49 protein-coding genes and 2 tRNA genes (1 of these 51 running past the window's edge) are annotated in these 57,671 nt (G+C 51.4%); 15 read left to right on the forward strand and 36 right to left on the reverse strand.

Going from position 1 to position 57,671, the window contains the following annotated elements; all coding sequences use genetic code 11:
* The 3 genes from GS535_RS08490 to GS535_RS08500 form a co-directional block, all read right to left on the reverse strand.
* Positions 1 to 1,897: hypothetical protein (locus tag GS535_RS08490; protein ID WP_202409340.1), on the reverse strand; the 1,897-nt coding region annotated here is incomplete at its 3' end.
* Complete coding sequence (locus GS535_RS08495; RefSeq protein WP_160793010.1) at positions 1,876 to 2,484, reverse strand: hypothetical protein; 609 nt, start codon at positions 2,482 to 2,484, stop codon at positions 1,876 to 1,878. The genes GS535_RS08495 and GS535_RS08490, both read right to left, overlap by 22 nt.
* A gap of 171 nt (positions 2,485 to 2,655) precedes the next feature.
* Positions 2,656 to 3,648, reverse strand: a complete 993-nt coding sequence (locus GS535_RS08500) for a hypothetical protein (protein ID WP_160793009.1) — start codon at positions 3,646 to 3,648, stop codon at positions 2,656 to 2,658.
* A 458-nt stretch (positions 3,649 to 4,106) separates the two neighbouring features.
* Here GS535_RS08500 and dinB point away from each other — a divergent pair, with 458 nt between their 5' ends.
* A complete protein-coding gene (gene dinB / locus GS535_RS08505; protein WP_160793008.1) occupies positions 4,107 to 5,207 on the forward strand; it encodes a DNA polymerase IV in 1,101 nt (366 codons plus the stop codon).
* 6 nt (positions 5,208 to 5,213) lie between these two features.
* Here dinB and GS535_RS08510 read toward each other — a convergent pair whose 3' ends face one another.
* From GS535_RS08510 to GS535_RS08525, 4 genes are all read right to left on the reverse strand, one after another.
* The gene (locus tag GS535_RS08510) at positions 5,214 to 6,365 is read right to left on the reverse strand and encodes a glycerate kinase (RefSeq protein WP_160793007.1); all 1,152 of its coding nucleotides are present in this window, start codon (positions 6,363 to 6,365) and stop codon (positions 5,214 to 5,216) included.
* A gap of 160 nt (positions 6,366 to 6,525) precedes the next feature.
* On the reverse strand, positions 6,526 to 7,077 hold the full coding sequence (locus GS535_RS08515) for a hypothetical protein (protein ID WP_160793006.1): 552 nt from the start codon (positions 7,075 to 7,077) through the stop codon (positions 6,526 to 6,528).
* A 20-nt stretch (positions 7,078 to 7,097) separates the two neighbouring features.
* Complete coding sequence (locus tag GS535_RS11315; RefSeq protein WP_160793005.1) at positions 7,098 to 9,353, reverse strand: Hint domain-containing protein; 2,256 nt, start codon at positions 9,351 to 9,353, stop codon at positions 7,098 to 7,100.
* An 81-nt stretch (positions 9,354 to 9,434) separates the two neighbouring features.
* A tRNA-Tyr gene (locus GS535_RS08525) sits at positions 9,435 to 9,520 on the reverse strand.
* Positions 9,521 to 9,593: 73 nt separating this feature from the next.
* On the opposite strand from GS535_RS08525, the gene rlmB reads away from it, so the two are divergent.
* A complete protein-coding gene (gene rlmB / locus GS535_RS08530; RefSeq protein ID WP_202401685.1) occupies positions 9,594 to 10,412 on the forward strand; it encodes a 23S rRNA (guanosine(2251)-2'-O)-methyltransferase RlmB in 819 nt (272 codons plus the stop codon).
* A gap of 65 nt (positions 10,413 to 10,477) precedes the next feature.
* Here rlmB and GS535_RS08535 read toward each other — a convergent pair whose 3' ends face one another.
* Complete coding sequence (locus tag GS535_RS08535) at positions 10,478 to 11,566, reverse strand: alkene reductase (protein ID WP_160793004.1); 1,089 nt, start codon at positions 11,564 to 11,566, stop codon at positions 10,478 to 10,480.
* Positions 11,567 to 11,702: 136 nt separating this feature from the next.
* Between GS535_RS08535 and GS535_RS08540 the strand changes: the two genes are divergently transcribed.
* Positions 11,703 to 12,023, forward strand: coding sequence for a helix-turn-helix transcriptional regulator (locus tag GS535_RS08540; RefSeq protein ID WP_160793003.1), 321 nt, complete (start codon positions 11,703 to 11,705; stop codon positions 12,021 to 12,023).
* Here GS535_RS08540 and GS535_RS08545 read toward each other — a convergent pair.
* On the reverse strand, positions 12,003 to 12,416 hold the full coding sequence (locus GS535_RS08545) for a hypothetical protein (protein WP_160793002.1): 414 nt from the start codon (positions 12,414 to 12,416) through the stop codon (positions 12,003 to 12,005). The two genes, GS535_RS08540 and GS535_RS08545, sit on opposite strands and share 21 nt — an antisense overlap.
* On the opposite strand from GS535_RS08545, the gene GS535_RS08550 reads away from it, so the two are divergent.
* Together GS535_RS08550 and rpoH are read left to right on the forward strand one after the other, a co-directional pair.
* A complete protein-coding gene (locus GS535_RS08550) occupies positions 12,400 to 13,431 on the forward strand; it encodes an RluA family pseudouridine synthase (RefSeq protein ID WP_160793001.1) in 1,032 nt (343 codons plus the stop codon). The genes GS535_RS08545 and GS535_RS08550 overlap by 17 nt on opposite strands.
* A 252-nt stretch (positions 13,432 to 13,683) precedes the next feature.
* Entirely contained in the window at positions 13,684 to 14,580 is an 897-nt protein-coding gene (gene rpoH, locus GS535_RS08555) for an RNA polymerase sigma factor RpoH (protein WP_160793000.1), read from the forward strand.
* Between the two features lie 210 nt (positions 14,581 to 14,790).
* Here the strand turns inward: rpoH and GS535_RS08560 are convergent, their stop codons facing one another.
* Entirely contained in the window at positions 14,791 to 15,984 is a 1,194-nt protein-coding gene (locus tag GS535_RS08560; RefSeq protein WP_160792999.1) for a phosphoglycerate kinase, read from the reverse strand.
* A gap of 2 nt (positions 15,985 to 15,986) precedes the next feature.
* Positions 15,987 to 17,009: a type I glyceraldehyde-3-phosphate dehydrogenase gene (gene gap, locus GS535_RS08565; protein ID WP_160792998.1), complete on the reverse strand. Its 1,023-nt coding sequence runs from the start codon at positions 17,007 to 17,009 to the stop codon at positions 15,987 to 15,989.
* 150 nt (positions 17,010 to 17,159) lie between these two features.
* Between gap and GS535_RS08570 the strand changes: the two genes are divergently transcribed.
* Both GS535_RS08570 and GS535_RS08575 read left to right on the forward strand, forming a co-directional pair.
* Positions 17,160 to 17,639: a hypothetical protein gene (locus GS535_RS08570; RefSeq protein ID WP_160792997.1), complete on the forward strand. Its 480-nt coding sequence runs from the start codon at positions 17,160 to 17,162 to the stop codon at positions 17,637 to 17,639.
* The gene (locus GS535_RS08575; RefSeq protein WP_160799193.1) at positions 17,629 to 19,077 is read left to right on the forward strand and encodes a glycosyltransferase family 2 protein; all 1,449 of its coding nucleotides are present in this window, start codon (positions 17,629 to 17,631) and stop codon (positions 19,075 to 19,077) included. Before GS535_RS08570 ends, GS535_RS08575 begins: the two co-directional genes overlap by 11 nt.
* A gap of 230 nt (positions 19,078 to 19,307) precedes the next feature.
* Here GS535_RS08575 and GS535_RS08580 read toward each other — a convergent pair whose 3' ends face one another.
* The 7 genes from GS535_RS08580 to hpnH form a co-directional block, all read right to left on the reverse strand.
* A complete protein-coding gene (locus GS535_RS08580) occupies positions 19,308 to 20,393 on the reverse strand; it encodes a hypothetical protein (RefSeq protein ID WP_160792995.1) in 1,086 nt (361 codons plus the stop codon).
* Between the two features lie 23 nt (positions 20,394 to 20,416).
* Complete coding sequence (locus tag GS535_RS08585; protein WP_160792994.1) at positions 20,417 to 21,769, reverse strand: amino acid permease; 1,353 nt, start codon at positions 21,767 to 21,769, stop codon at positions 20,417 to 20,419.
* A 146-nt stretch (positions 21,770 to 21,915) separates the two neighbouring features.
* On the reverse strand, positions 21,916 to 22,284 hold the full coding sequence (locus GS535_RS08590; protein ID WP_160792993.1) for an arsenate reductase: 369 nt from the start codon (positions 22,282 to 22,284) through the stop codon (positions 21,916 to 21,918).
* A 254-nt stretch (positions 22,285 to 22,538) separates the two neighbouring features.
* Positions 22,539 to 22,613: transfer RNA gene (locus tag GS535_RS08595), tRNA-Thr, on the reverse strand.
* Between the two features lie 52 nt (positions 22,614 to 22,665).
* Positions 22,666 to 23,079, reverse strand: a complete 414-nt coding sequence (gene dksA, locus GS535_RS08600; protein WP_160792992.1) for an RNA polymerase-binding protein DksA — start codon at positions 23,077 to 23,079, stop codon at positions 22,666 to 22,668.
* A 174-nt stretch (positions 23,080 to 23,253) separates the two neighbouring features.
* Positions 23,254 to 24,549, reverse strand: coding sequence for a hemolysin family protein (locus GS535_RS08605; protein WP_160792991.1), 1,296 nt, complete (start codon positions 24,547 to 24,549; stop codon positions 23,254 to 23,256).
* 61 nt (positions 24,550 to 24,610) lie between these two features.
* Positions 24,611 to 25,798 (reverse strand): adenosyl-hopene transferase HpnH, encoded by a 1,188-nt coding sequence (hpnH, locus tag GS535_RS08610; protein WP_160792990.1) that lies wholly within the window; start codon positions 25,796 to 25,798, stop codon positions 24,611 to 24,613.
* A 342-nt stretch (positions 25,799 to 26,140) separates the two neighbouring features.
* Here hpnH and GS535_RS08615 point away from each other — a divergent pair, with 342 nt between their 5' ends.
* The 4 genes from GS535_RS08615 (at position 26,141) to hpnK (ending at position 30,537) form a co-directional block, all read left to right on the forward strand.
* Entirely contained in the window at positions 26,141 to 26,803 is a 663-nt protein-coding gene (locus GS535_RS08615) for an ABC transporter substrate-binding protein (protein ID WP_160792989.1), read from the forward strand.
* A gap of 109 nt (positions 26,804 to 26,912) precedes the next feature.
* On the forward strand, positions 26,913 to 28,181 hold the full coding sequence (hpnI, locus tag GS535_RS08620) for a bacteriohopanetetrol glucosamine biosynthesis glycosyltransferase HpnI (RefSeq protein WP_160792988.1): 1,269 nt from the start codon (positions 26,913 to 26,915) through the stop codon (positions 28,179 to 28,181).
* A complete protein-coding gene (gene hpnJ, locus GS535_RS08625) occupies positions 28,178 to 29,602 on the forward strand; it encodes a hopanoid biosynthesis associated radical SAM protein HpnJ (protein WP_160792987.1) in 1,425 nt (474 codons plus the stop codon). Before hpnI ends, hpnJ begins: the two co-directional genes overlap by 4 nt.
* A gap of 92 nt (positions 29,603 to 29,694) precedes the next feature.
* The gene (gene hpnK, locus GS535_RS08630; protein WP_160792986.1) at positions 29,695 to 30,537 is read left to right on the forward strand and encodes a hopanoid biosynthesis-associated protein HpnK; all 843 of its coding nucleotides are present in this window, start codon (positions 29,695 to 29,697) and stop codon (positions 30,535 to 30,537) included.
* Here the strand turns inward: hpnK and GS535_RS08635 are convergent.
* Positions 30,534 to 31,535 carry an adenosine kinase gene (locus tag GS535_RS08635; RefSeq protein WP_160792985.1) on the reverse strand — a complete coding sequence of 334 codons (1,002 nt, stop codon included), beginning with the start codon at positions 31,533 to 31,535 and terminating at the stop codon, positions 30,534 to 30,536. The genes hpnK and GS535_RS08635 overlap by 4 nt on opposite strands.
* Before the next feature lie 407 nt (positions 31,536 to 31,942).
* Here GS535_RS08635 and GS535_RS08640 point away from each other — a divergent pair, with 407 nt between their 5' ends.
* A complete protein-coding gene (locus GS535_RS08640) occupies positions 31,943 to 32,416 on the forward strand; it encodes a polymer-forming cytoskeletal protein (protein WP_160792984.1) in 474 nt (157 codons plus the stop codon).
* 57 nt (positions 32,417 to 32,473) lie between these two features.
* On the opposite strand, the gene GS535_RS08645 is transcribed toward GS535_RS08640, so the two are convergent.
* The 8 genes from GS535_RS08645 to GS535_RS08680 all read right to left on the reverse strand — a co-directional run bounded on the left by GS535_RS08645 (position 32,474) and on the right by GS535_RS08680 (position 45,873).
* Complete coding sequence (locus GS535_RS08645) at positions 32,474 to 33,097, reverse strand: GcrA family cell cycle regulator (protein ID WP_160792983.1); 624 nt, start codon at positions 33,095 to 33,097, stop codon at positions 32,474 to 32,476.
* A gap of 130 nt (positions 33,098 to 33,227) precedes the next feature.
* The gene (gene rnd, locus GS535_RS08650) at positions 33,228 to 34,409 is read right to left on the reverse strand and encodes a ribonuclease D (RefSeq protein WP_160792982.1); all 1,182 of its coding nucleotides are present in this window, start codon (positions 34,407 to 34,409) and stop codon (positions 33,228 to 33,230) included.
* A 169-nt stretch (positions 34,410 to 34,578) separates the two neighbouring features.
* Complete coding sequence (gene trxA / locus GS535_RS08655; RefSeq protein ID WP_160792981.1) at positions 34,579 to 34,908, reverse strand: thioredoxin TrxA; 330 nt, start codon at positions 34,906 to 34,908, stop codon at positions 34,579 to 34,581.
* Between the two features lie 99 nt (positions 34,909 to 35,007).
* Entirely contained in the window at positions 35,008 to 38,634 is a 3,627-nt protein-coding gene (gene addA, locus GS535_RS08660) for a double-strand break repair helicase AddA (RefSeq protein ID WP_160792980.1), read from the reverse strand.
* Entirely contained in the window at positions 38,631 to 41,696 is a 3,066-nt protein-coding gene (addB, locus tag GS535_RS08665; protein ID WP_160792979.1) for a double-strand break repair protein AddB, read from the reverse strand. Before addB ends, addA begins: the two co-directional genes overlap by 4 nt.
* Positions 41,693 to 42,142, reverse strand: coding sequence for a tRNA (adenosine(37)-N6)-threonylcarbamoyltransferase complex ATPase subunit type 1 TsaE (gene tsaE, locus GS535_RS08670; protein ID WP_160792978.1), 450 nt, complete (start codon positions 42,140 to 42,142; stop codon positions 41,693 to 41,695). The genes addB and tsaE overlap by 4 nt, the downstream gene beginning before the upstream one ends.
* Before the next feature lie 18 nt (positions 42,143 to 42,160).
* The gene (acnA, locus tag GS535_RS08675; RefSeq protein WP_160792977.1) at positions 42,161 to 44,836 is read right to left on the reverse strand and encodes an aconitate hydratase AcnA; all 2,676 of its coding nucleotides are present in this window, start codon (positions 44,834 to 44,836) and stop codon (positions 42,161 to 42,163) included.
* 11 nt (positions 44,837 to 44,847) lie between these two features.
* Positions 44,848 to 45,873, reverse strand: a complete 1,026-nt coding sequence (locus tag GS535_RS08680) for an isocitrate/isopropylmalate dehydrogenase family protein (RefSeq protein WP_160792976.1) — start codon at positions 45,871 to 45,873, stop codon at positions 44,848 to 44,850.
* Positions 45,874 to 46,038: 165 nt separating this feature from the next.
* On the opposite strand from GS535_RS08680, the gene GS535_RS08685 reads away from it, so the two are divergent.
* On the forward strand, positions 46,039 to 47,067 hold the full coding sequence (locus GS535_RS08685; RefSeq protein ID WP_160792975.1) for an NAD(P)/FAD-dependent oxidoreductase: 1,029 nt from the start codon (positions 46,039 to 46,041) through the stop codon (positions 47,065 to 47,067).
* An 82-nt stretch (positions 47,068 to 47,149) separates the two neighbouring features.
* Here the strand turns inward: GS535_RS08685 and GS535_RS08690 are convergent, their stop codons facing one another.
* Positions 47,150 to 47,443, reverse strand: coding sequence for a putative quinol monooxygenase (locus GS535_RS08690; protein ID WP_160792974.1), 294 nt, complete (start codon positions 47,441 to 47,443; stop codon positions 47,150 to 47,152).
* A 127-nt stretch (positions 47,444 to 47,570) separates the two neighbouring features.
* Positions 47,571 to 49,391: a translational GTPase TypA gene (gene typA / locus GS535_RS08695; RefSeq protein ID WP_160792973.1), complete on the reverse strand. Its 1,821-nt coding sequence runs from the start codon at positions 49,389 to 49,391 to the stop codon at positions 47,571 to 47,573.
* A 112-nt stretch (positions 49,392 to 49,503) separates the two neighbouring features.
* Here typA and queF point away from each other — a divergent pair, with 112 nt between their 5' ends.
* Positions 49,504 to 49,992, forward strand: coding sequence for a preQ(1) synthase (queF, locus tag GS535_RS08700; protein ID WP_160792972.1), 489 nt, complete (start codon positions 49,504 to 49,506; stop codon positions 49,990 to 49,992).
* A gap of 42 nt (positions 49,993 to 50,034) precedes the next feature.
* On the opposite strand, the gene GS535_RS08705 is transcribed toward queF, so the two are convergent.
* The 6 genes from GS535_RS08705 to GS535_RS11045 form a co-directional block, all read right to left on the reverse strand.
* Positions 50,035 to 51,246, reverse strand: coding sequence for an outer membrane beta-barrel protein (locus GS535_RS08705; protein ID WP_237442260.1), 1,212 nt, complete (start codon positions 51,244 to 51,246; stop codon positions 50,035 to 50,037).
* Between the two features lie 85 nt (positions 51,247 to 51,331).
* Positions 51,332 to 52,924, reverse strand: a complete 1,593-nt coding sequence (locus tag GS535_RS08710; protein WP_160793075.1) for a carbohydrate porin — start codon at positions 52,922 to 52,924, stop codon at positions 51,332 to 51,334.
* Between the two features lie 123 nt (positions 52,925 to 53,047).
* Positions 53,048 to 54,574: a peptide MFS transporter gene (locus GS535_RS08715; RefSeq protein ID WP_237442261.1), complete on the reverse strand. Its 1,527-nt coding sequence runs from the start codon at positions 54,572 to 54,574 to the stop codon at positions 53,048 to 53,050.
* 54 nt (positions 54,575 to 54,628) lie between these two features.
* Positions 54,629 to 54,787, reverse strand: a complete 159-nt coding sequence (locus GS535_RS08720; RefSeq protein ID WP_160792970.1) for a hypothetical protein — start codon at positions 54,785 to 54,787, stop codon at positions 54,629 to 54,631.
* A gap of 15 nt (positions 54,788 to 54,802) precedes the next feature.
* Positions 54,803 to 55,702 carry a DnaJ C-terminal domain-containing protein gene (locus tag GS535_RS08725; protein WP_160792969.1) on the reverse strand — a complete coding sequence of 300 codons (900 nt, stop codon included), beginning with the start codon at positions 55,700 to 55,702 and terminating at the stop codon, positions 54,803 to 54,805.
* Positions 55,699 to 55,860, reverse strand: a complete 162-nt coding sequence (locus tag GS535_RS11045) for a hypothetical protein (RefSeq protein WP_018980071.1) — start codon at positions 55,858 to 55,860, stop codon at positions 55,699 to 55,701. The genes GS535_RS08725 and GS535_RS11045 overlap by 4 nt, the downstream gene beginning before the upstream one ends.
* A 140-nt stretch (positions 55,861 to 56,000) precedes the next feature.
* On the opposite strand from GS535_RS11045, the gene GS535_RS08730 reads away from it, so the two are divergent.
* On the forward strand, positions 56,001 to 56,948 hold the full coding sequence (locus tag GS535_RS08730; RefSeq protein WP_160792968.1) for a glycosyl transferase: 948 nt from the start codon (positions 56,001 to 56,003) through the stop codon (positions 56,946 to 56,948).
* Positions 56,949 to 57,117: 169 nt separating this feature from the next.
* On the opposite strand, the gene GS535_RS08735 is transcribed toward GS535_RS08730, so the two are convergent.
* On the reverse strand, positions 57,118 to 57,671 hold the 3' portion of the coding sequence (locus tag GS535_RS08735) for an efflux transporter outer membrane subunit (protein WP_160792967.1). It continues 949 nt past the right edge of the window; 554 of the gene's 1,503 nt are visible here — the last part of the coding sequence; the start codon falls outside the window, past its right edge; it ends in the stop codon at positions 57,118 to 57,120.

Here is a 57,671-nt window from a genome sequence, read left to right on the forward strand (position 1 = left end):
TCGTGCCACCACCATTGTTCGGCGTCGCATTATGGCTGCCGTCATCAGGCTTGCTGTTCGTGCCGCCACCATTCGTACCGGAGCCACGCACATCAGCAACCGTCACCTGAGCATTAGTTGCCGTATACGTAAGTTCAGGCTTTAAATACGGATACGCCCCCTGAACATTAGATTGATACCCCCCAAAATGGGTCAGAAGACCGCCACTAGCCTGCACGAGATTATAAACGTTACCACTTTGCATGGGGCGGTTATCGAGCACATTAAACGATGCCTTTGCTCCGCTTAAATCGGCTTTCCCTGACACGAGAACGTTATCCGCATTTCCATCTTTCGCTTCTGCATAGAACGTCGATCCATTCGACATAGTGAGGTTCCCATTGACACGCAGAGTGCCAATCGCATGCGCCCCATCCCTGTTCCCTGGAGCTAATGTCCCAGAAACTGTTGTGTTGCCTCCCACAGTTCCATTACCAGAAAGCGTAGCTCCCTGAGCGACCGACATTGAGGAAGTCTTCTCATCACCTAGGGTATTATTGACCACCATCGTGCCTGCTTGCACAGACGTATTCCCGCCAAAGCTGCGACCATCCCCTGTATAATACAGAGTACCGCTTCCGGTCTTATCAAACTCCCCCTGCCCCTTTAGGGTGCTCTGTAATGTATTGGCAGATGTCGCTGCAGCGTCATTCTCCGCCGCTCCATCTTGAGCGATATTGAACTTACCATTTTGTTGAACATCAATGGTACCAGACCCGAAGCTCCCACTAGTCCCAGACAACCCTGCATTTGGAGCAACCGTTATAAGCTCTGCATTTCTTAAATGACTATCAACGGCCATAGTCCCCTCTTGAACCGTTGCATTCCCGGTGAAAGCACTGCCATCACCAGCATAATGCAACGTTCCACTGCCTGTTTTTTTAAACTCTCCCTGTCCTTTAAGTGTTGTCTTGAGCGTATCGGTTGACGTTGTATGGCCTGCCTCTGTACTCGCAGTATTCTGTGCAAGTGACGCAAGCAGCGATGTGTTGGCTATATTACTCCGTGTCATTAAACGCGATAATGACACACTGTGTAGAGCTGAAGAACTCTTCCTCAAACGTGAAACTTCAAGTGTATTGGTCGCAACATTATTACTTGTTACGGGATTTGTTGCTGCGCTTCCTGTCGGTGCTCCCTGAGCAACTGTCAGCGTCGCGTTCTTTTGAACATCTATAACGCCAGAGCCAAAGCTATTCGTCGTGCCAGAAAGACCAGCCCCTTGAGAGACAGTAATGAGCCCTGCATTCCGGAGGTTCCCATCAACGGCCATGCTCCCAGATTGAACGTTCGCTGTCCCCGTAAAGCTGCTGCCATCACCAGCGTAATGCAACGCTCCATCGCCGGTTTTATTAAAGAGACCCTCGCCCTTTAAGACCGTTTGCGATGTATTTGCTACACTCCCAGCATCAGAAGATGACGGTGAAAGATCAAAGGTCGCGTTCTTTTGAACGTCCACAACGCCAGAGCCAAAGCTATTCGTCGTGCCAGAAAGACCAGCCCCTTGAGAGACGGTGATGAGCCCTGCATTCCGAAGGTTCCCATCAACAGCCATGCTGCCCGATTGAACGTTCGCTGTTCCCGTAAAGCCGCTGCCATCACCAGCGTAATGCAACGCTCCATCGCCGGTTTTATTAAAATTCCCCTGTCCCTTAAGAACAGATTTCAAGGTATTTGCTTCTGTCTGTCCATCAGGCGATGACGAATGATTGTCTTGTTTTGTCTGATCAATGGTAAACTTAGCGCCCTGTTGTACATCGACAGTTCCAGAGCCAAAGCTCCTTCCGCTTCCATACAACCCGGCTTTTGGGGCAATCGAGATGACTGACGCGCCACTTAAATTACCATAAACCACCATAGCCCCAGCTTGCACAGTAGCATTACCAGAGAAGCCGCTTCCGTCCCCACAGAGGTCTCTTGATCTACATCCAGATTAGCATTTTTTTGAACGTTAATTGTTCCCGTTCCAAAACTACCAGCTGTTCCAGAAATCTGGCCTTGTTCAATATCTGTTCCACCAGAATATGTATTCTGGCCTTTCCCTGCAAGATAACCTTCATTCGCTGCATTTCCTGTGGCTAATGCACCTAAGGTCAACGTTCCTTCTGATGTCTTTTTAAACCCACCTGTTCCTGTTAATTGACCGGCAAGGACAATATTATGTTTATTTGTATCAATTGTTGAAAATATAGTGTCATTCGTCTTTTGAAAGTTCAAATCCATCGAGGCGTATAAATCACCTCCAATAGCCTGAAGAGTGCCTCCATTTAAGGAAAAAGTCCCACGTTGGCCAAGTGATGTATTGTTGAAGTTAACAATAGCATCATGAGAAGCATCCGCTCCTTGACCTAAAACTTGTAAAATACCGCCTTCATTAAGGTTCACATCACCATGTACGGCTCCAGCATTGGGAACACCATTTTGCTCCGGCGCCCCCAAAGTCACCTTAGACGTTGTGACAACCCCACCACGGTCAATATTAACCGTGCCATTACCACGAGAATTAACCCATAAGGCTAAGTTACTACTGGACGCATTTAAAAGAGAATACCCATCTTGGGCTGTTTTATCCTCTTTCAGGCCAACAAGAAGCTGAGCAGCCTTATTGGTGCTATCTCAACCTCCAACCGTTAACGTACCGTTCCCTGCAACAATACCATTCCAAAAATTATTGCCAAAACCTGCAAACCCTAATGTCACAAGCGGGGCAGAAAGCATCGCGCCATTTGTAACAGAAACCGTCCCTTGGATCTTTCCAAGTCCGCCTTCTAAGTCTCGTTTAGCCGCATCAGTTAACGCTGCAGCACCACCTGCGGCGTATTCCCCACCACGCACAAACCAATCAGCAGAAGCCACACCAAGTAAGCTATTAACTGTTACCTTTGTTCCTGGCCCCGATACATTGATAATACCATCGGTTGGCTGATGTCCGCTTGCTTTATCCGTCGTCGTAATGCCAGCTTGCAAATCACGGAATACCGTCATTTGAGTACCGTTTGTAATATTCAACGTAGCAGGCTGTGCTGACGTCGTCCCAATCCAAACCAAATTTCCTTCAACACGTGGCGCATGATCAAGCGTAAGAGTGCCATTATCAATAATAAGAACCGAGCTTTGATACTTGGCTTGATTTGCCGTTATCGTGCCAGAAAAGGTACTCTCAAAAGGCTTCCCATCAATTCCCCCTGCGGGCCGCAAATCAATCTGCGCAGAATCACCCAAGATAACAGTACCGCTACCTCTCAAGCCCCCTAGTGCGACACCGCTGCTGGAAAGCGCCGTATTACGCCATCCGTTACTGCCACTGACATCAAGGACACCATCCTTATAAACCTCTGCATAGGAGGTGTTTGGTAGAGTTCCATTTGTTGTTTGTATGAGATCTGTTTCATTTCCTTTATCATCATATGTATTCGCATTCCCAACGATACGTAATGTACCTTGTTTAATAATTGTCGCGCCACCCTGATAATTAACACAGTTATATGATGGCGAGCATGATCTGGTCTCATTACTTACAAGTTCTGTGGTCCCAGGCCCGTCTTGAACAAGGTTAATATTTGACCCACTGTTAAAAATGACCCCACCATGATCAACCTGTTTCAGCACTGAGTTAGCAGCAGGTGAATACGTAACCGTTGATCCATCATTTGTTACATAGGGGGATCAGATGGAAGCGCTTGTGCCTGTGCCCTATTCAACGTCGCAAAAGCACCGCCCACCCCAGCACATAAGCAGAGATAAGATGTCGACATTAACAGTCTATGCATGCGTCGCTGAGAGGGCATCCTATACTCTCCTACTTTTTACGATCAGACAACAGCTGTCCAAAAAGAATTAGACATAATATAAAACTTCTAATGAATATCTATTCCAAGATCTCTACTAAATCAATATTCTTTGTTCTCTTAGAAAGAGGAAATATGCACATAAGACTAAATGTAATAAGTTATTAAACTTTGCACTCTTGTTCTTGCATGAGATTCTCACTATTAATTCCCCTATAATGTAAGAAATCCTTTGTACCCATTGAAGAGTAGAGCTCTACTCCCTCTGTTCCCCCTATCATGATCCACGAATCTATCCCTCCTGTGACAAGACGTATCCTCCATATTGATATGGATGCCTTTTACGCCTCCATCGAACAACGCGATAATCCCACTTTACGTCAGCGACCTGTTGCAGTGGGGCGGTCTGAATCACGTGGTGTCGTCGCCGCTGCGAGTTACGAAGCACGCCGCTATGGTGTTCGCTCAGCTATGCCGTCACGCACAGCGCAGCGCCTCTGTCCTGATTTGATTTTTATTCAACCACACCCAGAAAAATACCGCGCTGTTTCAGCACAAATACACGCCATTTTTTCCCACTATACGCCTCTTATTCAACCACTAGCCCTTGATGAAGCCGCTCTGGACGTCACTGATTACCTCGGGAACTTTGGCTCAGCCACTGCCATTGCAGAAGCCATTAGACGCGATATTGCCCAACAAACTCAACTGACTGCTTCGGCTGGCGTCTCTTATAATCGTTTCCTCGCTAAACTCGCTTCCGACCGAAATAAACCTAACGGCCTTTTCGTTATCACCCCAAAACAAGGGCCCGCTTTTGCCGCCTCCCTTCCTGTAGAAGCCTTCCATGGGATCGGCCCTGCAACGACAGCAAAAATGCATGCTTTAGGCGTTCGTACTGGAGCTGACCTCAAGCGCTGTTCTATGGAGCTCTTACGTGCCCATTTTGGGAGCTCGGCTTCCTTTTACTATCATATTGCCCGCGGTATTGATCACCGCCCTGTCGAACCCCATCGCCCACGCAAATCTATCGGCAATGAAACAACATTTCGTCAAGACAGTAACGACCTCACAACACTTCTCACAATCCTTGAGCAACTCACCGTCAAAGTTTGGGCATCTTGCCTACAACGCAAACTAACAGGCTGCACAGTGACGGTTAAAATACGAACAAATGACTTCCAAACCAGCACGCGTGCTCGAACACTTCATGATCCCATTAACAATCAGCACATGCTTTTTGTAGCAGGAAAACATATCTTAGAGAGCTTCTTCCCACTTCCGCGCCCTGTCCGTCTGCTCGGCATTACCGTCTCAGGGTTAGTGCCACAAGACAAGGCGGATACACAGCTCCGCCTGTCTTTCCTTGATCCCTCTTAATCACTTTTAACAAGACGCCGCCAACGCCTGCCCAACACGCACAGTTCGTGCAATATTCTCTGCAGAACGACATACATTCTCTCGTGCTTCTTTTAAAGCCTCTTCCAATGAACAGGGCCGCTGCACCGCAGGGAAAAAGGCATCAATCCCCTCATCATAAACTGCTTCAGCCCCTACTTTCACTCCCCCAGCTAAAGCGATCACCGGCTTCCCGTGCACTTTTGCCAAGCGTGCAATCCCAACAGGCACCTTGCCGCTTGCTGTCTGACGATCAAGCGATCCCTCACCCGTAATCACAAGATCTACTGTTTTAAAAACGTCATCCAGCTTCATCTGTTTCGCAATAAGGTCGATCCCCGGTTGAAAGTGCGCGTCTGTGAACGCCATTAATCCAGCCCCCAAACCACCAGCGGCCCCAGCCCCTGGTTGTTCTGCAATTTGTCGTCCCGTATCACGTTCAATCAATTGTGCGTAATGCCGCAGCCCTGCTTCAAGCTGTTCAATATCAGAAGCACTCGCACCTTTTTGCGGGCCAAAAACATGAGATGCCCCAGAAGGGCCTAGTAGAGGATTAGTCACATCACAGGCACACTCAAGTCGTGTTTCTTTCAAACGTTCATCCAAACCCGACAGATCGATACGGTCTAAATCTGCCAGAGCAGCCCCACCAACGGGAAGCAGGCGTCCATCACGCTGGTAGAATTTCACACCCAACGCTTGAGCAAAACCAGCACCACCATCATTGGTCGCGCTTCCGCCCAGACCAAGAACAATATGACGGTACCCATGATCCAAAGCAGCACGCACAAGCTCCCCTACACCATATGTCGTGGTGCGCAATGGATCGCGTTTATGAGCAGGTAATGTGCCTAATCCAGCTGTTTCTGCCATATCAATAACGGCCGTCTTATTATCTCCCGTCACACCGAAAGATGCTGTTACAGGCTGCCCTAAGACGCCACTCACCTTTTGCCTGACCAAATGCCCCTGTGTCGCCTCAACAAGGGCCTGAATTGTTCCTTCACCACCATCCGCAATGGGAAACGACACATACTGAGCAGCAGGGAAAATCTTACGGAAGCCACACTCAACTTCACGAGAAACCTCCAACGAGGAGAGGCTTTCTTTAAATGAATCACAGATAAGAGCAATTTTCATGATCTAGTCATCTCACACAAAATGATGTCGTCAATAAAACTTGAGTAACCATAAAAACAGAAATTTGTAGATTTCAGAGTTATTATGAAAAATAAAATTACCCGTTTTTACACATGCATGAAAATATCATCTCATAATTCTTCATGACACGCTCTTTTTCCTATCTCCTAGGAACTAATTCAAAATATGAGAAATCTCCATTCTTCCACTCATCCTTTGTGTGGTAAATAAGATCATACTTTCTGTAAGGATAAGAGGCCTCTTTGCGCATAATAAACTGGTAAAATGATAGTAATTCCGCTCCAAAAACATCAAAAAAATACCGCTTCGCTCCATAAGAAGCTGTATGTTTTTCCAATATCTTTTCTAAACCGAAAATCAACAGCGTAGATGACAGCAACCCGACCTTCTCCTTTGCGGCCTGCACCGTTTGCATATTTGGAAAGTCATATTGAGGAGGGCCAGCTATCCTCCCATGCCCTGTATCAACGCGCGTAAACTCAAGCCAGTAGCATCCCTCACCATCCTTAATATCAGAGCGTTTTTTTATTTGCTCCCATAAAGCCGGCATCATACGGAACTCAGCGCGTTGGAATACAGCACCAAAAAATACCCCACTATACCAGAAAGGCAAAGCTTGCTTTACATCACTCGAAAAAGGGTAAAAATCTCCCATAAGAAATAAGTCTTTTGGTACATCAATCCGTTTCATCAACGGCCCCTTCGTAAATTTTATTCAGCTAAGACCTTTTGCCCATCTACAGATTCCTGCTCAGTGCAATCGCCTGCAACAACCTCAAGAACAAGCGTATATTTTCTCGTCAATGTAGAAGGTTGCCGCTTCGGCAAACGCAAAACAGCATGTCCGTTCGTCCAACGATAAGGCCCCGCCTCTCGTTTAAACCAGCCGGGCAAATGATCTGACGTTAGATGGTCGGTCAAAGCGATTTCTTGCCCTCCTTCCCAAAGAGAAATCATGCCGATTAACCGCCCCAGATAGCGCCGGTCATCAACAAATGGCCCTTCCATCTCACTCGGCTGCGACACATTCGAGCACAACCACACTGCCGATCCCGCTTCATCAGGAATAGGGAAATATAAAAAGCGACCGCGCTTCTTCATCGGGCTTATGCGGCGACCATCTTCTAACTCAAGATAGACACCACTCTCCTTCCCATCATCCTTTTGGGCTGCACCTAAAGTTTCTGAAATATGTTCTACAGAATACCGCTGCAAAAGAACCGCTCGAGCTTCCAGCTTGTGATAAAGAGGTTCCACAAAGCTCCGCTCAACGGCAAGCGGGAAAGCCGAATCTTGCCCCCATTCAAGCTTCCGAAACGAACTCATATCCACAGTTGGCGCTTGGAGCGGATCATGATCTTCAGAAACAGGATGCCACGTCCCATCGTCGCCTTGATGAAAAAATGTATCTGTATCTAGCCAACTCTCAGTCAGAGTATCATTCGCCCAGATGACATCGTGAGAGTCGAGCTCAATATGGTGATAATCATACTCCTTGTAGCTCTCATCATAGCGAATGGTCTTACCATTCACCAACATCCGTGCCGGGACGAAATATCCATCAAAATAAAAGCAATGCTCGGCCGTTACACGTAAATCTTGAGATGGTACACCTATGGAAAAAGCATCTTTAACAATCAAAATAGGCCATCCTGCGAAAGAGGATGAACGCCCCTTTTCCACACAAACATGATGCTTTAATACACGCGTTACAGGACGTGTTCGGGTAAGACCTTCTACGCTATCTCCAACGCATACACGATCCCCAACTTGAAGAGACTCAATCGGTTTGTCACCTTCTTCCGTCCGGATCAATGCGCCAGGAAGAAAGCATGAATACATATAGCTTGGGGCGCCACCAACCGCACCAGAATGGATGACATCTTCAATCGTATCGTGATTTCTAGACATCGCATCCCAAAAACCCGCGGGAAGATTAGTGTACTGGTACCCTCCTGAACCATTAGGATCGATCTCATCACCAGATAATGTCGGTGTTATGCCATAACTCAGAAAAGCAGCCACAAAAGCTGGGTAATTACCACTCCCACTATCTCCTGTCGTCATGTTTACCATTTGAGAAAACGTTGATTTATCAGCATCTGATACATCAGGACTATTCATGACAGCTGTATAAAGCTGAAATGGATCAAACGTCTTCGTATAATCAATAGGACTTGATGTAACAACGTAGACGGCTTTCTGCTGAGAAGACGTTAAGTTAATAGTTGGAGCAGAAGTCGCACTGGATGAAGCAACACCGGGGTTCAGCGCTTTCACAACCGTGTAATTATTACCGTCCGGTGTATGGTATTGTGACACGAGAGAAACTTGAGTTGGCACCAAGTTGTTTGATGAAATATTTCCTGATACAGTATCCGTAATGGTATCAAATCCGTGCTGCTGCATCAGTGTATTCAGTTGGGGACTAATCGTCTGCCACTGAAAACCATTTGGGCCGTATGTGAAACTGTTGTTGCCAACGTTCATGCCCTTTAATTTGTTCAGATTATAAGTCGACGTCACACCGTAAGTCTGTCCATCCGACTGCATCGAAAGTTCTAAATGAGTAGGCGTCAAAGTCCCCAACTGACTGGCCCAATGCCCACCAATCATTGCTGGCTCGATTAATGTCCGACCACCTTCCTGAGCACCGTAGTAAAAATACTCTCCTTGGTAATTAGGGTCTGTAACGGGCGATTCAATGACATTACTTGCCCAATGGAAACCCGAAAAAGGATCGTATCCATAGCCACCGCTTCCTGCTACACGGTCATTAGACGTACCACTCCCGGCACGGTTGACATTAGGACCACCTTGCCCACCATAGGTCGCCGTATCACTAAGCCACGGAGCATTGCGAACCGTCGACTGGGATGAGCTATGATTATCTAAGTCAATACTAAAATACTGTGGGGGAGATCCATCAGGAGGATAAGTTTTCCCAAAAATATTATAATTGGTCACAGAAACAACCTGGCCTTAATACCCGAACTAAGGAGAAATGTCAATATGATACTGAGATAATTTTAGGAAAACTTATAAACCTGGTGGAGGGAGTTGGATTCGAACCAACGTAGGCGTACGCCAGCGGATTTACAGTCCGCCCCCTTTAGCCACTCGGGCATCCCTCCAAAAGGTTGATTGCTTGATAGTAGGCCTTACGCGCTCTGTCAATGCACCTTCTGTCGGATTATAAAGAAATCTATGGCTAAAAAATCATCACGCACGCGTCTCTCCGTTCCTCCCTCTCAGAACCTTTCCCGTAATCGTTCTGGACGAGGGCCTGATACTCCCAAAAAAGGGAAGTCCTCTGCTGGCAATGGCTATTGGATTTATGGCATCCATGCTGTTGAGGCTGCTCTGAACAATCCTAACCGCACTATTTACGAACTCCTTGCCACCCGAGAAGCCGCCCCTTCCCTTCCACATAACAGCAAGCACCAACCAACCCTCGTCGCTCGCGAGCAGCTTGACGCCCTATGTGGCCGTGACGCGGTTCATCAAGGTGTGTGTCTCCGCGTTGAACCCCTCACCCCCCTTATCATTGCTGAAGCACTTGAACGCCCCGGCCCGATCTTAGTGCTGGACCAAGTGACAGACCCACGCAATATCGGTGCGATTCTACGGTCTGCTGCCGCATTTGGAGCCGCGGCTGTCCTTGTCCAAGACCGCAACACCCCGCCCGAAACGGGAACGATGGCCAAAGCCGCTTCCGGTGGGCTCGACATCGTGCCTCTCATGCGTGAAACGAATCTCTCACGCGCTCTCGCAGGGTTACAACGTGCAGGCTTGTGGGTTGTCGGCCTGGATGCAGGCGGTCAGCGTTTAAGCCGCGAAACACTCGGCAACCGTCGTGTTGCCCTTGTTTTAGGGGCAGAGGGAGCTGGTTTACGACGTCTCACGCGTGAAACCTGCGATGAGATCGCTTCTATTTACATGTCAGGCCCGATGGAGAGCCTCAATGTCTCCAACGCTTCCGCCGTCGCGTTGTATGAGCTCACACGGCCGCTCTCATCCTCTTAAACGACAAAAGCGGCCCCTCTTTCCGGGGCCGCTTTCCTTATCAGCGTCTTTCCTAAAGCAGAAAATTACTGAGCCGTTGGGTAGTCCGTATATCCTTTTGCGCCATGCCAAGCGCCATACCATGTGCTGATATCGTCCTCATTGAGCGGTAAGTTCTTCTCCAAACGCTCTGCAAGGTCTGGGTTGGCAATATAATCACGGCCAAAGCTAATCGCGTCAGCACGTCCTTCTGCCACATCAGCTTTCGCTTCCTCTGGTGAGTAGTCCTGGTTCAACACCAATGGCCGTTTAAAGACTTTACGAATTTCTGGAGAAAGTTTCGGTTGATCTGTTGGAGATTCTAACTGGAATGTGCTCTGGGAGCTGGATTCACGTAGTTCCAACCACGCAACACCAAGGTCTTGCAACATCTGTGCGGCGGGTACAAAAACCGTCTCCGGCTTGCTGTCCATCGCTCCCTGAATTTCACCATTAGGTGAGAGACGCACACCAACACGCTCAGCCCCAATCGCTGCAATAGCACTCTCTGTTACTTCCCGTAGAAAGCGCAGCCGCTTCTCCGGTGTTCCACCATACTCATCCTCACGATGATTCGTGCCGTCACGGAGGAACTCATCCACAAGATAGCCATTAGCCCCGTGAATTTGCACGCCATCAAACCCGGCCTCAATGGCATTACGGGCCGCTTGACCAAAATCTTTCACGATTTCATGAATCTCATCAACGCTCAGAGCACGCGCTTCTTCATATGACTTTTTACCATCATAGGTATGCGTATATCCTGGCGCCGTAGATGGTGACGGTGCAACCGGCTGCTCACCTGTGACAGACGAATGGACAAGACGACCCATATGCCAAATCTGGCAAACAATCTTGCCACCCTTCGCATGCACAGCCTCTGTAATAGGCTTCCATGCCTCGATCTGCTCTTTCGTCCAAATGCCCGGTGCGTAAATCCATCCCATTGCTTGACGTGAGATAGCCGTCGCCTCTGAGATAATCACCCCTGCATTGGCACGTTGAGCATAATATTCCGCCATGATCGGAGTTGGCACACCGCTCTTCTCCGCACGTGCACGTGTCAACGGCGCCATCAACACACGATTTTTTGCGTCAATTGCCCCTAATGAAATCGGGTCAAATAATGTTGGCATCTCTCGTTCCTCCTGAACCACTTATCCAGCAGCGCTCCTTTGATTAAAAAGAATCGTGCAGGCGGGCTTATAGTTCGATATATTTCGAACAATTAGACCATTGCACTCTGATGTCAAGAGAGAGATAACGCCGTTCATGGCCAATACGTACACACACCCCGACCCCCAAGAGTTTAATCTGATCAGCATTCTGCGCGCCATCGCTGATCCTGTGCGCCTAGAATTGATCCGGCATTTACATCAACTCGGCGAGGCTAATTGCAGCACACTTCTGGGCTCACGTCCTAAATCAAGCATGTCGCACCATTTCCAGGTACTCCGTGAAAGTGGCATTCTCCACACACGCATTGATGGCGTTAATCACCGGAATACCCTTCGCTTGGATGATTTGGAAAAACGTTTCCCCGGTTTGATGAACGCCATCTTGGCTGCGTCTTCAGGGGGCTCCCGACCCTAGGTCAAATTCCGCTACGATTCGCGCTTGTTCAGGCATCCACAGCACCACTCGACCACCGCCCTGAGGTGCCATCAATGTTACAGCTAGCGTCCCATCAGAACGGGGAACAACAGCGCGAATCTGCTCTTCACCATGACGAGGCACAGTCAGCATGGCCGGCATCGTCGGAAAAGAGGCTACAGCCCCTGTCTCTGCATGAGCAGCCGCGCGCTCCGGGTGCGGGTGCATCATGCGACTCACAATGACCCATAACAAAGCCGCTGTGCCGATAACAATCAGCACTCCCATAAAGATCACGAGCCCTGTGAGCCATTTTGGTGTCGAAAATTGCTGATTCGATTCGCCGTTTGGCCCGCTCTCAGCTAAACCCTGTTCTATGTCTGATGCTCCCATTTCTGATTCCTTCTCTGATACAACAGAAACGTCCTTCTCTTTCCGTGTAACGGCAGAGCAGGCCGGTCAACGCGCGGATCGCGTCCTTGCTGACGCTATCGGCACGCTTTCCCGCTCCCGGGTCAAGGCTTTGATTGAAGGCGGGCACTTCCAGTGCGATTCAATAACACGCACAGATCCCTCCCTCACACTGCGTGAAGGCATGCTTCTCCATCTGATCCAACCCTCAGCAAAGCCTGCACGGCCAATCGCTGAAGATATCCCGCTTTCTATTCTCTATGAAGATCGTGACCTAATCGTTCTTGATAAACCCGCAGGTTTGGTCGTCCACCCTGCCCCCGGCAACGAAACAGGAACACTCGTGAACGCTCTGCTCGGCCATTGCGGCCCCGATTTTGAAGGAATTGGGGGGGAAAAACGCCCAGGAATCGTACATCGACTCGATAAAGATACGTCCGGCGTTATGGTTGTTGCGAAAACACCTCTTGCCCATGAAGCGCTCTCTAACGCCTTTGCTAACCGTGACATTCAACGAGTCTATCACGCCTTAGCGTGGGGGCTGCTTCCATCAGAGGGCTCGTTTGAAGGCGCTATCGGGCGCGATAAACGTGACCGAAAACGGATGACCGTCGTAAAACAAGGCGGGAAATATGCTTTGACACATTTCAAAACAAAAGCTATATTTCATAATTCTGTTTCATTGGTTGAATGCCGTCTTGCAACAGGACGCACTCACCAGATCCGAGTACATCTTTCCCAAGCGGGACATCCATTACTAGGCGACCCCACCTATCTACGCCGTATTCCTGCTGCAGCACGTTCTTTACCATCACCATTACGTGAAGCTGGATTAGACTTCCCTCGTCAAGCACTGCACGCGGCGACTCTAGGGTTTTACCATCCGCGGCATGGCAGTTTCCTCCATTTCGAGACCCCATTTCCGCAAGATTTACAGGAACTTACATCAATTATGGCAAAAGAATGCACCAAAGATGGCAAAAAAGTGATAGATTAAGCTTTAATTTGTATTTGACTTATATAGGAAAACCTATTAAACTTCTAAGAAGTCTAGTTGATTAGACGCATCGCTAGAACGGATGTTCTTCTCCTTCATACCCTTCTCTTCCAATGAATGTGGTGGGTCTGAACGGAGCTCAGATCCTCACCTATTTGCGTCATTATTGGAGGGTGAAGCATTCCACCTCTTACTGAATCAGCAAATTTCACTAAGAACGCTTCGCCATCTAAGCGCAAGGAGTCGAAACTTATGAAGTCTCCAATTGCTATTCCTTCTGTGGGACCAGAAAACAACTTGTCCCGTTATCTACAGGAAATTCGTCGTTTTCCTCTGCTCACAGCTGAGGAAGAACTGGATTTGTCACGCCGCTGGCGCAAGAGCGAAGATCGTGAAGCAGCCCATCGACTTGTGACATCGCATCTGCGCTTAGTAGCGAAAATCGCTATGAGCTACCGTGGGTATGGATTACCCGTGAGCGAGCTTATCAGCGAAGGCAACATTGGGGTCATGCAAGCTGTGCGCCGTTTTGACCCAGAACGCGGCTTCCGCTTAGCAACTTATGCTATGTGGTGGATTCGCGCTGCTATGCAGGAATATATTCTGCACAGCTGGTCACTCGTTAAAATGGGAACGACCGCTGCACAGAAAAAATTATTCTTCAATCTGCGTCGTCTGAAAGGCCAGATGCAGGCCTTCGATGAGGGAGACCTCAAACCAGAGCAGGTACAGCACGTCTCAAAGACACTTGGTGTACCAGAGCATGACGTTGTTTCTATGAATCAGCGTTTGTCCTCTCCCGATCATAGCCTGAATGCCCCTCTTCGTGCTGATGGCGAACGGGAATGGCAAGACTGGCTCGTTGATGATCAGGAAAGCCAAGAAGAAACGCTCGCCAAATCTGAAGAACTCAATGGTCGTAAAGCTCTTCTGGCGGAAGCTATGAAGAACTTAAATGATCGTGAGAGACATATTTTAACGGAGCGTCGCCTTAAAGAAGACCCTTCCACATTGGAAGAGCTCTCACATCAGTATCATGTTTCTCGTGAGCGGATCCGTCAGATTGAAGCGCGCGCTATGGAGAAAATCCAAAAAGCGATGGCCTCTGCTGTTGAAGCACGACGCCGTGAACAAGGACTCGCTGCTTAAAACAAAATCTCCTTTGGAGAACGGAGAAAGGCCTCAGATAATTCTGAGGCCTTTCTTTATGCTTTGAACCTTTAGCACAGCATTCCACGAGGACAGCCCTTATAGAGATTCCCCACTTAGGTATGCTCTTGATAAAACGATACTGACAAAAAAAGGGGAGAAGGCCTTTAGGCCCTCCCCCCTTCTCTCGCACAAGAAGAAGCTTGCTCCTTACTTAGCGCGCAGTACCTCAACACCTGGAAGCACTTTTCCTTCCAGCCATTCGAGGAATGCACCACCAGCTGTGGAGACATAGCTCATCTTGGTATCAACTCCTGCATGACGCAGAGCAGAGACTGTATCCCCGCCACCTGCAACCGTCAGAAGCTTACCTTCCTGCGTCAACTTAGCCGCTGCACGAGCAACATCTACCGTTGCACGGTCGAAAGGCTCAATTTCGAAAGCACCTAGAGGGCCATTCCAGACAAGTGTCTTCAATGTCTCTAAACGCTTTGAAATCAGCTCAGCCGTTTTTGGCCCTGCATCAAGAATCATGGTGTCATCAGGCACTTGATCCACAGGAACGACAGAAGATTCAGCACCGGCTTTGAATTCACGAGACACAACAGCGTCAACTGGCAGAACCAAATCGCAGCCTTTTTCCTTAGCACGCGCAGCGATTGTACGAGCTGTCTCGTGCATATCGCCTTCTTGCAAGGACTTACCAACCTTAACGCCTTCAGCGGCAAGGAAGGTATTGGCCATGGCACCGCCAATGAACAGCACATCCACGCGATCTAAAACGTTACCGATCAGATCAAGCTTCGTGGAAATCTTGGAGCCACCGATCACAGCCCCAACAGGACGCTTCGGATTTTCCAGCGCTGCAGACAGAGCCTTCAGTTCAGCTTCCATCAAACGACCAGCATACGCTGGCAGCAGACGCGCCACACCTTCTGTAGAAGCATGAGCACGATGAGCTGCTGAGAACGCATCATCCACATAAAGGTCGCCATTAGCAGCGAGCTCTTTGGAAAATGTTGGATCGTTCTTTTCTTCGCCTTCATGGAAACGTGTGTTCTCTAAAAGAACAACATCACCATCTTGAAGCTTACCGACAGCATCTGCTGCTTCTGAACCGATGCAGTCCTTTGCGAAAGAAACTGGACGGCCCAAAAGTTGAGCAAGACGTTCACCGACAGGTGCCAGAGACATCTCTGGAACAACCTTACCCTTAGGGCGAGCAAAGTGGCTCAGAAGGACAACTTTCGCGCCCTTCTCAACCAATTCACGAATCGTCGGCAGAACGCGCTCAATGCGGGTTGTGTCCGTGATCTTCCCGTCATGCATTGGCACATTCAGGTCGGCACGAAGAAGTACGCGTTTACCGCGTACTTCCACATCATTAAGCGTGCGAAAAGCCATAATTAGAGGCTCCCGAACAGTGCTGCCGTGTCAGCCATACGGTTTGAGAAGCCCCATTCGTTATCATACCAAGCGCAGATACGAACGAGCTTACCGCCGTCAACCATCGCGGTCTGTGTCGCATCGAAGGTTGAGGAGTATGGCACATGGTTGAAGTCGTGGCTGACCAGAGCTTCAGTGTTGTAGCCAAGGATACCCTTCAGGCGACCTTCAGAAGCTTCCTTCAGAGCCGCATTCACTTCGTCCACAGAGCCTGGAAGGTTCTTCGGCACGAAGTCGAGAGATACGAGGGAAACGTTTGGTGTTGGAACACGGATTGCCGTGCCATCCAGACGACCCTGCAGCTGTGGCAGTACCAAACCAACGGCACGAGCAGCACCGGTTGACGTTGGGATCATGTTCACAGCAGCGGCACGTGCACGACGTGGGTCTTTATGCAATGTGTCAATGGTGCGCTGATCACCCGTGTAAGAGTGGATCGTCACCATGTAACCACGCTCGATACCGAACTTCTCATCCAGGACAGAAGCCACTGGAGCCAGACAGTTTGTGGTGCAGGACGCGTTAGAAATGACCTTCATATCTGGCGTCAGAGCATCGTTGTTCACACCGAACACGATCGTTGCATCAGCTTCTTTACCTGGTGCAGAAATCACGACGCGCTTTGCGCCAGCTTTCAGCAGTGCAGAAGCTTTTTCACGTGTTGTGAAAAGCCCGGTGCACTCCATGGCAACATCGACACCCTGCAGCGGAACTTCTTCAGGGTTGCGGTTTGATGTCACCTTGATCGGACCGATCTGACGGCCAGAATGTGTCTTGATAAGAAGATTACCATCGACAACTTCGACATCAGCTGGCAGACGGCCATGCACAGTGTCATATTTCAGGAGGTGCGCATTCGCCTCCACAGAACCGAGATCATTGATCAGTACCGGCTCTACGTCAGTACGCCCGCTCTCGATAATACCACGTAGCGCTAGACGTCCGATACGCCCGAACCCGTTGATTGCAATTTTAACGGCCATTGGTCGGTTCCTCCGATTAAACTTGGAACTAAAGACAACACTATCCATAGCACCACTGCAACGAAGCGACAGGGGGGTAACGTAAGTTTTTCATGCATAGCCGCTTCCCTCTTGCTTAACCCTCTACTTCCTGTAAGAATTTCGTGTACTATGGCTAGTTCTGAAAAATTTTTCCCTCAGTGCGTCTCTCTTCTCACTCTTCCCCTCCTCTTTTCGTTGGTGGGGCTTGGGTTTCAGGGCTGCGCCCCGCTTGACCAGCGCACATTCGACCCTAATGCAGGGAAACCACCCCACGTGCATGTTGCACAGCCCATGCCACCTAAAAAACAGGCCCCTTTCTTGCAGGTTGTAGAAGGGACACCGGAAAGCGATTATGCTGGTCCTATCGAGAAAGCCACAAAAATAGCGCTGAATCGTAAACCGAATGTTCTTTTCATCGTACAGGGCATAGCACCTATGCAAAACACGCCGGACAAACAGGCTCAGACTCTAAACAACCTAACGCAACATCTTGCTGTGCCCGTCACAAACCATATCGTTGCAGCCGGTGCACGCCCTGTCCAAATTGATATGCGTGTCACTACAGACTCCACTGCCCACCAAGCTATGGTACGCATCAATGTCCGTTAATCGTCCTTCTGCTGCCTGCGCCGTTCTCGTGCGTAATGCACAAACGACCATCCTAGACTGGCTTGCTTGGCATCTTTCTCTTGGTTTTCAGCGCATCTTCGTTATCGACGCTGGCTCCCATGATGCAACAGAACGGCTTGTCCAACCCTTAACCCAAGACTGGCCCATTATGTGGGACGCACCGGAACTGCCAGCTGACCTTTCCCCTGAAGAACGCCGTTCAACGCTCCCCCGCCATACACTAAGCCGCATGATTGGTGAGGAAGAGTGGGTCACTGTTTTAGATGCTGATGAATATCTTGTTCCTGATACAGACCTGCTCACGTTACTAGGTCACGGCAAAAATGCGGCAGGAATCGCTCTGAATTGGTGTATTTACGGCACATCAGGTCATCGCCAACGACCACGAGGCTCCCTCGTCGCCACATACTCATACCGGGCTCATGAAACATTACCAGACCATGGCTTCACGCGTTTGTTGGTTCGGAGCTCATATCTCACATCTCCCGAGCACCAGGCAGCCCCTGAGGATTTAGACATTCCTGCCGAGCGATTAGTCACACCTAATGGAACCCCCGTGCAGGAAGGAGATCGTTCTCCACATTGGGAAGGTGGACGAATCTCTCATTTTATCTGTCCAGCCACACAAGATGCTGCGACGCTTCCTCCATCATTACGGCTACATTTCGATCGTAATGATGTACATGACCCGGCCCCTGCATCTTTGATCACAGCGGCTCGTCATCGTTTTAATGCATTATCGCGCACGCTCTTCAATGCTGGCACACAGGCTTTACGAGCCATGGCGTCACAAGCAGAAGAAATACAAAAACCACCCCAGCCAGATCCCGATCTTGATTTGCCTGATCGCGCCCAACGGCCTGGATTTTTCTATGAAAGAATGCGCCCATCACGCAAGGATCAGCTGCTGCTCGTCCCACAAGCAGCGCCTCCCTATGGGATTACACGGGCTTTCCTTCTGCGTTCAGCAGAAGGCTCCTTGTTAGAAGCCGATCCTGCAGGATCTCATCGACCTGTGATCGCCTTTATACAAGAGCAAAATCCGCGACTTCTTTCATTAGTCGCCCGTGATGAGCACGACCTTACTCTGGGAGATATCCCCTGCCCTTATGGCATGGCTACAGTGCTGTCGCGGCGCACCCATCGTCTAGAAATCTTCTCTCTTCCCGAAGAGGCAGGACATGGCGAAACGCTTTTTGAAGCCGTTCCTCTACCAGACATGGTACCACCTGATTTTCTCCCTTTACCGCCTCTAGATTGTCGGCAAGGCCTCAGCCTTAATGGCTTACTGACATGGCTAGAAACACATCCTGAGGCACGCCCTCAAGATATACAGCGCACTCTCTGCCTTCTTCTTCATGAAGAGGCATTGCAACTCGGCCAGAATATTCCCGAGTTGATCCCTTTTTTACCGTAACAAGAAGATCATAGGTGCAACACGACAGATGACCGAAACATACTACCTTTCGGGCATCTGCCGGTGCACATGACAAGACACGCCTACGACCTGTACACTGATAGGGCTGTAATGACATGTGCCCTAAGAAACAAAAGTCTCACTCAGCACAGAACGATCCTGCCTACGTAAACAACCAAATTTTGAGACATAAAAAATATAAAAGGCACTCTCTACGCGCCTTAGCTCAATCAGAGCACTCCTGAACGCCACGCGATAAGCGCAACAGCGTCGAATCCCACAAGCAATAATGCTCCGATTACCATTCCAGTCACCACAGCTTTCGTTGTGCCCTGTCGTGTAAAATTTTCGGGGGTATCTGTGAGACGAGCAAGACTGGTACGTAAAGCGCTAAGCTCTTCCTCTCGGGCACGCTCTTCTTCACGTTTTTCCCAGTATTGAGCGCTTTCTTGGCGAATATACCGCCCAGCTTCTAAGGGAGATGCAAAAGCATGATCAACAATATGCTGAGCAATCGTACCACGCTGCTCTTCAATACGCAGCTCTGTTTCATCCGAATCATGCTGAAACGCCAAAAGTCGGCATGCCTGAGAAAACGCTAGTGTTTTCAACACAGTTACATCCTCAAGCGTCGCTATAGACCCCTCAGCAGCAACCAACAACACAATGTCCTCTTCTGCATGATGGATATGCCGAGCGAGTCGAGCCGCATCATCAATAGGAAGAGCCAAACGATGCACCGCTTCTGGACGCCAAAAACCACCAAAATGGCGGCATAAACCTTCTAATGATTGAGCCGAAACCCCAACACCAATAACCAAAAGCGTCGCATCCCCACGACATGGAAAGGCATGACGCCCAGATGGAAGGTCTCGCAATAAGGTTTGAACCGTATGAGCAGGGGGAGAATTGAGGCGCATACCGTGCTCGTGAGCACATAATGTAAGCACTTCTAAACGTGCAACCAGATGATCTCGCACCAAACGCGCCCGCATAAACCCGGTTGCACGCACGAGATCTCTTGGGCGAAGGCCGCTTTCATCCAGTACTGAAAGCGGCACCTCAAGGCGGATTTCAACCCCGCCTTGTTGGTCGATAAGAGGAAGCGATTCATGACGGCGCCACGTATCAGGCGGCACCTCGCCTAAACGACCAATAACGGTTAAAGGAATACTCCACTCATCAAAACGCGCACAAATGTCATTCAAACGTCGATCAAACAAGGCCTGAAATCGTGCCGGTGTCACGACCGCGAGAGACTTAACGTCTCTCGCTTCTATCGAAGAAGGCCGCGAACGTTTTGAAAAAGCTTCCATACCCCTCTTGATAGCATCAGCACTTAACGCTCGCTACTATCCCCAATCGGCGTGTTCCGATGATGGAAGAGGGCGGCAACGGCAATGATACTAAGAGCCACGATCCCAATCCCAGCTTCAAGACGCGTTTCCGGCATCCACGCCATAGCAACGACGATACATGCGAAAAGAACGCAAGCAAGATAGGGAGCAAAATGCCCTTCTGGATTGCTCTTAATCCGTGCTGCAACAATGAGGAAGTTATTAAACAACATCAGCACACCCGTCAGACTCAGCATAACAAAATACACTTCATCATGAGACAAGGTCGATGCGAGGACAACGAGCACACCACCAATGAAGCAAGCGACCACAGCACGGCGAGGAAGCTGGCTTTTTTGATCAACCTTCAAGAAGAATTTTGGCCCATCACCGCGCTCTGACATCTCAAAAAGAATACGAGACGTTACATAAAGAGCGGAATTGAGTGAAGACAGAACCGCTGTCAGGATCACGATCCATACAAACTCACCGGCAAAAGGAATACCAACTTGGTGTAACACATCAAGGAATGGAGAATTCCCCGCATTCAGCGTTGTCCATGGACGCATGACCAGCACAAGAGCGATCGAGACAAGGAAGAAGCCCGCAATACGTACAGCGATCGTACGTGTAATGCGCACAATATTCCCATCTGGATCATCCGACTCAAGAGCAGCAACCGTCACAATCTCACTGCCATTCATGGAGAAGAAGATAGTTGGCACAACAGCCAAAACGGCTAGCCAGCCTTTAGGAACTAATCCGCCAAAATCAAAGAGATTATGATGAATCGGTACAGCATGCCCTAAGCCCAAGGCTCCCCGGATAATGACCCAAAGTGCAATAGCAACGAAAACACCAATCGCGATCAATTTGATCAGTGAGAACCAATATTCAAACTCGCCATACCCTTTAACAGACATCAAGTTAATGGCTGTCATAACCGCCAAAACAATAATTTCTAGCGTCACAACAGGAATGGCAATGCCATAGGGCGACAAGAAGTCGTGGATCATATTAGCGCCAAACAGCACCTCTGCACCCAAGACAACAACCCATGTCAGCCAGTATGCCCAACCCGCTAGAAAGCCAATACGCTCTCCAAGATGAGTGCGAATTTGGGTCATGAACGACCCACTCTCACGACCGCCCTGTAGAGCAAGATCGCGAATAGACAAATTGATCAAATAGACCAACAAGCCGGAAATAATATAGGATATGAAAACGGCAGGACCCGTCTTCAGAATAGCAGCAGCCGCTCCAATAAAGAAGCCTGCCCCTACCATCCCTCCTAAAGAGATCATCAAAATGTGACGAGCGCTTAGCGATGACGCCAGCTTTTCTTGATTCGCCATAGCATCTTCCTTTTTCCTCTATTCCGGAAAAATATAGCAGCTATGCGCGCAACACATGAAGTGGGTTGACGGCGCAAATCTGCTCCGTCCTCCAAAATCTACCCTAAATAACCGGCCAGAGCCTGAAGGTCGGTATCAATCAGAAATCAATATCCTCTGAATGCGGCAAAAACTGCCTCATACGTCTCGGGCTTAAAGCCGACCCACACACCACTTTCAGTAGTAACGACAGGACGGCGTATCACCGTAGGGTTAACCAACATCAAATGTATAGCCTTCCCTTCGTTAAGGCTTTGCTTGTCCTCCTCCGGCAACTGACGAAAAGTCATGCTCGAACGATTAAGAAGCTTTTCCCATCCTACTAATCTGATCCATCTTGTCAAAATTTCTTGATCGAAACCATCTTTCCTAAGATCGTGGAAACAATACGCGACATGATGGTCATCAAGCCATTGCATGGATTTTTTAACGGTAGAACAGTTTCGAATCCCGTAAAGGGTTACAGTACAGCCCATGAAACCTTTTCTTTCGAAGAGACACAGCACAACACAGTACTCTCTCTCCCGGTACGACCCGCAGGTTTGTTTTGACCATATTGGAACACAGAACCCCTTCTTTGTAAGGCTCTAGCCGAACAAAGCTAGAATAATGATAACGTGATCGTATCACGTGCCAAAGAAGAAGAACGGTCAGTTGTTACAAAAGCGCAGGGTGACCGCCACCCCACATAAATCCTTAAACCATATACCACGCGTAACATGTGATGATATGGTGCTGCTGGCGAGGATTGAACTCGCGACCTCTCCCTTACCAAGGGAGTGCTCTACCACTGAGCTACAGCAGCATGTGTTCCTTGGCGGGCTTCCTAGCCTGTTCTAGCCCGCCATGCAAGCCCCTTAATCATCACGATACACTTTTTCGTGTCTTTCATGACGCTCTTGAGCCTCTAACGACAGGGTCGCAATCGGACGCGCTTCAAGTCGCTGCAACCCAATTGGTTCACCAGTTTCTTCGCAGAAACCATAGCTCCCGTCTTCTATACGAGCGAGCGCCATATCAATTTTTACAATCAGTTTACGAGCACGATCTCGCGTACGGAGCTCAAAAGCGCGATCTGTCTCGACCGTCGCACGATCCGTCATATCGGCTTCGTGAATACCGCCTTCTGAAAGGCTTGCTAATGTATCACCCGCTTCTCTCAGCAGCTCGCCTCGCCAGTGCAGAAGCTTCTGGCGAAAATACTCCAGCTGCCGTTCATTCATGAATTCTTCACTATCGGATGGACGATAATCTGGCGAAAGCGTGATCATGCGCAATTCCCTGTCCTGGACGCATCACCATCACCTCACCGCTCTACCATTGAACGATACAAGAGAAGGTGATCGGTTGGATGTATATCGTCCCACATCCTTTTCGCCAAGGGCTTTACCGCCAATTAGGGCGCAAAAATCATGGTAAAAAACCGAGGATTGGTCAACCACACTCTAATTTTGTGCTAATAAGCGCCTGCTGGCACGCACACGAACCACGCGGCGGCGTTCCATATCCAACACCTCAAACAGCCATCCTGAAAAGACAACCTTATCACCTTTAGCCGGTACGCGTCTGAGCAATGCCATAATCGCCCCCCCAAGGGTGTGATAGGTCGCCGAGTCAGGTAATGGTGGAATATCCAGCTTAGACGATACCTCATCAGCTGGCATAACCCCGTCTAACACATACTCCTCCACGCCTTCTTCACGCCTTAGCGGCTGAAGGGGCACAGATTCTGTGCTATCATCCCCAATAATAGCCTCAAATACGTCTGAAGGCGTCACAATCCCTTCAAAAGACCCATACTCATCCAGCACAAAGACAATACCTAAAGAGATCCCCTTCAGGCGCTCAATCATTCCTTGAGCGGTTAAACTATCTGGAATAACGGGCGGAGTTCTCAACACGGCATCAATCGCCACAGGGAGACCTAATAAAAGGCGATCCATAATGTCTTTGGCTAGAATAACCCCAACGGGATGATCCACGTCGCCATCACACACCACGATCCGCCCATAAGAAGACTGACGCAGTTTGCGCACAATGGTCTCTTGAGAAGCGCGACGGTCGATCCAGAAAAGATCATTCCGCGGCGTCATAATGGCCCGCACCGGACGGTCTGCTAGACGAAGCAAACGCTCAATAATGGCCCGCTCCTCTGTTTCCAAAATACCGGCACGCATCCCTTCGGCCAAGACAGCACGTAGTTCCTCTTCTGTCACACTTTCACGCGCTAAAGGGCCAATCCCCATCAACCGTAAAACACATGAGGACGCTTGGCTAAGAAGCCAAACGATCGGCTTGGTTGCCCACGCTAAAACAAGCAAAAAGCGGGACAAACGAATCGCGATCGCTTCAGGGCGCTGCAAAGCGATCTGCTTTGGCACCAACTCCCCAAATACCAGCATGGCACAGGTAATCAGCGCAACAACAAGGCCTATGGAAAGCTCATCAGCAAAAGGCCGCAATAGCCCAATGGTGCTAATCCAACGGCGCACATGGTCTTCAATTTGGCTTCCCCCAAACGCCCCCTCCACAATGGAGACTAAGGTCATGCCAATTTGCACTGTAGGAAGAAAATTATGAGGCCGTTCAGCTAACTTTAAAGCCTGCTCAGCACCGGGAACACCCGCACGCGACAGATGAAGCAAACGCGGTTTTTTAGCGGATATTAAAGCCAATTCCCCCGTGGCAAAAACACCGTTGAGAACAATTAGGAGAATGACCGTAAGTAATGGAATGACCATGGATGGGAAGCCTAGCAGATAAAGTGATCATACACCTTATCTGCTCGCTTATACGCTCCTTTTATTCCGCTGCAGAAGACTTCTGAGATTCAACATCCTTACCATTGACCCGCACACGTGGCCCACGGCTTGGCTTGCCCTTTGTTTCCAAACGTTCCATCTGCTCAGCAACTTGGGCGTCATACCCGTATTCTGCTGGACGCTGATGAGCCAAAGAAATTTCTGGAACCATCGGCTTCTCAGTTTCTGGCCCTTTAAGAGCCACCTTGATAAAGTGCCAAGGACGTTTCACGGCATCCATCACAGCGGTTGCTTCGTAACCTGAGTGCACCATGCAGTCAGCGCATTTTTCGTAAGCACCTGTGCCATAGTCATCCCAAGCTGTGTCTTCCATCAGCTCCTTAAAGGTCTTCGCGTAACCTTCACCGAGCAAATAGCAAGGACGTTGCCATCCAAAGACAGTGCGCAATGGTTTCCCCCAGGGGGTGCATTTGTAATTCTCATTCCCCGCCAAGAAGTTGAGGAAAAGCGGAGACTGCGTAAAGCGCCACTTCTTCCCTTTCCCGTAACGGAAAATATCACGGAATAACGTCTTGGTTTTCTGACGGTTTAAGAAATGCTCTTGGTCAGGTGCGCGCTCGTACGCATAACCCGGGGCCGTCATGACACCATCAACGCCCATTTCCATCACTGAGTCGAAGAAGTCAGCCGCTTTTTTGGGATCAACGCCGTCGAAGAATGTGCAGTTAATGGAAACGCGGAAGCCTTTCGATTTCGCCAAACGAATCGCAGCAGCGGCGCGCTCATACACACCATCTTGGCAGACAGACGAATCATGCATTTGCTGGTCGCCATCCAAATGAACATCCCATGAGAAAAATGGAGAAGGCTTATAATCCTTCAGTTTTTTCTCAAGAAGCAGCGCATTCGTGCACAGATAAACGTATTTTTTACGCGCAACCAGCCCTTCTACAATCTGGGGCATTTCTTTGTGCAGCAGCGGCTCCCCACCGGCAATGGCAATAATAGGAGCACCCGCTTCAGCGTCAGCATCCAAACATTCTTGCAAGCTCATACGCTGGTTAAGAATTTTTGCTGGATAATCAATTTTACCACAGCCCGCGCAAGCCAGATTGCAGCGGAACAGCGGCTCAAGCATCAACACGAGCGGGTAACGCTTACGCCCTGTCAGATGCTGCTTGAGAACGTACCGTCCAACTCGGACAGCCTGCATTAAGGGTACGGCCATTATAATCCTCTGATCACTCTCTAGGGTTGCACTCCGGCGCACCCCGGATCTTTATGCTTAACCTCACGTAACGACCGAGCGGGAAAATCGCACCTCCAGTCACATTCCCCAGCACTCGCTGAAGCCGGACCAGGTGCAGCCACGCGTCACCGACTACGGTAAACGCCACGTAATATGGAGATGCTATACAATCTCGAGGATCGGTCCTTCAATGTCTTATCGCCATATTCTTGCAATAACTGTATCATATCCAACACAGCCCTAGACGTTACTGCCCTTTAGGAGCAGCTTAGTGAGGAGAACCCCTTGCGAAAAATCCTACTTAGGAGGAAGAGCATGTGCATGATTCGTTGTTTAATGACTGACACTATCCGTTCAACCCTACTTGCTAGTAGCCTTTTGGTGGCAGCAAGCGTGCCATTTTACCTGACCGCACCTCACGCAGAAGCCGCGGCCACTGTGAACGACGCAGCACCGAACGTCGCTGTACAGACGCTTTATGACGCTCTGCAACGCGCCCAATCTCGTGCAGGCATTCCAGAACGACGCGCCATCATCGCTCCAGCTGTTGACCAAGCCTTTGATCTCAACGCCATTCTGCGTCGCTCTATTGGCTTACGCTACGATCGTTTGAGTGATGGGGAGCGCACCCAGCTTCTCGGAGCCTTCCGGACATTCACAATCGCACGCTATGCAGCAACCTTTAAGCCTGGCTCGGAAGCTGCTTTTTCCGTTACGGCCGCCACAGACCCCAACCCAACGGGTGGTGTCATTCTCCACACCTCTCTCCGCGGGAAATCAGACCCAGCAAGCGAAGCAACGCCCATCGACTATGTGATGACGCAAACCCCGCAAGGTTGGCGCATTACAGACGTTCTCCTTGACGGGCATATTAGTCAAGTAGGGGCTCAACGCTCTGATTTTAAAACCATTTTCGGACAAGGCGGCGCACGCGGTCTCGCGCAGTCACTAACGACTAAGGCTGATAATTTCCTACATGAATAAAACCATTCACGCCACGCAGCACTGTCTTCTAAAACAAGGCAGTGCTGCTTATCCTCACTTTATAGCGCCTCGTTGCCTTCATAGTTCCAAATCAGGGTAACGTCGCATCATGCTGCCATTTCTTTCGTCTGTATCGTTCATCAGTGGTGCCTTCTCTGTTGCTGGGCAATGTCAGAGCCTTTTGGGCTCTGTTTTGCTTTCCCGCTTTGTGCATCTCCACAACAAAGAAGAACACTCTGCACCATTTAAAACAGACGATCAGGCAGCCTCTTGGCCCAAAATTAGTGTACTCAAACCCCTTCATGGGGACGAACCTCTCCTTGAAGATGCGCTAGAGAGCTTCTTTAGGCAAGATTATCCACAATACGAGCTAGTGTTTGGTGTTCAACGCACTGATGACCCTGCGCTTGCCATTATCGAACGCCTCCGCACGCGTTATCCAGCACAACCTGTTTTTGTTGTATGCGATTCGACCGATCACGGGCCTAACCGTAAAGTGGGTAATCTCATCAACATGCAGCAAGCCTGCCATCATGATGTGTTCGTCATCTCGGACTCCGACATTCATGTTGAGCCTCACTATCTGCGCCATATTGCAACAACCTTGCAGCACTCTGAAACGCAGCTTGTCACGACTCTATACGCAGGTCTCCCGGCCAGTACTCAGCTGGCACGCCTCTTTGGGGCTCATAGCATTAATGCCAATTTTCTTCCCGGCGTGATGATGTCTCGGCTTTTAGGGCGGCAAGATTGTTTAGGCGCCACCATGGCTCTTACCCGTCAACGCCTTGAAGAAGTCGGCGGGTTTACATCTCTTGTCAGCCATATTGCGGACGATTCAGAGTTAGGGAATCGTATTCTCCGTCAAGGGGGGGCCATTACCCTGGCTCCAACCTTGTGCTTGACCACTGTGGCGGAAAATAATTTTCGTGAGCTTATGAGACACGAAATTCGTTGGGGGCGCACTGTGCGCAGCATTGAACCATTCGGTTATGCATGCTCTGCCCTGCAACTCCCCCTCTTTTGGGCCACCGTCTGTGTCGCCTTCGCCCCGACTTCTCCCCTTTCATGGGGCCTCTTGGTCGGAGGGTGGCTCTTGCGCGGATTCACAACGCATCATACAGCCCGTTTGACGAAATGCTCTCTTCCCGGCATTTTCCCCTATCTCGTTTTCCGTGATTGGCTTTCTGCCGCTGTAATGCTTGCGAGTGCGTGCGGCTCACGCGTTGCATGGCGAGGCCGAACAGTCCATATCACTCGGAAAACAACGCACACATCGTCGCGTCGTCACACACACACCACACCCGACCCTTCCTCTCCGACCGTCAACGGACCCGGCGTCGACAGGTCAGACATCAACAGGAGCGTCCGATCATGATGAGAACTCTTTTCCTTCAGCCCCCTTCCTTTGATGGATTCGATGGCGGGGCGGGGTCACGTTATCAAGCTAAACGTGAGATTCGCTCTTTCTGGTATCCAACATGGCTCGCACAGCCTGCGGCACTCGTTCCAGGTTCTCGTCTCATTGACGCTCCACCGGCCAAGATGGGCATGGGACCCATTTTAGAGGATGTGAAAAATCGTGATCTGGTGATCATGCACACCTCCACACCGTCGTTTAACTCCGACGTGCGCGTTGCGCGCATGCTCAAGGACGTTAATCCTAAGCTTAAAATTGGGATGGTCGGCGCAAAAGTGGCCGTACAGCCCAATGAAAGCCTCGCCCAAGGTGAGCCCATTGATTTTGTGGCACGCAATGAATTTGACTTCACCATCAAAGACATTGCTGAAGGTAAGCCGTTTGCTGAAGTGGACGGAATTACATGGCGCAACGACGATGGCGAGATCATCACCAATAAGGATCGTGAGATCATTGAGGATATGGACTGCCTGCCCTTCGTGACAGAAGTCTATAAGCGTGACCTCAAGATTGAAGACTACTTCATCGGCTATCTCAAACACCCCTATATTTCCATCTATACAGGGCGTGGTTGTAAGTCACGATGCTCTTTCTGCCTGTGGCCGCAAACGGTTGGTGGGCACCGTTACCGTACGCGCAGCCCAGAGCATGTCGCAGCAGAAATTCGCCTCGCGAAGCAATATTTCCCGCAGGTCAAAGAATTCTTCTTCGATGATGACACCTTCACCGATGACCTCCCACGTGCAGAAGCTATTGCTCGTGAGCTTGGGAAGATGAACATCACATGGTCTTGTAACGCAAAAGCCAATGTGCCTTACAAGACTCTGAAAATTTTGCGCGATAACGGGCTACGCCTTCTATTGGTCGGGTATGAAAGCGGCAATCAGCAGATCCTTCACAACATTAAGAAGGGGATGCGCATTGAGGTTGCTCGCGAGTTTACCGAAAATTGCCGTAAGCTCGGGATCAAGATTCACGGAACCTTCATTGTTGGCCTTCCGGGGGAAACCAAGGAAACGATTCGCGAATCGATCAACTTTGCTAAAGAGATCAACCCACATACCCTTCAGGTTTCTCTCGCAGCACCTTATCCGGGCACGTTGCTTCACAAGCAAGCAACAGAAAATGGCTGGTTTAATGAATCTGAAGCTGAGTTGATTGATGATGACGGTGTGCAGATCGCCCCGCTGCATTATCCTCACCTCTCCCATGAAGAAATCTTCAAGAGTGTTGAGACATTCTACCGGGAGTTCTATTTCCGCCCATCTAAGATTCTCTCCATCCTCAATGAGATGATCCGTGATCCGCAGATGATGAAACGCCGCTTGCGTGAAGGTGTGGAATTCTTCCAGTTCCTCCGCCAACGTCACACATCCTAACAGGCGCGGCGTCTTCACGTTTCACCATGATAAAAGGGGGATGGCCGTGGGGCCTCCCCCTTTTTTTAGCGCTTTGATAAATGAGATTTTTAATGGCTTCTTCTCCTCTCTCTCCCCGCCGCGCCATCATTTCAGCCGATGATTTCGGTATGAGCTATGAAGTTAACGAAGCCATTGAGCGTGCTCATCGTGACGGTGTACTCACCACGACCAGCCTCATGGTTGCAGCACCCGCTGCTGAAGATGCTCTTAGGCGGGCACGCCGCCTTCCCTCACTCAAGGTCGGTCTGCACCTTGTCACGATTGAAGGGGATTCAGTCTTGAAGCTTCCCGCCATTACCGATGACGATGGATGGTTCGGCTGCGATCAGCTCAAGCTCGGGGTGGAGTATTTCTTCTCTCCACGCGCACGGTCTGCCATGAAACGCGAGATTGAAGCACAATTCCGCGCCTTTTCACGTACGGGGCTCATCCTTGATCACGCGAATGCTCATAAGCATATGCACCTCCACCCCACTATTGGGCGGATGCTGATTGAAACAGGACAGGCGCATGGCCTTAAAGCGGTGCGTACCCCTGCTGAACCCGCCGCACCGTTAGGCCTACACGCTTCTTTAGGAGATCGCGCCCTCTGGTACTGGACATACCTGCTCCGTGCCCAACTTCGACGCGCTCACATGAAGACGAATGATTCGTGCTTTGGATTGCGTTGGTCTGGCCATATGACCCCACAACGCATCCAAAGCCTCATTCCCCGCCTTCCTGCCGGGGTGAGTGAAATTTACTTTCACCCCGCAACCGCACAAAATGCCTCAATGGCAACACTCATGCCCGGCTATGATCAGGAAGGAGAACTGGCCGCATTGCTCGCCCCCCAAACGCAGGAACTTCTTGAGCAACACGGCATTCAGCCCATCAGCTGGAGTGACCTTTAAACGCTCAGGTCAAAAGCCTCATCGGGACGAGCCCCTAGGCGAGTAATCACCGCGCCTGCTGCTTTATTACCGAGATCTACACATTCTGTCAGCGTTTTGTCACGGCTATAACCCGCAAGGAACCCCGCCGCAAACGCATCGCCCGCTCCCGTCGTGTCAACAACATTCACCGGCTGTGTAGGCACGTCGTGACGCTCCTGCCCCGTTTGCACAACGGCACCATCAGCACCTCGTGTTACCACCACCTGCGCCACATCTTGAGCCGCACGCTTAAGCGCCTCATCAAAAGATTCAGTTTCATAAAGGGCTAGAATTTCAGCTTCATTCGCAAAAAGAATATCAATCGATTCTTTTACCAAACGACGGAATGCTGCGTGGTGACGCTGAATGCAAAAACTATCAGACAGCGTTAAGGCTGTTTTACGCCCGGCTTTATGCGCAAGCTCTGCCGCACGATAAAACGCTTCTTGTGCATGTGGACGATCAAAGAGATACCCTTCCAGATACGTCACAGCAGACTGAGCGACAATCTCTTCCTGCACATCGCTCGGTGTGAATTCAACGCAAGCTCCCAGATAGGTAAACATGGTGCGCTGCCCATCAGGCGTCACCAACACAATGCAACGCGCTGTTGGAATCACCTCTTGCCCATCCGTTTTTTTCAGCGGATGAGACGGGAAGGCAATGCTCTGTGCGTGCATATCACGGGTGAAATCATCACCAGCTTGGTCATCTGCGACCTTGCCCAAATAAGCTGTCTGAGTTCCCATACGCGCGGCAACAACAGCCGTATTGGCAGCAGACCCCCCACCGGATACATGCTCAATAGACACGCGCTGTTGAATTTTCCCCATCGTCTCTGTGTCGATGAGCGTCATACTGCCAGCTGTTGCCCCGAGCTCTGTGATAACGTTCGTATCAACAGAAGCCAGCATATCAACAATGGCATTACCTACACATAAAAGATCATAACGTGCTGGTTGAGCAGGATGAGACATAAGCGTTCCACTTTATCTGATAGAATAAGGAATAAGCCGCACCATACCGCCCCCATCGGCCAAATCAACGGATAAGGGACGAATGAACCGAAAAGATCACCATAAGCTCGGAAAAACTCTTTTCTCTCACGAGAGTCGCTTGTCGAACACTATAAGACGCGTATAAGATTTTCTTCACCTATCCTGTTTATAAATGAGTATATTCATTACCTTATCAGGATATCACTCTGAATCTCGTCCATATTCTTTCCATTACCCCTTGATTATGGGGGACATATAGCGAGGTAGCCTTGCTTACACCTTCTGCTCAGAACGATAGCTCTACGTCCCACAGTTCTGGGGACTCCACCCCGCAACACCCTACGACCCCACAGAGCCCAGGCTCCCTACGAAATGCTAGAGATAATATGTCCCTCTCGACATCCCGCTCTCCGTCCTTAGCGGCACGTGCTCGTCAACGTCCGTCCGACATCCACCATGATGGACGCCCTAAGCATAATTTCTCCCGCACGCTTGTCATTCATCGTGGCATCCATATTCAAGGGGTCGTCCAAGATGTTGAGAAACTGGTCGTGGAAGGGACGATGGAAACCGATCATTTAACAGCCAAAGAACTCGTCATCGCGCATGGTGGCCGCTTCCAAGGCACAGCTGATATTGAAGTCGCTGAAATTTCCGGAATTCTTGACGGAGAACTCACCGCAAAAGCGAGCCTACAAGTCTGTGCAACGGGACGCCTCAACGGCAATGCGGCCTGTCGTCGTCTTCAGGTCGAAGATGGGGGTGAGATCAGCGGAAAGATTGAAATGCTCTCAACCATTCCTCAAACTAAAGTCTCTCAAGAAGATGAGACTAACGATGAGCACGAAAGTCAGGAGTAATTAAAAAAGCCGCCTTTGAAAGGGCGGCTTTTCCGTCATACTGCTCTAAACTTACGTCTAATGGCGTCGATCGCGAATCTTTACATACGCGACAGCCGCATGCTCTGCACAATAAGGCTTACCTGGTAAAGGCGTTGCCCCACAAAAGTGAAACCCCGGCATGCCTGGATCACCATGTGGCCACTGACACGATGGCCCCCGGCGCGTTGAGCGATCCATCGCTTCCCGTACACGACGAGGCGGCGCCATCTTCCGTGGCGGTGCAACCGGACGTGTCGGCTCTGCCGGTGCTGTCGTTGTCCGTGATGCAGGGGACTTTGTAGAAGAAGCAGCCTCTTTCTCACCCGACGCAGCTGCTGGGGAGGGAGGTGCTTCCTTCACAGCAGAGGTTTTTTTCTCCGCAGAAGACGAAGCACTCTTTCCACCTTCTAAAGGCAAGCTCGCGGTTTCGTCCGTTGTTTTCTTTTTACGTGACGTTGTACTGCGCTTCCGCGGAGGTGTGCTCCCATCCTCTGAAGAACGATTGCGAATAGGCGACGGACGGGGAGGAAGCTCCAGACGATGCGCCTTTCCAACAACAGCATTCTTCGTGATGGAAAGCTGGCGGCCAATCTCAGCCGTTGATAACCCCTGACTCCACAAATCCCGAAGTCTGGCGATCAGTTCCTCTGTCCATTCCATAGCCTTCGGCTCCTCTCCCACTTAATGATTGATCTCACAATGATCGCACATCGTAAGATATCGTCCTATAATACCACAAAGCAGGCCCTATATCTGTTAACACATTGATACCTGCTCTTTTAAAAACGCGTTACGATGTTTCCTCTACATGAAGCTTCCCCTCACAGATAGAGAGAGAAACCTCTCCGGCAAGAAGAGAAAGGGCTTCTTTTCCAAAAACATCGCGGCGCCAACCATGGAGAACAGGCAGTTCCGTCTCTCCAAGCGCTAAACGCTCTAATTCATCACTCGTGGCCACCAAGCGAGCTGCCACACGATGTGTTTCACAACGCGCACTCAGTAACACCTTCAAAAGCGCCACAACACCCTGAGCAGGACGTGGGCGTTCTGAGCGTTTTTTATACGGCACCGCTGGAAGATCATCCTCAGGGACAGACTCGCCAATCTCAATAGCCTCAAGAAGTTCGTGGCCTAACGCACCAGCGGCAAACTCTGCACTAACGCCACGAATGCGCGCCAAAGCCTTCGCATGCCGAGGCTTAACAGCGGCGATTTCCAACAAGCTTTCATCCCGCACCAAACGCTGGCGTGGCATATCCACGCGCTGAGCCGCCAGTTCACGCCATGCAGCGAGCTCACGCAAAATCGCAAGAACACGGCGATTATGCGTACGAGCCTTAAGCTTCTCCCACAAACGGCGTGGATCGGGACGAAAAGTCTTTTCCTCGCTCAAAATGGCTTGCTCAGCTTCCACCCAATGCACGCGTTCCTGCGCTTTGAGTTGGTCACGCAGCTGACGATACACATCGCGCAGATGCGTGACATCGGCACTGGCATAAGAAATTTGTGCAGGAGTTAAAGGCCGAGCTGCCCAATCGCTAAAGCGATGGGTTTTATCAATAGATTGTCCCGTGATTGACCCAACGAGACTGTCATAACCAACCTGCTCGCCAAACCCAGCAACCATCGCGGCAATTTGCGTGTCAAACACATTAACTGGCAAACGCCCAAAAAGATGAAGAAAAATTTCCAGATCCTGCCGTGCCGCGTGGAACACTTTCGTACAGGTCGGCTCAGCCAAAAGCGCTGCTAAAGGCGCTAGATCAATACCAGGAGCGCACGCATCAATAATCGCGACGTCCTCTTCACCCCCTAACTGCACCAAGCACAGCTTAGGCCAGTAGGTTTTCTCACGCACAAACTCAGTATCAATCGTCACAAAAGATTCATGACGAAGCTTCTCACATAAAGACGCAACGGCCTCTGATGTGGTGATCATAACAGGGGCAGGGAAAGCAGGACGTTTTGACATAGCTCTTCTTCTACACTGTCATGGCCCATCTGACCACGCTCTCCTCTCTTCGATCCTCACAGAATCTTGAGAAAAAGACAGCTCCCGCAGAAGAAAATCTCCTACCTCCCCGAATAAAAGCCCCAACGCATGTGCCCATTGGTCTCATAGGCTGTGCGTCATACCTCTTTTATGCGCAGTTTTTATCAATCCATGCTTTAAGCTGGCTTTTGGGCAGAGCCCCAGTTTGTTGAGCAACCAAATTACCATCCTTGAAGAGCATCATTGTCGGAATGCTGCGCACGCCAAACTTAGTTGGCGTTTCAGGGTTCGCATCGATATCTACCTTAGCAACCCGCACACGCCCCTTATACTCTGCGCCAATTTCTTCAAGCGCAGGTGCTACCATTTTGCAGGGACCGCACCATTCTGCCCAGAAATCCACCAGAACATACCCGTCAGCTTTTAAAACATCTGCTTCAAAACCCTGATCGGTCACCGCAACGGTATTCTCACTCATTACAACCATCCTTTTCAATTCAGCGTCTCACGATCTGGTGAGACTTAAAGATATTGGGCTACTTGTAAAAAAGACAACCGCTATAGTCCACTATCCTGTTCACAGAGACGACGGCTCTAGCAAACTACGTGGGAGTTCATCCACTTGTGGCCCTTCTGTCCATACGAGAAAACAGCGAATCTCTTTGTCTGGATAGACCTGCGCCATGACCGCACGATAGGCCGCCATCTGACGCAGATAAGCCGATGGTGTTTGTGCCACCTCACGTGGAGGCCGTCGGCCCGTTTTGTAATCACACAGCCAAACCACGTCATCTTCAAGGCAGAAACGGTCTACTTTCCCCAAAACCACCTGCCCCTCTTGCCCAACAGCTCCTCTCAGCACACCAGAAATAGCCTGCTCTGAGCGACTACGAGAGCCAAAGAGCGGCTCTAAACGTGGCTCATCCAGCACAGCAAGAATTTGCTCGCACAGCTGGTTCACATCCTCTTTTTCCAACTTCCATGCCGGACGTGAAAGCCAATGATAAGCCTTCTTTGCGCGTTCCTGCACCGGCATCTCTGGAAGAAGCTGTAATAACCGATGCACCAGCCGCCCGCGTTGCATCGCCCTTTGGCGGCTTACCGGCCCATTAGTCATAAAAGACCGCTCTTTAGCGTTCCCTTGCACGACATCCAATGGGGAACGTGCCGCAGGAGAAGGCCCAAACTCAGCACCATCCGGACGACTCGGTGTTAGAGGCCGCGCTAACGCATCCTCTTGTGGTGCAGGCTCTGCCTGCCAATCTGGCGCCTGCCCCATCCATGACGGCACTATAGTCGGCGCCTGATGCGGAGTGGATGCTTTTTGGAGAGGAGACGTTTCCGTGCAGCGCTCTTCAAGGGACAAAAGAGAACCTGCCCACCCTCCCTCAAACGCCGCTTCTTGTACATTCTCAAGCTGAGCGAAGCCTTGTCGGCATTGTTCATACCAGCTGGTCTCCCCAACAGAACCACGCGCAGGCTCCCAACCGCAGATAACCAGCATATCGCTCGCACGCGTTAACGCGACGTAAAGCAAGCGATTCTTCTCCCCGCGTGACTGTTCTGCCGCTTCTTGGGTGATTTGTGCGGTTCGCTGCGTGCCCATCTCTTTTTTCCGTGGCACCCAGAGGGGAACATCCATCCCTCCCTCATGAGGCCAGAGCACGTCACGGTCTCTCTCTGTCGTGGATGTCGTATCGGGGAGCACCACTAAACGTGCTTGCAGTCCCTTAGAGCCATGCACGGTCATAATCCGAACCGCATCGACGTCACTTTCCGGCTCGCGACGTGAGGTCGTCTCACTCGCCTCCAGCCATTGCAAAAACCCTTGCAATGACGGCGCGTGCTGCATCTCATAATTCAGCGCAGCGTTCAGCAGTTCATCAACAGGCTCTGCTGCTTCCGGCCCTAAACGAGCTAAAAGACGTGCCCGCCCTCCCTGGGCACCAAGGGCTTGAACCAACAGCTGATAGGGCGTGTCATAATCCACACGACGATAAAGGGCAGACAGATTCTCCCAAGCGGAACGCCATTCTGCCCGTTCAGCATGACGATCGCGCAATAATGACCATAACGATGTTCCCCCTGAGCCAAGCGCTGCCTTTTTTCGGTCATGCGTCGCTAGATCCATCAGGGAATCATCACTCAGCCCACCCAAGGGAGAAGTCAGCACACTAGCCACACTCAGATCATCTTGAGGAAGCAGCAAAGCGGCACAAAGCGTCATCAAGTCCCGCACGGCAACCTGCTCGGTCAAACCAGATCGAATAAAGCTTGCTACGGGAACCTGACGGGTCTTCAACGCACGAATAAAAGCCCGCAAGAAGGTTGAGCGCTTGGGCACCAACACCAAAACATCCCCTGCTCGTAATGGCGGCTTCCCCAGCTGGGGTGCACGACCAATCTGCGTGCTAATCCATTCTGCCAGAGACTCGGCTAAACGCTGCGGTGCGCTACGCTTATCACTATTGCGCAAAGGTGCCCGCCAAGGGCTGCTCTCCTTATCTGTATCAGGGTTTTCACCCCCATCTTTGGAAGGCACTAATGGCCAAAGCTCCACCCGACCTCCTTGACCAGGGCGGGCAGAAACATGCTCTTCCAATGTCTTTGTACCGGCTTCACGCAGTCCGTATGCCGCTATATCCTGCTTAAATACTCCATCCACGACGCTCAAAACAGGGGCCACCGACCGAAAGGACACTTTCAAACTCGGCTCACGCCATAACAGGCCAGCTCTTATCACGCGTCGCGCAAATTCCTTCCGCCATTTATGAAATTGTTCCGGCTCTGCTCCCTGAAAGCTATAGATGGACTGCTTAAAGTCCCCCACCGCGAAGATCGTGCGTGGCCGTGGTGTGTCCTCATGCCGCCCTTCACCAGAGAAGAAATCGCTAGTGAGAGCCCCTGCAATCTCCCATTGCAACGCCGATGTATCTTGCACCTCATCAAGAAGAAGATGGTCAATCCCGCCATCAAGCTTATACATTACCCACGCGGCACCGGGGTCACGCAACAAATCCCGGGTATGGGCAATCAGGTCATTATAATCAACCAAACCACGCTGGGTCTTTTCCTTCTGAAACCGCGACAAGACAGGAACAGAGAGGCCCAACAAAGCCTGATTAACCCGTAAGAGCTGCTGTACACGGATCAGCTCTCGCAACTCTAATTGACGCTGCGCTTCTTGCTCCAACGCTTCCACCAACCCCGGGGCCAGAGGCTGAGCCGCTTTTGCAACAATACTGCCCATTTTACGGGGCGTTCCCTTGTCAGTCAGCAAAAGCCCCAACAACACACCATGTACCCGCTCTTCTACAGGAGTGGCCAGCCAGTCCAAAAGCTGCTGGCCTTTCTTCCGCCCAGCGTCTGACATTTTGGGCCATGCTGCGTTGAGCCCTTCCCGAATCGCCTCCTCATTAGGCAAGCGCACAGCCTCACACTCGACCGTCTCTGCGTCTTCATCACCAGCCTTGAGCAAACGACGATACGCCGCCATCACTTGCTGTGGACGTTGGTTCCATAGCGTCACAAGCGGCTGAAGGCGCGCGATCTTCTCATTAAACCCGGTGACACGCTCCACGACATCACTAAAAGTTGCGACACTCGCAAGGCCCTGCGCATGCGCCGGGTGCAGGCTAAGCTCTTGCTCCAACGCCTGACGGAGAGCAAGAGCGCTGTCAGTTTCTTCCATCAACGCAAAATGCGGGTCTAGTGCTGCTTCTAACGGGAAACGCCTGAGCAAGGACTGACAGAACGCATGGATCGTCTCCACGCGCAACCCACCGGGAAGATCCAACACTTTAAGGAACAAACTCCGGGCTCGCGCTCGTGTATGCTCTGTATCGGGGACATCCAGTGCCCGTAATTCTTGCCCCAGCTTTTCTGGCTCCAACGACACCCAACGCCCGAGCCGGTCTTGCAGACGGTTCGCCATCTCTGCCGCTGCCGCCTTCGTGTAGGTCAGGCACAAAATACGCGCCGGATCGGAGCCTTCTAGCAGTACGCGCTCGCCCTCTGGAGTGATGTCCTCCAGCGGCAACATCAAACGCAAAAGCCGGTCAATAAGCAGCTTCGTCTTCCCAGAGCCTGCTGAAGCTGACACAAAAACAGACGCCCGCGGGTCAGACGCTTCCCGCTGCACCTTATCAGCTTGTGCAATGGCCTCCTGCTGGCGGCGTTGTGTTGCTGTCAGGCTTTGGCTCATGCGTCATCCTCCGTCGCTGACAAGCGCCATTCATCTACACGGGCAAGCTGTGCATAGTCGGTGTATCGCGGCACATGCCCGGCCCAAGGTTGAGAGCGATAAGGCCGCGACGGCGTGTCATAGTCCGTCAGCAAAGCCCGTAACTGCTCTAAGGCCCCTTCAACAAGCTCTGATAAATTCACCTTACTTTTCGAAGAGGGAACTTCTTTCACTTCTCCCGGCGTTACCCCACCGCTTAGTTTCCAGTAGAGAAGTTGCGTTACCTGCGCAGGAGGCAGTGACTCAAACGCCCCTCGCCCTAACAAAGCAGCCTCAAGCACCATTTGGGAAGCCCAACCTAAAACAACATCTGTGCCCGTTGGAGGAGAGCCGGTTTTGTAATCATACACGCGTGCTGTCATCTCTTCTCCTCCATCGCCTGGCTCCAGATCAATACGGTCTGCACGTCCAGCAACAGTGAACGAACCTCCAGGAAGATCAGGGAAACGATACTGCGTCGTCACTTCAGTATGAGACGTGACAGACACCTCCCCCTGACAACGCCCTTCTTCTTGTTGCGCTACCCAATCCGCAATACGAGCTAAACGCGGGCGCCACCAAGCCTGAAGCGCCGGACGAATCGCCACCTCTTCCAACACCTCATCGCACAAACTGCGCAAAATAGGCGCTGCCTTCTGAGGCCATGCCTTAGGATAACGGCGGAACATACGCTCCAACGCGCTATGGACGATCATCCCATAATCGGCATGCTCCACCCCTTCTTCCAAAGGAGAGAGCGCTTTAAGGCGTAAGACATAGCGGGCATAAATCGCATATGGATCTGTTTTGAGGGTATCAATCGCCGTAATACTCAAACGCCGTGGCCGGAGAGCCAAAGGCGGGCAAGGTTCTGGCGGAGAAACCGGACAAGCGTCTCCTGCGGGCTGATCCAGCTGCTCTTGCCAAAAAAGAGCGGGATGATCCGGCAGAACCACACCGTCTCCCCGCCCGGCTAAAAACGCCAAAAGCCGTACCAACCAGCGTGCCGGCACAGCTGGGCCGCCCTCTCGCCGCTGCGACCGTGACAAGATGACATTATCCGCAGCTAACGCCGCCATCGCAAAGTCATGCGCACTCGCGCCAATCTGCCGCTCAGGTGAGAAGAGCCCAACACGCTGGCGCATAGGGCGGCTCATCCACGGCCCGGAATCCGGCGCGGGTGGCCATACTGTCTCGTTAAGGCCACCTAAGATCACGGTATCAAAGGCCAAAAGGCGCGCCTCCAACACCCCGTAAATAGAGATCCGTGGATGAGCCAGCTCCACCCCTCCTTGATGGCCTCGCAGCCCAGTCAGGGACTTCCCTGCCATCGAAACGGTTAAGAAGCCCTCAAGCGCCCTAACCGGCTGAGGTGGAAGGTCTTTCGTGTAGGTCAGCAGCTCCACAAGATGCTGAGAGAGCATCGCGCCATCATCACCTTGCCACAGTCGCACCCCGGGTGGGTCTGCCTCTTCGGAGCTGCCTTCCCCCTCTACAGAAGCGAGGGTTTGGGCACTCGTAATCAACGCCTCCAGCAGATCCGGTACGGCAACCTTGCCGTCGAGGGACAAAAGCGGCGTAAGAGCGCTCTCCAACCGATCTAAAAACGCCATAAGCGCAACAGCTGGCGATGCATCTTCCTCAGAAGACATCTTATCCTGCAGCGCACCATAATGTTGCACCGCAGCTCGCAGCCCTGCGATACCCGGTGCAGGGGCAGGCCCACGCAGCACGGCGCGCTCGAGAAGGCGCGCTAAAATACGACATTGCCCCGGCGTCATCCCTAACGCCGCAAGCGGATGCTTTAAAACGGACAGTAAGGCAACAGGGGATAGTTCGGCACTAACACAAGCCGCGATCAGCCGTAAGAACACCGCTCCCGGCGTTCTGACCAACGGCTCACCCGCACTATCATCGGCATGGATACCAAAACGCACAAGCTCACTGCGTACACGCTGGGCTAAAGCGCGGTCTGGCGTCACGAGCGCTGCACTTTTCCCCGGTTGAGACGCCACATCACGCAAAATCAAGGCAATGGTTTGTGCTTCTTGCTGTGAATCATCAGCGGTAAGCAAGCTTAGCCCCGCACAGTCTTCTTCTCCCGTGCGTTCTCCCCAACGGGAAATACCTTGCTCAGGCAGCAATACCGTGCGCATCAGTGCCTCTCGCCCTGGACGCTTCGGTACCCCCCATTGTTCAATCTCTGCACGACGAACGCCTACATGGGCCAAAAACTCACGAAACAAAGCTTGAGGATGTGTCTCCGTTAGACTTTCCCATAGGTTTTCAGGAAGTGCGCAATCCACCCCTTGCAAAACCACCACACCACGCGGCAAAGCCGCAACGGCCTCCAGCACCGTAGCGACCCCAGCAGACCCATCGACAAACCCGACAGCCCATACAGGATGTTCCGGCGGGTTCTCCTGCCAAGCCTTCGCCTGTGCGGCCAGCAAAGCCACTTGACGGGCGATCAGGTTACTCAGGCCTTCTTCTGCCAGCCATTGAGGCCAAAAGTCCGTCACAATTTGCAAAAACAACAGCGTCTTTTGCCAATGGTCAGCAAAATCTTCCGCCACGGCATGAGGAAGCCTCTCACTCAACGAGATACCGCAGCGTTCGGCCTCATCCATCAACTCTGCGAGGGCTTGCGCTAATGGCCAGACACGCTCAATCGTGCCGCCATCCTCTTGCCCAGCCCCCATATGAAAGAGCGGGGCCTTAACAATAAGCTGCGCCAGAATAGCCAACCGGCGCGTTGGTTCTACTGCGGGAGCCAGCCCTTCTTCCAACCGCATGGAAAAAAGCGCCTCACCATCCACATCCCCTAAAGCCACGATCGACGGCAGCAAAGCCGCCCGCCCGTCCAACACACGCAAAAACGCTTCCATCAAAGACCGCGCGGCGCGGCGCCCCGGAACGAGGATGGTGCCAACAGTGCCGCTTTCTGTGCCCTCTTTCTCCCCTTGCAGACCAATACGTTCCAGCCAGTTCAACGCCACATGGTCTAAAAAGGGAAGAGACGCAGGGATCGTTGCAATACTCATACCCCAACCCCTTCAAGGCGTTCTGCGTCCCACCCGGTGAGCGTTAAACGCCGCTCTTCTTCGCTCTCACCATAAGCAAGGGTGAGATGAAGAGCATTGGGAGGGAGATGATCTTCCGCACGTTCAGGCCATTCAACCAGCATAATGCCGTCACACGCCTCGTCCCAATCTAGTTCATACAACCCCTCAGGGCCCGACAACCGCCATAAATCATAATGGAAAACAGGCCCAGAAGGTGTGTCATAAGGCTGCACCAATGCAAAACTTGGGCTTGGCACATCCAGCGTGGGGTCTTGCGCAAGGGCCTGCAAAAAAGCCCGGGCAAACGTGCTTTTCCCAGCTCCTAACCCACCCGATAACGCAAAACAGTCCCCTAAACGGGCCCGCTCAGCGAGTTGTTGTGCCAAGCGTGCCGTGTGAGCTGGGGAAGACAGCGTGATGAGCATAGAGACCAACCATTCTTCTCATGGCTTATGAGCCATATCGCGCAAAACATACGGTAAAATACCGCCATGGCGGACATAGGCCAGCTCATCATCAGTATCAACACAACAGGTCAGGCTTACCTGCTGTTGTGCCCCGTCCTCGGAGGTAATCGTCATTGTGATTGTTCCACGTGGAACAACACGCTCCAACCCTTGAAGCGTCACGCGCTCCGTCCCTGTCAGGCCCAACGTGCGGCGTGTCACACCTTGAGGGAAGGTGAGCGGGATAACGCCCATTCCGACGAGATTTGCCCGGTGGATACGCTCAAAGCTCTCGGCAATCACCGCCTTCACACCCAACAAGGCTGGGCCTTTAGCCGCCCAGTCACGTGATGAGCCCATGCCGTAGGCTTTCCCACCAATCACGACGAGCGGAACTGCTCGTTGGCGATAAGTCTCAGACGCCTCGAAAATGCTCATCTGCTCCCCGTCAGGGAAAAGACGCGTCACCCCACCTTCCGTACCGGGGGCACTTTCATTTTTCAGCCGAATATTAGCAAAAGTCCCCCGCATCATCACACGGTCATTCCCACGCCGGGCGCCGTAGGAGTTGAAATCTGCCTCCGCAACGCCTTGCTCCCGCAGATACTGTCCCGCTGGAGACGTCGGGGCAATCGCGCCAGCCGGAGAAATATGATCCGTCGTGATATTATCACCCAACAACGCCAAAATACGCGCATCTGTGATGTCACGCAGCGGCGCACCCTCAGGAGATAAATGCGTGAAATAAGGCGGGTTATGGATATAGGTTGAGCGCTCATCCCACGGATACGTCGCCGTCCCTGTTGCCACCGGGACATTCTGCCAGTCTTTCGTGCCGCGCGTTACTGTCTGGTAACGCTCACGAAAATCCTCACGATGCAACGCAGAACCGAGGAGTTCCGCGATTTCCGCACGACTTGGCCATAAATCAGCAAGCGTGACAGGGTTCTCCTCCCCATCATGCCCCAATACAGCCTGAGTGATGTCTTCATCCATACGCCCCAACAGGGCATACGCCACCACTAATGGAGGAGACGCGAGATAATTCGCCTTCACATAAGGAGAAATCCGGCCCTCAAAGTTCCGATTTCCTGACAGAACAGAGGCAACCACAAGGTCATGCTCTGTAATGGCCTGACAAACCTCCTCCGCCAAAGGCCCGGAATTGCCAATACATGTCGTGCAGCCATAACCAACCGTCTGAAACCCCAGCGCGTCTAAGTCTTCATCCAGTCCGGCACGTTTCAGATAATCCGTCACCACACGAGAGCCCGGCGCCAACGACGTCTTCACCCATGGTTTAGGCATCAGCCCCAATGCTCGCGCTTTCCGCGCCAGAAGTCCCGCCGCCAATAAAAGCTCAGGGTTAGATGTGCTCGTGCAGGACGTGATCGCTGCGATCACGATCGCCCCATCTGTAAGACGGTAGGATTCGCCTGCAACAGGGGCGCTTACATCACCCCGCCTTTCTTTCTGAGCAGCAGTTTCTTGTAAGAAGCGTTCAAAAGCCGCTCCAGCCTCTGTCAGCGCTAACCTGTCTTGTGGACGGCGAGGCCCAGCGATAGAGGGCACAATCTCTGACAAATTAATGGACAACGTATCGGTAAAAGTCGGCTCCGGTGCCTCCGACTCATGCCACAGCCCTTGTTGGCGCTGATAAGCCTCCACCAACGCCACATGCTCTTGGGAACGGCCCGTCTGATACAAATACTCCACCGTTTTACGATCAACGGGAAAGAAACCTACCGTAGCACCATATTCTGGTGCCATATTCGCGATCGTTGCACGATCAGCAACTGGTAGTGCCGCTAAAGCTGGCCCAAAGAACTCAACAAAGCGCCCAACCACTCCTTTAGCACGCAGTTTTTGCGTGATGGTCAACACGAGATCCGTTGCGGTTGTGCCTTCAGGCAGCTGCCCCTCTAAACGCACACCGATCACCTCAGGGATCACCATCGTCCCCGTTTGACCAAGCATTGCCGCTTCAGCTTCAATTCCCCCAACACCCCAGCCGAGCACACCAAGACCATTAATCATCGTAGTGTGGGAATCCGTGCCAAACACGCTATCGGGGTAAAGGAGATGCTGTCCCTCGGCGTCTGCTGCCTCACACACAACAGGCGCTAGATATTCCAAATTAACCTGATGGCAGATGCCCGCTCCTGGTGGCACAACACGGAAACGGTCAAAGGCTTCCTGCCCCCATCGCAGAAAAGCGTAACGCTCTCGGTTCCGCTCAAATTCACGCGTCATATTCTGCGTTAAAGCATCTTCTTCACCGGATACATCGACTTGCACGGAATGATCAATCACGAGATCAACTGGTACACGCGGATTCACCTGTTGCGGTTCCGCCCCTAGCGCCACCATACCGTCACGCATCGCCGCAAGATCCACAACCGCAGGAACACCAGTGAAATCTTGCATCAAAATCCGTGACGGACAAAACGGCACATCATACTCTGTTTTGCCCCGTTTCACCCAGTCTTCAAATCCATGCAGCGCTGCTACTCCGCCATGACGAACGCTGTTTTCCAACAAAATCTTCAACGATGTCGGCAAACGTTCCAAGCCTTTGGAACTTTGAAGAAGAGCGGGAATACTGAGCGTGCGATAACGCGCGCCATTGACCGAAAGTTCACCCCAATAAGGACGCGTCGTTGAAGCTACCATGGGTGATCTCCTTAGTTTTTCAGTGCAGACAGCAACGCCTCTGTGAAAGCTTTCGTGCCCGCTTGGCCGCCAAGATCCACCGTTCGCACGCCCTGTTGAACCAACACCTCATCCATCGCACGATCCAACGTTTGCGCGAGGTCTGCTCGGCCCACATGCACCAACATCAACGATGCTGCGCTCAGTAACGCAACGGGATTCGCTTTATCCTGACCAGCAATATCAGGAGCTGACCCATGCACGGCTTCAAAAATGGCCATCTTCTCACCGATATTCGCCCCCGGTGCCATGCCAAGACCACCGACTAAGCCCGCCGTGAGGTCAGACAGAATATCGCCAAACAGGTTGGTCGTTACAATCACATCATACGCTTCTGGACGGATGACAAGCTCCATCGCGCACGCATCAACGATACGCTCATCACACGCCACGCGCCCTGCATATTCAGCCGCGACGCGCCGCCCTTCATGTAGGAAAAGTCCGCTGAGTTTCTTTAGGATATTGGCTTTATGCACCAAGGTTACTTTTTTGCGACCATGCTGCAGGGCATACTCAAACGCATGACGCACAATACGGCGACACTCAATGCGCGTATTAAACCCCGCCCCATAAGCAACGGCCTCTGGATCATCCGCGACAGGCATATAATGCTCCATCGCTGCATAAAGCCCTTCAATATTTTCCCGCACAACAACGAGATCAACCCCTTCATAACGCCCTCCAGGAAGGCGGGTCTTTGTCGGGCGGATATTAGCGTACAAGCCAAACATCTGGCGCAATGTCACATTAATGGAGCGAAAGCCTTCCCCGACCGGCGTCGTCAACGGCCCTTTGAGCGCTAACCCCGTGCGACGCAAGCTCTCGAGTGTTTTGTGAGGAAGCACCTCACCAGTGGCCTCGTAAGCACCAACTCCAGCATGATGCACGTCCCACACAAAAGGCGTGCCAAGAGAATCCAGCACGTCAATGGTCGCTTGGGTGATCTCAGGACCAATGCCATCACCAGGAATAAGTGTTGCTGGGATTTTCTTAGTCATGAGACCTCTCCTCCATTCTCATTACGAGGTCTTAAACTGTGAGGGGTGGAAAGCCCTTCTGTCAATTCTCAATCCCAACCAACAGAGTTCATAAACAAATGATGTGTGTTTATTACGTGTAAAAATACTACTCCCATGATCAAAAAATGCTTATGAGGGAACATCATGACCTATACAGCTTCTTCCCTCACGACAGATATCGCCATCGTTGGCGCAGGACCAACCGCTCTTTTCGCCGCTTTCGAAGCCCGTATGCTGCGCCTTGATTGCGTGCTGATGGATGTTCTGGAAAGCGTCGGCGGCCAATGTGCTGCGCTCTATCCCGAAAAACCCATCTATGACATCCCCGCCCATCCTTCCATCACAGGGGGAGATCTGATTACGGCGTTAGAAGCACAAATCGCCCCCTTTGATATTCCACGTTTGCTCGGCAGCCGCGTCAGTAGTCTTCAAGGGGAAAGCGGTGCTTTCATCTTAAAAAATGACCGTGGCGATACAGTACATGCCAAAGCGGTGATTATCGCTGCCGGCGCAGGAGCGTTTGGGCCTAATCGCCCTCCCCTCGAGGGGTTAGAGACGTATGAGCAGAGCCAAGCTGTGCAGTATTATGTCAAGAAACGCTCCGATTTCAGCGGAAAAAAGGTCGTTATCGCTGGCGGAGGTGACTCCGCCCTTGATTGGGCCCTCTCGCTCTCCGATGTGGCAGAGCATATCTATCTGCTCCACCGGCGCGACCGCTTCCGGGGTGCGCCTGAAACACTGGCTCAGGTCGAGGCGAGGGTACGAGACGGGAAGATTGAGAAAGTGGTGCCCTATCAGCTCCACGCCCTCCATGGTGAACAGGGCACACTTCATCATGTTGAGGTTGCCACGATGAAAGGAGAGAATCGCCATCTGGAAGCGGATGCACTGCTTCCCTTCTACGGCCTTTCAACGGATCTCGGCCCCATTGCTCAATGGGGAATTCAGACCCATCGCAGCACAATCCCCGTTCAGCACGCAACGTTAGAGACGAGCATTCCCGGCATTTTCGCCATTGGCGATGTGGCCAGTTATCCGGGAAAGATGAAGCTTATTCTACAAGGCTTCTCAGAAGCCGCTATGGCCATGCACGCAGCGCACCCCATTGCACGACCTGACACTGCTCTCCGTTTTGAGCATTCTACAAGCCTCGGAAAACCCGGCTCTCCATAACCGCCTCTCTCCCAAAACGGGTGCATAAAGAAAAGGGCCGCCTTCTAAACAGAAGCGGCCCTTTTTCGTCAGCGCAAAATAGTCACCCAACGGTATTTAAAAACACGACCTGTGACGCGCCACCTTCAACAAGCGTTTCAATCGCTTTGTTAAACAGCTTCCCATGCTCTGTGCCCATATGTGCTTTAAACGCTTCTTCGTCACGATAGCTTTCTTCCACATGGAAAGACTGCGGATCATCTTCACGGGTATAGACCACAAAGCGCACACAGCCCGGTTCAGCCCGTACATTATCAGCCAAGGCCGTGAGCAAGCTGGCCACTTTCTCGCGGCATTCTGGCAGGGCTCTCATCGTGGCATAAAGATTTTTAGACATCACAGCATTCCTTCTACGAACGTATCCTCAGCCTACGGCTGTCAGGGAGCGTTTACTATAGGCGGCACGTCTTTGCCGTAAAGACAAAGAAAAAGGCCGGAAAAACCGGCCTTTCTCAAAACGTCTTTTACGCTTTCTTCCCGCGAGCGACGCGTTTGCGCTCATGAGGATCAAGATAACGTTTCCGTAGACGAATAGCAGAAGGTGTCACCTCCACCAGTTCATCATCTTCAATGTAAGAAATGGCCTGCTCTAGGCTCATCTTACGTGGTGGAACCAGCTGAAGTGACTCATCCTTACCAGAAGCACGCATGTTGGTGAGTTTCTTCTCACGCACACCGTTCACTTCAAGGTCATTCTCACGGGAATGTTCCCCGATGATCATGCCGGTATAGACCTTCTCGCCCGCACCAACGAAGAGCGAACCACGGTCTTGCAATGAGAACAGAGCATAGGTCGTGGTTGTGCCATCTTCAGCAGAAATCAGCGACCCATTACGGCGACCTTCAATATGCCCTGCATAGGCCTGATAGGAGTGGAACAAACGGTTCATCAAACCAGAGCCACGCGTATCAGTCAGGAACTCACCATGATAGCCGATCAACCCGCGTGATGGGATCAAGAAGCTCAGACGAACTTTATCCCCACCAGATGGACGCATATCCTGCATCACACCCTTACGCAGAGACATTTTCTCCACAACCACACCAGAATAAGGCTCGTCCACATCGACGATCACTTCTTCATAAGGCTCTTCACGCTCACCTGTTTCTTCGTTTTCACGGAACAGAACGCGTGGACGACCAATGGTCAGCTCAAAGCCTTCACGACGCATCGTTTCAATCAACACGCCCAGCTGAAGCTCACCACGTCCGGCCACTTCAAAGGCTTCGCTCTCAGGGCTTTCCGTCACCTTAATGGCCACGTTGCCTTCAATCTCTTTGAAGAGACGATCGCGAATTTGACGTGATGTCACCTTCTTACCTTCACGACCACCCAGAGGGCCGTCATTGATGCGGAAGGTCATCGACAAGGTTGGTGGGTCAACTGGTGTAGATGGCAGCGGCTCATTCACGGAAGGCTCAGCCAACGTATCAGGAATGGTCGCTTCAGACAGACCCGCAATCGCGACGATATCACCAGCCTTCGCTTCGTCCACAGCCACACGTTCTAGGCCACGGAAGGAAAGAAGTTTGGTAACGCGGCCGCTTTCAACAATGCTGCCGTCGCGGCGAATGGCCCGGATTGGATCATTCACCTTCAACTTACCCTGCTCGATACGTCCGGTAAGAATACGCCCTAGGAAGTTATCACTTTCCAAAATGGTGGATACCATCGCGAAAGGCTTATTCTCATCCAAACCTGGGCCCGGCACATGGCGCAGAACCAAGTCGAACAGCGGCTTGAGGTCTTTCTTCGGCCCGTCGAGCTCTTCATCAGCCCAACCTTGGCGACCAGACGCGTAGAGCATCGGGAAGTCCAGCTGCTCATCATCAGCACCAAGGGAAGCAAACAAATCGAAGATTTCATTATGAACTTCGTCAGGCCGCGCATCACCGCGATCTACCTTGTTCACAACGACGATCGGACGAATCCCACGTGCAAGCGCCTTGCCCAGCACGAACTTCGTCTGTGGCAGAGCGCCTTCAGCAGCATCAACGAGGATCACAGCCCCGTCCACCATGCTGAGGATACGCTCAACCTCACCACCGAAGTCGGCGTGGCCTGGAGTATCAATAATGTTCAGGCGGGTATTATCCCACACAACGGACGTGCATTTCGCAAGGATGGTAATCCCGCGTTCACGTTCTAGGTCGTTGCTATCCATCGCACGTTCATCAACGTGCTGATTTTCGCGAAACGACCCCGACTGCTGGAGGAGCTGGTCAACCAGCGTCGTTTTCCCATGATCGACATGGGCAATAATGGCAATGTTACGAATGTCCATGCGATCTTCCAGAGAGCGACAAATTAAGACAGAATGAAGCGTCTTCTGCACCGAATTTGCTTATTTTGCAAACCGGTTCATCATTTTTCTTATATTTTGTGGTATCATCGTCATGACTAAACACACGCCCCAAGGCCCTAAAGCCCCCGGAACAGACGCACTAAGCCAGCTTGGCCAACCAACAACAAACCCAACCAGCCCAGAAGAAGCGACTCTAGAGCGCGTCCCCTCCCCCCATCAAGGAAAACGCTATGTCGTGCGCTTTACCGCGCCGGAATTTACCTCACTCTGCCCTGTCACCGGGCAACCAGACTTCGCTCATATCGTTATTGACTACATTCCACGCCAATGGATTGTAGAAAGCAAATCTCTCAAACTCTACCTGACTAGCTTTCGCAATCACGGCGCTTTCCATGAAGATTGCTCCGTCGCGATCGCCTCACGCCTTGTGGAGCTTCTCGATCCTGAATGGCTGCGAATCGGTGCCTATTGGTATCCACGTGGTGGTATTCCTATTGATGTCTTTTGGCAGACCGGCGCTCCACCCGAAGATGTGTGGATTCCCTCTCAAGACGTACCCGGTTATCGTGGACGTGGCTAAGTCTTCACCCGGTGGGGAAGCCTTTGTGCCTCCCCACCTTTCTTAAAAGCCGACTGTTATATCTCCACCAAAGAGAATCCGTCCCCTGCGCGAAAAATCTGCAAAAGGACGCGTATTGTTCAACGAGCGATCAAAACGAATCTCGGGACGAATCTGAAGCAACTTCACATGATGGCCTACATGAGGTCGCCACACGGCATTAAGAGAAAAATCCCCATACGTAGTAGGCGGTGCGGTATAAACACGTGCAGGAAGACCTAAAAGAGCATGCGCATATCCTTGGTCGTCAGGATATTGAGCAACGAGCGACCCTGTACTATCGCGATACACTTCCCCACGTGCATTGAACGTCAACGTCGAGGTTGCCGCGTAAGCACCCCACACAACACCACTCCACGTATTCGCATGCAGCCCTTCATCATGCAGTTGATTGACCTCACCTGTCAGGCTCCATTTTGGTGAAATTTGCCATGTTGCGTTCAAATCATTCCAAAAGCGCTGTGCTGAATGCGCTCGTTCTGACCCAAGAGCACGTCGCGCATCTTCAGGGCCCACACGCAAAAGATAGGTAAACGACAGGGCCCCACCAGCCAAAGAAGAGCCACTAAACCCTACATAACCGGCCGGCTCCCCATTATTATTACCTTTACCAAAGGACATTTGATTGCCCGCATCAATGCCGAACAATACGGCGTACTGATTCGTCACATGCCACTGGAAATAGCCCCCTACATGCTCAAATGGATTCGAATATTGAGCCGTATAAGACAACGAGTAAAAAGCACGACTCGCCGGATTCAAAACTTCCACCCCCATAGGGGAGGAAAAAATTCCGATCTGTCCGTCTAGCCCATTTTTAGTCAGCCACGGCATATGCACAGCAACATTCGCAACTGTTGGCGTCAGCTGATTTCTATTATTCATCCAGCGGTCAGAAATGCCGGAAATGACATAAGAACGCGCATCCGCCCCGTAAATAATTTGCAGATTCACACCCAGCCCGTACCCATCTCCAATAGGATCTACAGGCTTTGTCACTGTCAGAGCAATCTGATTAAGAAGCGGCTGACCGCTATAGGAGGGAAGAAGCTGGCCAAAATTCTGGCCATTCTTAGGGTGGCCGGAATTCCCCATGGCACCACCTTCAGCTTGCAGCCCCACATCAACATCTGACAGCCAGCTTTTAGAAGATAACGAAGATACACCCTCTCCCCTTGCCTTCGGCACTCCTAAAAGAATACTACCAACAACCAAGAGGAGAGCTCCCCCTCGACAATAAAACGTACAGGATAATGTCGAGAGAGCATGCACGGTATAACCTTTCGATAACGTTACGTTATCAGAAAGTTATACCAGCTTCCATGTCAAAGAGAAGCACATCTTTGTAGCGGCTTGTCGCCCCTGGTCGCCAATAATACTGAAAGCCTGGACGAATCAAAAGCCAACGTGCTGGACGATAGCCATAATTCAACTCAAGAGCACTTTCAGTGCCAGGCCTGTACAGGTCTTTATAACCACTATTCTGCATCCCCCGCACCCAGTGACTCAACTTAGGATTGATCCAGATAATCTTACCACCCAAGCTGATCGTATCATCAGGTCGTCCCGGAAATGTCCCTTTCCGCACTAAACCAAGCGTCATCAAGTATGGCGCAACTGCCGTGCGTGGATCCCCCCATGTAAAGGAGCCAAAAAAGGCCGTTGAACGCCGTGGGTCATTCTCATCACGCTCCAACATGCGGTCAAATTGGAACCACCCACCAAAGCGCCCTCGCACTTTAGGAGACTGCACATTCTGAGCGAGCTGTGCTGGCACTCCATAGGACTTCAATTGAGAGAACACATCATGAACTTCGGTTGTATCCCAGTAGCCACCGATCTTCACATTGGTTTGAAGAGGGCCACTATAATCATCCTTACCCCCTTGATGCCAACCTAATTGAAACGGCAGGAACATGCCTGTCGCACCACCAAGGCCAAGATTCCATGCACGTCTACGCTCTGTAATTCTTGGGTCAACACTATATGCCCCAAATTGCACGAGATAGTGATCATTCCCAGCGGGATAAAACTTTACCCATGCACCTGGATGAGCACTGGGATAAAATCCATAACCCGAGTTCATCGCAATTGATTGCGGCATACCGCAAAGGCCATTATTTTGGAATTGGCAGTACAGATTTCCACCCCAATAAATAGATGACTGCTCAAAATCATTTTCTGTATTAATTTCGCCGACCTCGGTATCAACATATTTATTCCACCTCATCTCCCACGAAAGCTGTGTTAGATGGCTGTACTGGCCTGCGCCATAAATCTCTTGAGGACTATTCACCACAGGAAGAGCATTTCCCAGCCCCGTCCCATGCCGATCTGTCATCATGAAATGGATCATCCCAAGAGAGAGACCCGTCATTTTCTTAAAATCAATATCAACATTAAACGCGAATTCATCCGCATAACGTCCACCACGTGAACGTCCACCTATGGGGTTAACGGACGTATCCTCAAAATAACGCCCCCCCATTGAAACCCCATGATCTTGAAGATAGGAACGCCACCCCATAGGATCTCCAAAGACGCCATCTTGCTCAAGCCAATTATCGAAACTCGATGGGAGCAGGGTGGTTTGACGCTTTGTCGCAGGGCGCCCCCCCTTCCCAAAATAGGGAGCCATCAAAATGCTTGGCATCGGATAGCTGCTTTCCGGCAAAAAACCACTATTAAAATCAGCTTCGTCTGCTGGGTGATAAGGCTGAAGCAAAGTAGAACGGCGCAGCTGTGTCGGTCTTGCCTTATACGTACGCCCTGACGAGGCAGCATCCTGATGCGCGCTATCTGGCGAAGAAGCGTTTTGAGCATTCGCCGTCGTACAGAACGCTAGGGAGACGAGCAGCGCTCGCCCAATCATCTTCCAGCAATCACCGTTCATAAACACGCCGTTCTTACTTCTCGTTCCAACTTCCCCACCCAGATACTTCATTTGCAGTCACAAACACCAGCCCCTCATAAAAAAGTCTTGAAATTTCTATAATTCAGCACCATCTGAAATCTTTTATTTACAACATTTAAAATTCTTTTCATGGTAGCTTTCTAGACGTTTCACAAATGGGAAAATACCCACCAAAACGAGACACATAATCCCGGCACCAAAACTTAATTTTGCAAATAGCGGTGCGTAGAATGTTGCACGAATAACATGCTGCTCGGCCCCCTCAGGAAGGGCAGCAATATTGGCTACCAAACCACCGCCATACATCCCCACTCCCCAAAGCAGATAGAGCGCTCCCATAAGCAAAGCACTGATGCGAGCTGGTGCATAACGAGCAATAATCGCAAGGCCTAACCCCATCGTCAGCAGTTCCCCAAGGGACATTGCCCCATAAGCAAACACCATTACCCAGGGGGAGACTTGCGCCTGTGCTGTAGATGCTGCCCACCACAAAACACAACATGCTATCCCGACACAGACATACCCTAAAATAATCTTAACAGGGAACGAGACATCACGTCCTGTTCGAGCGCTTCGCTGGTACAACCATGCCAAAATTGGACTCAACGCCATAACCCAAAGCGGGTTCAACGCCTGGAACTGACCTGCCGACATTGTGAAGATCGGCCATGACCCCAGCGTATAGGTTCCAGACACCGCACGAAGCGCAAACAGCGTCAGAGAGCTTTGCTGTTGTTGGTAAAAGACCAAATACGCCATGGTTTCGACGCTCAACACATAGCTCAAAAATAGCCCAGCTTTCTCATGAGGTTGCACCTGCTTATAAAGCCATCCCCACAGCAAGATAAGCGCGACACTAAGGATGATGACGCAAAAACGGATGACCGACGGACTCGCCATCAACCACACAGAACCGGCCCAAAGCGCTAAAAACCCTAGAGCACCGGCTACTAAAGCACGCTTCGTAGGCGCAGGACGCGATATCTCCGCAGCCAAACTCGGCAGGCTTTGCTTTCTCAACGTGAAAAATCGTCCAATCCACCGCGAACACAAGGCATAATAGGTCAGCCCGATCAACAGTCCCAAAGAACACAGACCAAATGCAACGGCAGAACCATAAAATTGCTGCAACCAAGGAACCAATAACATAGAGATGGTTGAGCCGACATTGACCGCCATGTAGTACAGCGTGAATGCTGCATCCAGCGCCGTTCCATCGCCTGCATAGATCTGCTTCACCAATGCTCCAGCATTGGGCTTAAACAAGCCACTCGCCAGAGCAATGAGCGTCAACGCAGGAAGAAAAAGAGCCGGATGTTGTAGAGAAACAGCCAGTAGGCCATAGCCCAATGTGAGGCCAATCGCCCCACTTACAAGAGTTGGCCGCGTTCCCAACCATTGATCCCCAACCACACCACCAAGCACAGGCAAGGAATACATAAGAAGCCCTAAGGCCCCCTGCATGAGGTTTACATGCGTATCGCTCATGCGCAGATGCTGAACCATAAAAATGGTCAGCACCGCCTGCATGCCGTAATAGCCAAAACGCTCCCACAGCTCGATGGCCAATACAACGGAGAAGGCACGCCGCCGAGCGGGGCGCAAAGGAAGGGGATAAGGCTCAGACATAAAGAAGGCCATTTTGTAACAGGTTAGAAACGACCTTCCTTCCTAGCGCAAATTTTACCCGCCGGCGAGACGTAATCCGTGCAAGGTCACGATAGCGTGGAAACCAACCACAACAAAGACGACAACAAAAAGGGTGGCAAAAAAGGCCCCGATAAGATCTTGGCGACGCAGCCATCTCACCCACGCCCCCCACCGAACAGACAGCTTCACCACGCCTGCGCCCCTTTCTTACGCTGCATCATCTCCATGACTTTCCTGCCGGAGAAGCGCTTCAAGCTCAGGGCTCGGCTCACCAATAACCACACGCAGCGTCGCGAAAAGATCACCAGCGGCCTGACGACTCGTTTCAGCAATTCCGCGCCCGCGCAAACGCAAGACTGTGCCACTATCTGAATGCGGCTTAACTGTAATTGCCACCGTGCCTTTTGGTGTCCTGACACGCACTTTTCCGCCTAGGACAGCTGTTTTCAGATCTACGTCAACCGTGACACGAAGATTGCGCCCCTCCCGCGTATAATAAGAATCAGGGGCCACAAAGACTTTCAAGAGCACATCACCGGCGGGCCCCGGCTGGCCATCACGGCCTGGACGACCGGGAGCGCCTTTACCGCGCAGACGCAATGTCTGACCGTCTTCAATCCCAGCGGGGATCCTCACGGTCACCTGTCGTCCCTCACCAATACTCAACTCACGCTGTGTTCCTAACGCTGCATCGGTAAAGGAAATGCGCAACTCACCTTGTAGGTCTCCACCGCGTTGCGGGCCGCCGCCGCCCCCAAAGCCACCACCAAACATGCTTGAAAAAATATCGCCGAGATCTTCTTGGTTAAAGCCTCCTTGCCCACCGAAACCAGCGCCAGGGCCGCCTCCAAATCCACCGCCAGCATGACCAAAGGGGGCACGCTCATTGCCATCAGCGTCAATCTCACCCCGGTCAAAACGAGCGCGCTTCTCCTTATCCCCAACAATTTCGTATGCCTTACTGACAGCCTTGAAGCGTTCCTCTGCCTTCGGGTCATCTGGGTTACGGTCTGGATGATACTGTTTCACCAGCTTCCGATAAGCACTGCGAATATCTTTCTCGGATGCCGTCTTGCTCACACCAAGGGTCTTATAAGGATCGCTCATTTCTTATCCATATCCTTCAGATTACCATCATCAAGCAGGTCAATCAGCACGGCGAGCAGCTCACCACGTGAAAACCCAGTCTCAACCCCCTGCTGTAAAAGCGTCTGCAGCCTTGGCTCCAGAAAATCTCTGGCGGAATATGGTTCTGCTCCCGGCATTATAATCTCCCTATCCCCAAAATGTGGGGTGTCTTTGCGTGTGCGTCAATAGAGAGAGAAAACGAGAGGCTCTCTTCAGCATCAATCCACTTTATCTTTTGCCATCCTCGCACTTCATATACAGTGCAACGACTATGTTTATGTCCCACCCTCCTCAACAACTTAGTCCATCTCCTCCCACACGTCGTCTTATCATTACAGGAAGCGATGCCCGCTACTTCCCTGTCATGGAAGAGCTCATCGCCTCTATTCGTCGTTTCCCAGAAGCGCGCCAAATCGCTATCGGCTGTATTGATGGCGGTCTCACCCCCACCCAAATTCACACTCTTGAAGCACAAGGGATCCCAGTCCGAGCGCCACATATTCCCAAAGGCATATCAGCACGTGCCCTCAAGAAACGACCAAGCCTCGTGATTGGCCTCTCCAAACTTTGGCTTAATCGCCTTTTCCCCGACTATGACACGCTGCTCTGGCTGGATGCGGACGCCTGGGTGCAAGAAAGTTCTGCGCTCGAATTGCTCTTTAGTGCAGCTGAAGGAACCACGCCGGCTCTCGCCATGATTCCTGAGCTTTTTGCCCATAAGCCATTCCGCCTTCGCTGGACGCCGTTCAATCTCGCGCAAATACGCTCTATTCTCTATAAAAATGCGACTTTAGCGCGCCTTTCACGACGCATTCGACGTCACGTTGCCGTGCGTCCCACATTGAATGGTGGGATTTTTGCCCTCTCGCGCCACGCCCCTCATTGGGACACTCTTCAACAATGGCAGGGAACCATCTTAAAGCATGGAAAGATTTTCAGCTCCGATCAACTCGCGCTCTCTCTTTGTGCGCATGTTGATGGCCTCCCCACAGAACTCCTGCCTGCACGCTGCAACTATCTCGGCCCATGGTTTTTCAACAGCCAAACGGGCTTATTGTGCGAACATACGTACCCACATCTGCCTGCTGGAATCATCCATCTTGCCGGATATGATGCAATGCGCCTGAACCCTAAAGCCACAACAACCGTTATTGATGAAACTGGCGCAAAAAGGCAGATGAATTTGCGCTTTAGCAGCATCGTCTCACCGTCTAACACAAGATGACGATGAGGCAGCATCTGCGACAGCCCGCACTATAAGGCAACAACATCCACCCTATAGAGAGTGATGGTGCCTCCTTATTCCAAGCGGAAAGCTGCTGTCACTCCATAAAAAAGCGAAAGCGATGCGGTCATGCTGATCTAAACAGAGCCACCGGACACGCGCTGAGGAACTAACGCGTGAAAGCCCGCAGCAGCATGCTCTGATTGCCCCGTTCAATAGGCAAACGCGCATCAGCAAGTTCACGCCCTTGCCAACCGGCCCCCATCGCAACGTAAAGCGTAATGGCATCGGTCAGACGTTTCCCATGAGCTTTCACCGCGTCATCTTGTACCGTCAACGCTGTTTGTTCAGAGTCCAACACATTAAGATAACCCGTCAAACCAGCCCCAAAAAGCTGCTGTGCTCGATCACGTGCTAAACGTGCCTGACTCGCAGCCTCTTCCTGCTGGTGCACATATTCATTATCCTGATGCCAGTCATCTAGCCCATCTTCCACTTCCCGAAAGGCATTCAAAACAACCTGCCGATACTGCAAGCGGCTTGCCTCAGCTTCAGCACGCGCCTCTGCAATCTGTGCGCTATATTTCCCCCCATGAAGAACCGGCAAAGACATCATCATCATGATATTCCAGCTCATTCCACCAAGCTGGAAAGCCTGATACATCGCTGATGCATTCGGGTTGAAATTGAGCGGGATATTAAAGTTTGGATAAAGCTGGGCAA

It is taken from the genome of Saccharibacter sp. EH611, assembly GCF_009834765.1.
Classification (GTDB): Bacteria; Pseudomonadota; Alphaproteobacteria; order Acetobacterales; family Acetobacteraceae; genus Saccharibacter.

Excerpts from the sequence above, each read along its gene's own strand:
- dinB (WP_160793008.1), top strand. The coding sequence starts at position 4,107 with ATGATCCACGAATCTATCCCTCCTGTGACAAGACGTATCCTCCATATT.
- GS535_RS08510 (WP_160793007.1), bottom strand. The coding sequence starts at position 6,365 with ATGAAAATTGCTCTTATCTGTGATTCATTTAAAGAAAGCCTCTCCTCG.
- GS535_RS08515 (WP_160793006.1), bottom strand. The coding sequence starts at position 7,077 with ATGAAACGGATTGATGTACCAAAAGACTTATTTCTTATGGGAGATTTT.
- rlmB (WP_202401685.1), top strand. The coding sequence starts at position 9,594 with ATGGCTAAAAAATCATCACGCACGCGTCTCTCCGTTCCTCCCTCTCAG.
- GS535_RS08535 (WP_160793004.1), bottom strand. The coding sequence starts at position 11,566 with ATGCCAACATTATTTGACCCGATTTCATTAGGGGCAATTGACGCAAAA.
- GS535_RS08540 (WP_160793003.1), top strand. The coding sequence starts at position 11,703 with ATGGCCAATACGTACACACACCCCGACCCCCAAGAGTTTAATCTGATC.
- GS535_RS08550 (WP_160793001.1), top strand. The coding sequence starts at position 12,400 with ATGTCTGATGCTCCCATTTCTGATTCCTTCTCTGATACAACAGAAACG.
- GS535_RS08545 (WP_160793002.1), bottom strand. The coding sequence starts at position 12,416 with ATGGGAGCATCAGACATAGAACAGGGTTTAGCTGAGAGCGGGCCAAAC.
- rpoH (WP_160793000.1), top strand. The coding sequence starts at position 13,684 with ATGAAGTCTCCAATTGCTATTCCTTCTGTGGGACCAGAAAACAACTTG.
- GS535_RS08560 (WP_160792999.1), bottom strand. The coding sequence starts at position 15,984 with ATGGCTTTTCGCACGCTTAATGATGTGGAAGTACGCGGTAAACGCGTA.
- gap (WP_160792998.1), bottom strand. The coding sequence starts at position 17,009 with ATGGCCGTTAAAATTGCAATCAACGGGTTCGGGCGTATCGGACGTCTA.
- GS535_RS08570 (WP_160792997.1), top strand. The coding sequence starts at position 17,160 with ATGGCTAGTTCTGAAAAATTTTTCCCTCAGTGCGTCTCTCTTCTCACT.
- GS535_RS08575 (WP_160799193.1), top strand. The coding sequence starts at position 17,629 with ATGTCCGTTAATCGTCCTTCTGCTGCCTGCGCCGTTCTCGTGCGTAAT.
- GS535_RS08580 (WP_160792995.1), bottom strand. The coding sequence starts at position 20,393 with ATGGAAGCTTTTTCAAAACGTTCGCGGCCTTCTTCGATAGAAGCGAGA.
- GS535_RS08585 (WP_160792994.1), bottom strand. The coding sequence starts at position 21,769 with ATGGCGAATCAAGAAAAGCTGGCGTCATCGCTAAGCGCTCGTCACATT.
- GS535_RS08590 (WP_160792993.1), bottom strand. The coding sequence starts at position 22,284 with ATGGGCTGTACTGTAACCCTTTACGGGATTCGAAACTGTTCTACCGTT.
- dksA (WP_160792992.1), bottom strand. The coding sequence starts at position 23,079 with ATGATCACGCTTTCGCCAGATTATCGTCCATCCGATAGTGAAGAATTC.
- GS535_RS08605 (WP_160792991.1), bottom strand. The coding sequence starts at position 24,549 with ATGGTCATTCCATTACTTACGGTCATTCTCCTAATTGTTCTCAACGGT.
- hpnH (WP_160792990.1), bottom strand. The coding sequence starts at position 25,798 with ATGGCCGTACCCTTAATGCAGGCTGTCCGAGTTGGACGGTACGTTCTC.
- GS535_RS08615 (WP_160792989.1), top strand. The coding sequence starts at position 26,141 with ATGATTCGTTGTTTAATGACTGACACTATCCGTTCAACCCTACTTGCT.
- hpnI (WP_160792988.1), top strand. The coding sequence starts at position 26,913 with ATGCTGCCATTTCTTTCGTCTGTATCGTTCATCAGTGGTGCCTTCTCT.
- hpnJ (WP_160792987.1), top strand. The coding sequence starts at position 28,178 with ATGATGAGAACTCTTTTCCTTCAGCCCCCTTCCTTTGATGGATTCGAT.
- hpnK (WP_160792986.1), top strand. The coding sequence starts at position 29,695 with ATGGCTTCTTCTCCTCTCTCTCCCCGCCGCGCCATCATTTCAGCCGAT.
- GS535_RS08635 (WP_160792985.1), bottom strand. The coding sequence starts at position 31,535 with ATGTCTCATCCTGCTCAACCAGCACGTTATGATCTTTTATGTGTAGGT.
- GS535_RS08640 (WP_160792984.1), top strand. The coding sequence starts at position 31,943 with ATGTCCCTCTCGACATCCCGCTCTCCGTCCTTAGCGGCACGTGCTCGT.
- GS535_RS08645 (WP_160792983.1), bottom strand. The coding sequence starts at position 33,097 with ATGGAATGGACAGAGGAACTGATCGCCAGACTTCGGGATTTGTGGAGT.
- rnd (WP_160792982.1), bottom strand. The coding sequence starts at position 34,409 with ATGTCAAAACGTCCTGCTTTCCCTGCCCCTGTTATGATCACCACATCA.
- trxA (WP_160792981.1), bottom strand. The coding sequence starts at position 34,908 with ATGAGTGAGAATACCGTTGCGGTGACCGATCAGGGTTTTGAAGCAGAT.
- addA (WP_160792980.1), bottom strand. The coding sequence starts at position 38,634 with ATGAGCCAAAGCCTGACAGCAACACAACGCCGCCAGCAGGAGGCCATT.
- addB (WP_160792979.1), bottom strand. The coding sequence starts at position 41,696 with ATGAGTATTGCAACGATCCCTGCGTCTCTTCCCTTTTTAGACCATGTG.
- tsaE (WP_160792978.1), bottom strand. The coding sequence starts at position 42,142 with ATGCTCATCACGCTGTCTTCCCCAGCTCACACGGCACGCTTGGCACAA.
- acnA (WP_160792977.1), bottom strand. The coding sequence starts at position 44,836 with ATGGTAGCTTCAACGACGCGTCCTTATTGGGGTGAACTTTCGGTCAAT.
- GS535_RS08680 (WP_160792976.1), bottom strand. The coding sequence starts at position 45,873 with ATGACTAAGAAAATCCCAGCAACACTTATTCCTGGTGATGGCATTGGT.
- GS535_RS08685 (WP_160792975.1), top strand. The coding sequence starts at position 46,039 with ATGACCTATACAGCTTCTTCCCTCACGACAGATATCGCCATCGTTGGC.
- GS535_RS08690 (WP_160792974.1), bottom strand. The coding sequence starts at position 47,443 with ATGTCTAAAAATCTTTATGCCACGATGAGAGCCCTGCCAGAATGCCGC.
- typA (WP_160792973.1), bottom strand. The coding sequence starts at position 49,391 with ATGGACATTCGTAACATTGCCATTATTGCCCATGTCGATCATGGGAAA.
- queF (WP_160792972.1), top strand. The coding sequence starts at position 49,504 with ATGACTAAACACACGCCCCAAGGCCCTAAAGCCCCCGGAACAGACGCA.
- GS535_RS08710 (WP_160793075.1), bottom strand. The coding sequence starts at position 52,924 with ATGAACGGTGATTGCTGGAAGATGATTGGGCGAGCGCTGCTCGTCTCC.
- GS535_RS08715 (WP_237442261.1), bottom strand. The coding sequence starts at position 54,574 with ATGTCTGAGCCTTATCCCCTTCCTTTGCGCCCCGCTCGGCGGCGTGCC.
- GS535_RS08725 (WP_160792969.1), bottom strand. The coding sequence starts at position 55,702 with ATGAGCGATCCTTATAAGACCCTTGGTGTGAGCAAGACGGCATCCGAG.
- GS535_RS11045 (WP_018980071.1), bottom strand. The coding sequence starts at position 55,860 with ATGCCGGGAGCAGAACCATATTCCGCCAGAGATTTTCTGGAGCCAAGG.
- GS535_RS08730 (WP_160792968.1), top strand. The coding sequence starts at position 56,001 with ATGTCCCACCCTCCTCAACAACTTAGTCCATCTCCTCCCACACGTCGT.